The organism is Rhizobium pantanalense, from assembly GCF_030182525.1.
Classification (GTDB): domain Bacteria; phylum Pseudomonadota; class Alphaproteobacteria; order Rhizobiales; family Rhizobiaceae; genus Rhizobium.
In genome coordinates, this window is the sequence record NZ_JAQJCH010000001.1 from 1,077,386 (window position 1) to 1,132,552 (window position 55,167).

General features: G+C 59.7%; 60 protein-coding genes (2 of these 60 only partly in view). 30 read left to right on the top strand and 30 right to left on the bottom strand.

Features of this window, described 5'->3' with window-relative positions:
- The 9 genes from cbiB to PH558_RS05155 form a co-directional block, all read left to right on the top strand.
- Window positions 1–572, top strand: partial view of an adenosylcobinamide-phosphate synthase CbiB gene (gene cbiB, locus PH558_RS05115; RefSeq protein WP_095435136.1) — the 3' portion only. 409 nt of this gene lie to the left of the window's left edge; only the last 572 of its 981 coding nucleotides appear in the window; the start codon falls outside the window, past its left edge; the stop codon is at window positions 570–572.
- Window positions 573–690: 118 nt separating this feature from the next.
- Complete coding sequence (locus PH558_RS05120; protein WP_285202512.1) at window positions 691–1,119, top strand: L,D-transpeptidase; 429 nt, start codon at window positions 691–693, stop codon at window positions 1,117–1,119.
- Window positions 1,120–1,338: 219 nt separating this feature from the next.
- On the top strand, window positions 1,339–1,617 hold the full coding sequence (locus PH558_RS05125; protein WP_069613139.1) for an acyl carrier protein: 279 nt from the start codon (window positions 1,339–1,341) through the stop codon (window positions 1,615–1,617).
- Between the two features lie 122 nt (window positions 1,618–1,739).
- Window positions 1,740–2,213 (top strand): 3-hydroxyacyl-ACP dehydratase FabZ family protein, encoded by a 474-nt coding sequence (locus tag PH558_RS05130; protein ID WP_095435134.1) that lies wholly within the window; start codon window positions 1,740–1,742, stop codon window positions 2,211–2,213.
- Between the two features lie 43 nt (window positions 2,214–2,256).
- Entirely contained in the window at window positions 2,257–3,462 is a 1,206-nt protein-coding gene (locus PH558_RS05135) for a beta-ketoacyl-ACP synthase (RefSeq protein ID WP_095435133.1), read from the top strand.
- Between the two features lie 10 nt (window positions 3,463–3,472).
- The gene (locus PH558_RS05140) at window positions 3,473–4,753 is read left to right on the top strand and encodes a beta-ketoacyl-ACP synthase (RefSeq protein ID WP_095435132.1); all 1,281 of its coding nucleotides are present in this window, start codon (window positions 3,473–3,475) and stop codon (window positions 4,751–4,753) included.
- Window positions 4,754–4,807: 54 nt separating this feature from the next.
- Window positions 4,808–5,836: a zinc-binding dehydrogenase gene (locus PH558_RS05145; RefSeq protein WP_095435131.1), complete on the top strand. Its 1,029-nt coding sequence runs from the start codon at window positions 4,808–4,810 to the stop codon at window positions 5,834–5,836.
- A 5-nt stretch (window positions 5,837–5,841) separates the two neighbouring features.
- Window positions 5,842–6,774, top strand: coding sequence for a lipid A biosynthesis lauroyl acyltransferase (locus tag PH558_RS05150; RefSeq protein WP_285202514.1), 933 nt, complete (start codon window positions 5,842–5,844; stop codon window positions 6,772–6,774).
- Between the two features lie 273 nt (window positions 6,775–7,047).
- The gene (locus PH558_RS05155; RefSeq protein WP_285202515.1) at window positions 7,048–7,770 is read left to right on the top strand and encodes a PAS domain-containing protein; all 723 of its coding nucleotides are present in this window, start codon (window positions 7,048–7,050) and stop codon (window positions 7,768–7,770) included.
- A gap of 8 nt (window positions 7,771–7,778) precedes the next feature.
- Here the strand turns inward: PH558_RS05155 and PH558_RS05160 are convergent, their stop codons facing one another.
- From PH558_RS05160 to znuA, 3 genes are all read right to left on the bottom strand, one after another.
- Window positions 7,779–7,961 (bottom strand): hypothetical protein, encoded by a 183-nt coding sequence (locus tag PH558_RS05160; protein ID WP_095435128.1) that lies wholly within the window; start codon window positions 7,959–7,961, stop codon window positions 7,779–7,781.
- Window positions 7,958–9,163 carry a GTP-binding protein gene (locus PH558_RS05165; RefSeq protein ID WP_285202516.1) on the bottom strand — a complete coding sequence of 402 codons (1,206 nt, stop codon included), beginning with the start codon at window positions 9,161–9,163 and terminating at the stop codon, window positions 7,958–7,960. The genes PH558_RS05160 and PH558_RS05165 overlap by 4 nt, the downstream gene beginning before the upstream one ends.
- A gap of 81 nt (window positions 9,164–9,244) precedes the next feature.
- Window positions 9,245–10,219 carry a zinc ABC transporter substrate-binding protein ZnuA gene (gene znuA / locus PH558_RS05170; RefSeq protein WP_285202518.1) on the bottom strand — a complete coding sequence of 325 codons (975 nt, stop codon included), beginning with the start codon at window positions 10,217–10,219 and terminating at the stop codon, window positions 9,245–9,247.
- 100 nt (window positions 10,220–10,319) lie between these two features.
- On the opposite strand from znuA, the gene PH558_RS05175 reads away from it, so the two are divergent.
- The 3 genes from PH558_RS05175 to PH558_RS05185 are packed head-to-tail and all read left to right on the top strand — an operon-like array spanning window position 10,320 to window position 12,404.
- The gene (locus PH558_RS05175; RefSeq protein WP_162751426.1) at window positions 10,320–11,189 is read left to right on the top strand and encodes an ATP-binding cassette domain-containing protein; all 870 of its coding nucleotides are present in this window, start codon (window positions 10,320–10,322) and stop codon (window positions 11,187–11,189) included.
- On the top strand, window positions 11,182–11,991 hold the full coding sequence (gene znuB, locus PH558_RS05180; protein WP_285202739.1) for a zinc ABC transporter permease subunit ZnuB: 810 nt from the start codon (window positions 11,182–11,184) through the stop codon (window positions 11,989–11,991). Before PH558_RS05175 ends, znuB begins: the two co-directional genes overlap by 8 nt.
- Before the next feature lie 14 nt (window positions 11,992–12,005).
- A complete protein-coding gene (locus PH558_RS05185; RefSeq protein ID WP_095435123.1) occupies window positions 12,006–12,404 on the top strand; it encodes a Fur family transcriptional regulator in 399 nt (132 codons plus the stop codon).
- Window positions 12,405–12,453: 49 nt separating this feature from the next.
- On the opposite strand, the gene PH558_RS05190 is transcribed toward PH558_RS05185, so the two are convergent.
- Window positions 12,454–12,984 (bottom strand): gamma carbonic anhydrase family protein, encoded by a 531-nt coding sequence (locus PH558_RS05190; RefSeq protein WP_285202519.1) that lies wholly within the window; start codon window positions 12,982–12,984, stop codon window positions 12,454–12,456.
- Window positions 12,985–13,000: 16 nt separating this feature from the next.
- Window positions 13,001–13,696: a fumarylacetoacetate hydrolase family protein gene (locus PH558_RS05195; protein ID WP_285202520.1), complete on the bottom strand. Its 696-nt coding sequence runs from the start codon at window positions 13,694–13,696 to the stop codon at window positions 13,001–13,003.
- A gap of 139 nt (window positions 13,697–13,835) precedes the next feature.
- On the opposite strand from PH558_RS05195, the gene dusA reads away from it, so the two are divergent.
- On the top strand, window positions 13,836–14,849 hold the full coding sequence (gene dusA, locus PH558_RS05200) for a tRNA dihydrouridine(20/20a) synthase DusA (protein ID WP_285202521.1): 1,014 nt from the start codon (window positions 13,836–13,838) through the stop codon (window positions 14,847–14,849).
- A 236-nt stretch (window positions 14,850–15,085) separates the two neighbouring features.
- Here the strand turns inward: dusA and PH558_RS05205 are convergent, their stop codons facing one another.
- The 4 genes from PH558_RS05205 to uvrB form a co-directional block, all read right to left on the bottom strand.
- The gene (locus PH558_RS05205; RefSeq protein WP_004109325.1) at window positions 15,086–15,298 is read right to left on the bottom strand and encodes a cold-shock protein; all 213 of its coding nucleotides are present in this window, start codon (window positions 15,296–15,298) and stop codon (window positions 15,086–15,088) included.
- Window positions 15,299–15,740: 442 nt separating this feature from the next.
- Window positions 15,741–16,793: an adenylate/guanylate cyclase domain-containing protein gene (locus PH558_RS05210; protein ID WP_285202522.1), complete on the bottom strand. Its 1,053-nt coding sequence runs from the start codon at window positions 16,791–16,793 to the stop codon at window positions 15,741–15,743.
- 159 nt (window positions 16,794–16,952) lie between these two features.
- Entirely contained in the window at window positions 16,953–17,408 is a 456-nt protein-coding gene (locus PH558_RS05215; RefSeq protein WP_095435118.1) for an SRPBCC family protein, read from the bottom strand.
- A 201-nt stretch (window positions 17,409–17,609) separates the two neighbouring features.
- Window positions 17,610–20,396, bottom strand: a complete 2,787-nt coding sequence (uvrB, locus tag PH558_RS05220) for an excinuclease ABC subunit UvrB (RefSeq protein ID WP_285202524.1) — start codon at window positions 20,394–20,396, stop codon at window positions 17,610–17,612.
- Between the two features lie 283 nt (window positions 20,397–20,679).
- Here uvrB and PH558_RS05225 point away from each other — a divergent pair, with 283 nt between their 5' ends.
- Window positions 20,680–21,930: an MFS transporter gene (locus PH558_RS05225; RefSeq protein WP_095435116.1), complete on the top strand. Its 1,251-nt coding sequence runs from the start codon at window positions 20,680–20,682 to the stop codon at window positions 21,928–21,930.
- A 52-nt stretch (window positions 21,931–21,982) separates the two neighbouring features.
- Here PH558_RS05225 and PH558_RS05230 read toward each other — a convergent pair whose 3' ends face one another.
- The 5 genes from PH558_RS05230 to PH558_RS05250 all read right to left on the bottom strand — a co-directional run bounded on the left by PH558_RS05230 (window position 21,983) and on the right by PH558_RS05250 (window position 26,523).
- Entirely contained in the window at window positions 21,983–22,498 is a 516-nt protein-coding gene (locus PH558_RS05230) for a hypothetical protein (RefSeq protein ID WP_285202525.1), read from the bottom strand.
- A gap of 199 nt (window positions 22,499–22,697) precedes the next feature.
- Complete coding sequence (locus tag PH558_RS05235) at window positions 22,698–23,768, bottom strand: tetratricopeptide repeat protein (RefSeq protein WP_285202526.1); 1,071 nt, start codon at window positions 23,766–23,768, stop codon at window positions 22,698–22,700.
- 55 nt (window positions 23,769–23,823) lie between these two features.
- The gene (locus PH558_RS05240) at window positions 23,824–25,416 is read right to left on the bottom strand and encodes an SEL1-like repeat protein (protein WP_285202527.1); all 1,593 of its coding nucleotides are present in this window, start codon (window positions 25,414–25,416) and stop codon (window positions 23,824–23,826) included.
- A gap of 122 nt (window positions 25,417–25,538) precedes the next feature.
- Entirely contained in the window at window positions 25,539–26,129 is a 591-nt protein-coding gene (locus PH558_RS05245; RefSeq protein WP_095435112.1) for a hypothetical protein, read from the bottom strand.
- A 4-nt stretch (window positions 26,130–26,133) separates the two neighbouring features.
- Complete coding sequence (locus PH558_RS05250) at window positions 26,134–26,523, bottom strand: acyl-CoA thioesterase (RefSeq protein ID WP_095435111.1); 390 nt, start codon at window positions 26,521–26,523, stop codon at window positions 26,134–26,136.
- 241 nt (window positions 26,524–26,764) lie between these two features.
- On the opposite strand from PH558_RS05250, the gene PH558_RS05255 reads away from it, so the two are divergent.
- The 6 genes from PH558_RS05255 (at window position 26,765) to PH558_RS05280 (ending at window position 32,326) form a co-directional block, all read left to right on the top strand.
- Window positions 26,765–27,958 (top strand): extensin-like domain-containing protein, encoded by a 1,194-nt coding sequence (locus tag PH558_RS05255; protein WP_285202528.1) that lies wholly within the window; start codon window positions 26,765–26,767, stop codon window positions 27,956–27,958.
- Window positions 27,959–28,064: 106 nt separating this feature from the next.
- Window positions 28,065–28,319: a hypothetical protein gene (locus tag PH558_RS05260; RefSeq protein ID WP_113408045.1), complete on the top strand. Its 255-nt coding sequence runs from the start codon at window positions 28,065–28,067 to the stop codon at window positions 28,317–28,319.
- A 386-nt stretch (window positions 28,320–28,705) separates the two neighbouring features.
- Window positions 28,706–29,632 (top strand): ABC transporter ATP-binding protein, encoded by a 927-nt coding sequence (locus PH558_RS05265; RefSeq protein ID WP_285202529.1) that lies wholly within the window; start codon window positions 28,706–28,708, stop codon window positions 29,630–29,632.
- Window positions 29,629–30,390 carry an ABC transporter permease gene (locus PH558_RS05270; RefSeq protein WP_095435107.1) on the top strand — a complete coding sequence of 254 codons (762 nt, stop codon included), beginning with the start codon at window positions 29,629–29,631 and terminating at the stop codon, window positions 30,388–30,390. Before PH558_RS05265 ends, PH558_RS05270 begins: the two co-directional genes overlap by 4 nt.
- A gap of 77 nt (window positions 30,391–30,467) precedes the next feature.
- Window positions 30,468–31,799 carry a bifunctional folylpolyglutamate synthase/dihydrofolate synthase gene (locus tag PH558_RS05275; RefSeq protein WP_285202530.1) on the top strand — a complete coding sequence of 444 codons (1,332 nt, stop codon included), beginning with the start codon at window positions 30,468–30,470 and terminating at the stop codon, window positions 31,797–31,799.
- Window positions 31,800–31,801: 2 nt separating this feature from the next.
- Window positions 31,802–32,326, top strand: a complete 525-nt coding sequence (locus PH558_RS05280) for a GNAT family N-acetyltransferase (protein ID WP_095435105.1) — start codon at window positions 31,802–31,804, stop codon at window positions 32,324–32,326.
- A gap of 30 nt (window positions 32,327–32,356) precedes the next feature.
- Here the strand turns inward: PH558_RS05280 and PH558_RS05285 are convergent, their stop codons facing one another.
- The 4 genes from PH558_RS05285 to PH558_RS05300 form a co-directional block, all read right to left on the bottom strand.
- Complete coding sequence (locus tag PH558_RS05285; protein ID WP_285202531.1) at window positions 32,357–33,262, bottom strand: DMT family transporter; 906 nt, start codon at window positions 33,260–33,262, stop codon at window positions 32,357–32,359.
- A 93-nt stretch (window positions 33,263–33,355) separates the two neighbouring features.
- A complete protein-coding gene (locus PH558_RS05290) occupies window positions 33,356–34,057 on the bottom strand; it encodes a retropepsin-like aspartic protease family protein (protein ID WP_113408040.1) in 702 nt (233 codons plus the stop codon).
- On the bottom strand, window positions 34,054–34,275 hold the full coding sequence (locus PH558_RS05295) for a DUF1289 domain-containing protein (protein WP_112398367.1): 222 nt from the start codon (window positions 34,273–34,275) through the stop codon (window positions 34,054–34,056). The genes PH558_RS05290 and PH558_RS05295 overlap by 4 nt, the downstream gene beginning before the upstream one ends.
- A 19-nt stretch (window positions 34,276–34,294) precedes the next feature.
- Window positions 34,295–35,071: an adenosylcobinamide-GDP ribazoletransferase gene (locus tag PH558_RS05300; protein ID WP_285202532.1), complete on the bottom strand. Its 777-nt coding sequence runs from the start codon at window positions 35,069–35,071 to the stop codon at window positions 34,295–34,297.
- Window positions 35,072–35,198: 127 nt separating this feature from the next.
- Here PH558_RS05300 and cobT point away from each other — a divergent pair, with 127 nt between their 5' ends.
- Together cobT and PH558_RS05310 are read left to right on the top strand one after the other, a co-directional pair.
- The gene (gene cobT, locus PH558_RS05305; protein ID WP_285202533.1) at window positions 35,199–36,215 is read left to right on the top strand and encodes a nicotinate-nucleotide--dimethylbenzimidazole phosphoribosyltransferase; all 1,017 of its coding nucleotides are present in this window, start codon (window positions 35,199–35,201) and stop codon (window positions 36,213–36,215) included.
- Window positions 36,216–36,401: 186 nt separating this feature from the next.
- A complete protein-coding gene (locus PH558_RS05310) occupies window positions 36,402–36,794 on the top strand; it encodes a diacylglycerol kinase (RefSeq protein WP_285202534.1) in 393 nt (130 codons plus the stop codon).
- A gap of 122 nt (window positions 36,795–36,916) precedes the next feature.
- On the opposite strand, the gene PH558_RS05315 is transcribed toward PH558_RS05310, so the two are convergent.
- Window positions 36,917–38,446 (bottom strand): sensor histidine kinase, encoded by a 1,530-nt coding sequence (locus PH558_RS05315; protein WP_113408039.1) that lies wholly within the window; start codon window positions 38,444–38,446, stop codon window positions 36,917–36,919.
- A 123-nt stretch (window positions 38,447–38,569) separates the two neighbouring features.
- On the opposite strand from PH558_RS05315, the gene PH558_RS05320 reads away from it, so the two are divergent.
- From PH558_RS05320 to PH558_RS05330, 3 genes are all read left to right on the top strand, one after another.
- Window positions 38,570–39,145: a thermonuclease family protein gene (locus PH558_RS05320; protein ID WP_483314121.1), complete on the top strand. Its 576-nt coding sequence runs from the start codon at window positions 38,570–38,572 to the stop codon at window positions 39,143–39,145.
- Window positions 39,142–39,774 (top strand): uracil-DNA glycosylase family protein, encoded by a 633-nt coding sequence (locus PH558_RS05325; protein WP_285202539.1) that lies wholly within the window; start codon window positions 39,142–39,144, stop codon window positions 39,772–39,774. Before PH558_RS05320 ends, PH558_RS05325 begins: the two co-directional genes overlap by 4 nt.
- 67 nt (window positions 39,775–39,841) lie before the next feature.
- Window positions 39,842–40,330: an Lrp/AsnC family transcriptional regulator gene (locus PH558_RS05330; RefSeq protein WP_069613098.1), complete on the top strand. Its 489-nt coding sequence runs from the start codon at window positions 39,842–39,844 to the stop codon at window positions 40,328–40,330.
- 62 nt (window positions 40,331–40,392) lie between these two features.
- On the opposite strand, the gene PH558_RS05335 is transcribed toward PH558_RS05330, so the two are convergent.
- Window positions 40,393–41,286 carry an NAD(P)-dependent oxidoreductase gene (locus PH558_RS05335; protein WP_285202741.1) on the bottom strand — a complete coding sequence of 298 codons (894 nt, stop codon included), beginning with the start codon at window positions 41,284–41,286 and terminating at the stop codon, window positions 40,393–40,395.
- A gap of 245 nt (window positions 41,287–41,531) precedes the next feature.
- Here PH558_RS05335 and PH558_RS05340 point away from each other — a divergent pair, with 245 nt between their 5' ends.
- The 4 genes from PH558_RS05340 to PH558_RS05355 all read left to right on the top strand — a co-directional run bounded on the left by PH558_RS05340 (window position 41,532) and on the right by PH558_RS05355 (window position 45,540).
- Window positions 41,532–42,500, top strand: a complete 969-nt coding sequence (locus PH558_RS05340) for an aliphatic sulfonate ABC transporter substrate-binding protein (RefSeq protein ID WP_285202543.1) — start codon at window positions 41,532–41,534, stop codon at window positions 42,498–42,500.
- Between the two features lie 193 nt (window positions 42,501–42,693).
- Entirely contained in the window at window positions 42,694–43,869 is a 1,176-nt protein-coding gene (ssuD, locus tag PH558_RS05345) for an FMNH2-dependent alkanesulfonate monooxygenase (protein WP_095435093.1), read from the top strand.
- 23 nt (window positions 43,870–43,892) lie between these two features.
- Window positions 43,893–44,729 (top strand): aliphatic sulfonate ABC transporter permease SsuC, encoded by an 837-nt coding sequence (ssuC, locus tag PH558_RS05350; protein ID WP_095435092.1) that lies wholly within the window; start codon window positions 43,893–43,895, stop codon window positions 44,727–44,729.
- A 10-nt stretch (window positions 44,730–44,739) separates the two neighbouring features.
- Window positions 44,740–45,540 carry an ATP-binding cassette domain-containing protein gene (locus tag PH558_RS05355; RefSeq protein ID WP_095435091.1) on the top strand — a complete coding sequence of 267 codons (801 nt, stop codon included), beginning with the start codon at window positions 44,740–44,742 and terminating at the stop codon, window positions 45,538–45,540.
- A 91-nt stretch (window positions 45,541–45,631) separates the two neighbouring features.
- Here the strand turns inward: PH558_RS05355 and PH558_RS05360 are convergent, their stop codons facing one another.
- From PH558_RS05360 to PH558_RS05395, 8 genes are all read right to left on the bottom strand, one after another.
- Window positions 45,632–46,108 carry an SRPBCC family protein gene (locus tag PH558_RS05360; RefSeq protein WP_095435090.1) on the bottom strand — a complete coding sequence of 159 codons (477 nt, stop codon included), beginning with the start codon at window positions 46,106–46,108 and terminating at the stop codon, window positions 45,632–45,634.
- The gene (locus tag PH558_RS05365; protein WP_285202548.1) at window positions 46,105–46,449 is read right to left on the bottom strand and encodes an ArsR/SmtB family transcription factor; all 345 of its coding nucleotides are present in this window, start codon (window positions 46,447–46,449) and stop codon (window positions 46,105–46,107) included. Before PH558_RS05365 ends, PH558_RS05360 begins: the two co-directional genes overlap by 4 nt.
- Complete coding sequence (locus PH558_RS05370; protein ID WP_285202549.1) at window positions 46,442–47,134, bottom strand: glutathione S-transferase family protein; 693 nt, start codon at window positions 47,132–47,134, stop codon at window positions 46,442–46,444. The genes PH558_RS05365 and PH558_RS05370 overlap by 8 nt, the downstream gene beginning before the upstream one ends.
- A 128-nt stretch (window positions 47,135–47,262) precedes the next feature.
- Window positions 47,263–48,087: a class I SAM-dependent DNA methyltransferase gene (locus PH558_RS05375; RefSeq protein WP_285202550.1), complete on the bottom strand. Its 825-nt coding sequence runs from the start codon at window positions 48,085–48,087 to the stop codon at window positions 47,263–47,265.
- Between the two features lie 111 nt (window positions 48,088–48,198).
- On the bottom strand, window positions 48,199–48,465 hold the full coding sequence (locus PH558_RS05380; RefSeq protein ID WP_285202551.1) for an usg protein: 267 nt from the start codon (window positions 48,463–48,465) through the stop codon (window positions 48,199–48,201).
- Window positions 48,466–48,651: 186 nt separating this feature from the next.
- The gene (locus PH558_RS05385; protein WP_285174014.1) at window positions 48,652–49,482 is read right to left on the bottom strand and encodes an ABC transporter permease; all 831 of its coding nucleotides are present in this window, start codon (window positions 49,480–49,482) and stop codon (window positions 48,652–48,654) included.
- Window positions 49,479–50,282, bottom strand: a complete 804-nt coding sequence (locus PH558_RS05390) for an ABC transporter permease (RefSeq protein ID WP_113229690.1) — start codon at window positions 50,280–50,282, stop codon at window positions 49,479–49,481. Before PH558_RS05390 ends, PH558_RS05385 begins: the two co-directional genes overlap by 4 nt.
- A 118-nt stretch (window positions 50,283–50,400) precedes the next feature.
- On the bottom strand, window positions 50,401–51,183 hold the full coding sequence (locus tag PH558_RS05395; protein WP_095435084.1) for a lysine/arginine/ornithine ABC transporter substrate-binding protein: 783 nt from the start codon (window positions 51,181–51,183) through the stop codon (window positions 50,401–50,403).
- A gap of 368 nt (window positions 51,184–51,551) precedes the next feature.
- Between PH558_RS05395 and PH558_RS05400 the strand changes: the two genes are divergently transcribed.
- Complete coding sequence (locus PH558_RS05400) at window positions 51,552–54,047, top strand: OmpA family protein (RefSeq protein ID WP_285202556.1); 2,496 nt, start codon at window positions 51,552–51,554, stop codon at window positions 54,045–54,047.
- A gap of 44 nt (window positions 54,048–54,091) precedes the next feature.
- Here the strand turns inward: PH558_RS05400 and mobB are convergent, their stop codons facing one another.
- Both mobB and mobA read right to left on the bottom strand, forming a co-directional pair.
- Window positions 54,092–54,622: a molybdopterin-guanine dinucleotide biosynthesis protein B gene (gene mobB / locus PH558_RS05405; protein WP_095435082.1), complete on the bottom strand. Its 531-nt coding sequence runs from the start codon at window positions 54,620–54,622 to the stop codon at window positions 54,092–54,094.
- Window positions 54,619–55,167: the 3' portion of a molybdenum cofactor guanylyltransferase MobA gene (mobA, locus tag PH558_RS05410; protein ID WP_285202559.1), read on the bottom strand. Its footprint extends 102 nt past the window's final position; 549 of the gene's 651 nt are visible here — the last part of the coding sequence; its start codon lies off the right edge, out of view; the stop codon is at window positions 54,619–54,621. Before mobA ends, mobB begins: the two co-directional genes overlap by 4 nt.

Below are 55,167 nucleotides of genomic sequence, written 5' to 3' on the forward strand. Positions count from 1 at the left end.
GGGATCCCGAGACGCTGGATGAGCCGGGTATCTGCCGTGCGGCCATCGAAAGCCTTGCCGAGAATTTTTCCGACGGTGTCGTCGCACCGGCGCTGTGGTACGGCGTTTTCGGCTTGCCGGGCCTCTTCTTCTACAAGATGCTCAACACTGCCGATTCGATGATCGGCCACAAATCCGAAGCCTACGTCGATTTCGGCCGCGCTGCGGCGCGCCTCGACGATATCGCCAACTGGCCGGCCGCGCGCCTGTCCATCCTGTTGATTGCTGCCGGTGCTCTGGTGAAGCGCGGAATCTCCGCGCTTGGAAATGCGATCCGCATCGCCGTCCGCGATGGCGGGCTGCACCGTTCGCCCAACTCCGGCCGGCCCGAGGCGGCTATGGCCGGCGCGCTCGACATCCAGCTCGCAGGTCCACGAATCTATGGCGGTGAGCTCGTGCGCGAGCCGATGATCAACGGCTCCGGCCGCGACACTGCTACGGTCAACGACATCGAAGCCGGCATTTCCATATTCTATTCCGCCTGCACGATGCTGACGCTTCTCGCTTTCCTGGGTTTCCTGCTGCTCTTGTGAGCGCCCCTAAATTAAGCAATCGCTCACTATATGTATTAATTTGGTATAATCAGCATAGCGATAGACTCTCCCATCGTCTGAATTGCTTCATAAGGAAGCAAACAGTCGGAGGGGCAAGATGAGGCGTATCGCGTTTGCAGTAACGGCATGCCTGTGCATGCAATTCCACACCGTTTCGGCCCATGCCGGGACTGTTCTTGCAGTGGTCGATCTTCGATCGCAAACAATGACCGTTTCGGAGGATGGAGCTCTGAAGTATCGCTGGCGAGTGTCGACGGCGCGCAGGGGGTATGTGACGCCGACCGGCTCCTACACGGCCAAATGGCTGTCCAGGGATCACCGCTCGAAGAAATATGACGATGCGCCGATGCCTTACGCCGTATTCTTCAACGGCGGCTATGCCATTCACGGCACCTATGAAGTACGGCGGCTCGGCCGGCCGGCATCCCATGGCTGCGTGCGGCTCGATACCCGCAATGCCGCCACTTTCTTTGCGATGACATCGGATGCCGGGCTTCCCAACACCCGCATCGTGATCAGCGAGTGATCTTTCGCCGACAAGCGCTTTGTCATCGCGGTTTGGCCGCAATGCTGCCGCATCTCGCGTTCATGTCGCGCGTGATTTCACAGGTATGACGCGGCAGCCATTTTGCTGTTTGCGCAACAGTGTCTTGCCAAATTGCCGGGGTTTCTGGTGGAAACCATTGGCTTTTGGAATGGATTTCCCTATGAGGGGGATGAATTATTGTTTCAAGAGGTATGGGCAGTGACTGCTACATTTGACAAAGTTGCCGACATCATCGCTGAAACCAGCGAAATCGACCGTGACACCATCACCCCGGATAGCCACACGATCGACGACCTCGGCATCGACAGCCTGGACTTCCTGGATATCGTTTTCGCGATCGACAAGGAATTCGGCATCAAGATCCCGCTCGAGCAGTGGACGCAGGAAGTCAACGAAGGCAAGGTCTCGACCGAAGAGTACTTCGTGCTGAAGAATCTCTGTGCAAAGATCGATGAATTGCGCGCCGCCAAGGGCTGAGCGACATCCTTGCATTTTTTGACGCCCAGCCGCCTTTGAGTATGGCGGCCGGGCGGTTTCATTCTTAAATAGCGTATCCCGCCCGGCGCGTCCTGCATTGCCGGGTTGGATCGGAGGCGTTGATGCTGCTGGAATATTTCCAGATGATCGACAGGGTCGAGTCTGTCGATCTGTCCAAGGGCCAGTTGAAGGCTCATTCCGTCGTTCCGGCGAAAAGCCCTGTTTTCGAAGGTCATTTCCCGGGCATGCCGCTGGTGCCCGGCGTTCTTCTTATCGAAACGATGGCGCAGGCCTCGGGCATGCTGGTGCTTGCTGCGACGAATTTTGCCTATATGCCGTTCCTGATGTCGGTCGATGGCGCGAAGATGCGAACGTTCGTCGAGCCGGAAGCCGAACTCGATATCGAAGCGGATCTGGAACACGAGGGTTCGGGCTTCGCCGTCACCAAGGCGCGCATTACCATTGCCGGAAAGAAGGTTTGCGATGCGCAGTTGAAGCTGCGCACCATGCCGTTTAATGAGGTGCCGCTCGGCGATATCGTGCGCAAGCGGGCAGGCGAGGTCGGGCTTCTCGACGCCATCGCCGCCAACGGTTGATGCTGCCGGCTTGTTCGGCGCCGCATTCGAAGAGGATTGATGAATGAGCAAGGCTCAGAATGATGTGGTGATCACGGGTATCGGCATCGTTACCTGCCAGGGTGTGGGCAAGGATGCGCATGTGGCCTTGCTGACCGCGGACAAGGCGCCGCCGGTCATCGTCGAAACCGAGAAGTTCAAGCCCTATCCCGTGCATCCGCTGCCTGACATCGACTGGTCGCAGCAAATCCCGAAACGCGGTGATCAGCGCCAGATGGAAAACTGGCAGCGCATCGGCGTGTTCACCGCCGGCCTGGCGCTCGACGATGCCGGCTTCAAGGACGATCTCGAAGCCTGCGGCACCATGGACATGATCGTCGCTGCGGGCGGCGGCGAACGCGATACCAATGTTGATACGCTGATCGTCAACGAAGGACTGAAGCGCAACGATCGTGAACTGCTGCTGAATGAGAAGCTGACGACCGAATTGCGGCCGACGCTGTTCCTCGCGCAGCTTTCGAACCTGCTCGCCGGCAATATCTCGATCGTGCACAAGGTTACGGGTTCGTCGCGTACATTCATGGGTGAGGAGGCTTCCGGCATTTCGGCAGTGGAGACCGCTTTTCATCGCATCAAATCGGGCGAATCGAGCCATGCTCTGGTGGGCGGCGCATTTTCAGCGGAACGGCTCGACATGATCCTGCTGATCGAATCGATCAACGCGCATGCCACGGGTGACTGGCATCCCATCTGGTCGCGCAAGCCGGAAGATGGCGGCGGTATGATCATGGGATCGCTCAGTGCCTTCCTTGTTCTTGAATCGCGTGCGCATGCCGAGGGTCGCGGCGCCCATATCTATGCGACCATCGATGCCGTCGAGGGTGATCGCGGCCGGCGCGACGAGGGCAAATTCGAGACACGGCTGGAGCGCATGCTCGCGCCAGCCAAGCAGACACCCGGCGATGCGACCGTCGTCTTTTCCGGCACGACGGCGATCCCCGATCTCGCCCAGCGCGAAAAAGCGGTACTCGATGCGCAGCTGCCGGGCTCGGCCATTCGCGCCTATTCCGGCGTTTCTGGCCACGGGCTCGAAAGCCAATTCCCGCTCGGACTCGCCTTTGCGGCATTGGCCGTCGCCAACCAGGCCAAGGTGCCGCCATTCGATGCTGCGCATGAAAAGCCGATGACGGCGGGTGCCCGCAAGGCCGTGGTCACGACCGTCGGCCATGTGCGAGGCGAAGGCATTGCCGTATTGTCAGCTGAAGCGTGAGGAACAGGATATGACCGCTTACAAGGATCATCTCGGACGCCCGATCGTTGCCGTTACCGGCATGGGGATCATCACGTCGCTGGGGCAGGGCCTGCAGGACAATTGGAATGCATTGTCGTCTGGCATTTCCGGCATTCACGGCATTACCCGCTTCCCGACGGACGGCCTTTCGACGCGCATCGCCGGCACCGTGGATTTCATCGATATTCCCGCTCCGAACGCCGTCGAGCGCTCCTATGCTTTCGCCCGCGAAACAACCATTGAAGCTCTGGCTCAAGCCGGGATTTCTGGCGATTTCGACGCGCCACTGTTCCTGGCTGCGCCGCCGATCGAACCCGAATGGAGCGCCCGCTTCGAACTGGCCGACCGCTCTCCTCCGGCAGATCACGAGGGCGATGCCTATGAACGCTTCCTCGCCGCCATGCGCCAGCGCCCGGATCCGGCCTTCCATGAAGCGGCTCTTTTCGGCGCCATTTCCGAGCGCCTTGCCGACCGTTTTGGCACGCGCGGGTTGCCGGTAACGCTCTCGACCGCCTGTGCATCAGGTGTGACGGCCATTCAACTCGGCATCGAGGCGATCCGACAGGGACGCACCACGCGAGCACTGACTGTTGCGACTGACGGTTCGCTCAGCGCCGAAGCGCTGATCCGCTTCTCGCTGTTGTCGGCGCTGTCGACACAGAACGATCCGCCGACGAAAGCGTCCAAGCCGTTCAGCAAAGATCGTGACGGCTTCGTCATTGCCGAAGGGGCGGCGACGCTGGTGCTGGAATCGCTTGAGGCGGCGGTTGCGCGTGGCGCCAAGATCCTCGGCATCATGAAGGGTGCCGGCGACAAGGCCGATTCCTTCCATCGCACGCGGTCCTCGCCGGATGGCGGCCCGGCGATCGCGACGATTCGCGCAGCGCTTGCCGATGCCGGCATGGCAGAGACCGATATCGGCTATATCAACGCTCACGGCACCTCGACGCCGGAGAATGACAAGATGGAATATGGAGCCATGTCGGCCGTCTTCGGCGAGCGGCTTCCGACCATTCCGGTTTCCTCGAACAAGTCGATGATCGGCCATACGCTGACGGCTGCGGGTGCGGTCGAGGCGGTGTTCTCGCTGCAGACCATGCTGACTGGCACGCTGCCGCCGACCATCAACTACAACAATCCCGATCCGTCGATCATCCTCGACGTGGTGCCGAACAAGAAGCGTGAAAAGCAGGTGAGCGCCGTTCTTTCGAACTCTTTCGGGTTCGGCGGTCAGAATGCCAGCCTTGTCATGGCGCTTGAACCGGCTTAATCGGACTTCTGAAAAACAGGATACAACTGCGCCCGAGAGGCGAGGGACTTTGCCATGCGTGCTTTGCAACTGATCGACGACCGCAAACTTGAGATCACCGATCTGCCGGAGCCGGAGGCGCCGGGCGCGGGTGAGGTGACCTTGCGCGTCAAGGCCGTCGCCCTCAATCATATCGATGTGTGGGGCTGGCGCGGCATGGCCTTTGCCAAGCGCAAGATGCCGCTGGTCATCGGTGCGGAGGCTGCCGGCGTGGTTGAGGCGATCGGGCCGGGCGTTGCCAATGTATTGCCGGGTCAGCTCGTATCGATCTATGGCGCGCGTACCTGCGGTCTTTGCCGCCATTGCCGCGAAGGACGCGACAATCTGTGCGAACATGTCGGCGGCGTGCATGGTTTCCATCTCGATGGTTTCGCGCAGGAGAAGGTCAATCTTCCGGCTCGTCTGCTCGTTCCGGCGCCTCCTGGCGTTGATGCGGTGGGCGCAGCGCTTGCTCCGGTGACTTTCGGTACTGTCGAGCACATGCTGTTCGACAATGCCAAGCTGGAACCGGGCGAAACGATCTTGGTGCATGCCGGCGGCTCGGGCATCGGCACGGCGGCCATACAGCTTGCCAAGAAGATCGGCTGCACGGTCATCACGACGGTCGGTTCCGATGACAAGATCGAGAAGGCCAAAGCGCTCGGCGCCGATCACGTCATCAATTATCGCACCGACCGCTTCGAGGGCGTTGTACGCAAGCTGACGAAGAAAAAGGGTGTCGACGTGGTCTTCGAACATGTCGGCAAGGACACCTGGGCCGGCTCTATGCTCTGCATGAAGCGCGGCGGACGTCTCGTCACCTGCGGCTCAACCTCGGGCGTTTCGACCGAAATGAACCTGATGATGCTGTTCCAGCAGCAGCTGAAGCTGCTTGGCTCCTTCGGCTGCCGCATGGAGAACATGGCCAATGCGATGCAGAAGATGGCACGCGGTCTCGTTCATCCCGTGATCGATACCGAAGTCGGCTTCAATGACATCGACAGAGCGCTGGAGCGGATGGAATCGCGCCAGATCTTCGGCAAGATCATCCTGAAGATGGACTGAGCGGCGTGAAGCTCTTCATCACCCGGATCGTCCTTGCGCTCAGAAATTTCCGGCAGTGGCTGGTGGCGCAGGTCATTTTCGGATTCCTCAATTTCCTGAAGCTGTTTCCTGCGGATGCAGGCATCAATTTCGCCGACCGGCTGACGCGCAAGATCGGTCCACGCATGCGCCGGCATCAGCTGATGCTGACCAATCTGCGCAATGCCTTTCCGGAAAAGAGCGAGACCGAAATCGAGGAGATCGCGCGCGCAAGCTGGGGGAATATGGGCCGCCTGGCAGCCGAATACGTCTTCCTCGACCGGCTTTTCGACTTCGATCCCCATAGCGATACGCCCGGCCGCATCGAAGTTTCAGGTATTCCGATCTTTCTCGACCTCCGAGACAACCCGCGGCCGTTTGTCGTCTTTACCGGCCATACCGGCAATTTTGAGTTGCTGCCGGTCGCGGGGGCGGCCTTTGGCCTGACCGTGACCGTACTCTTCCGGCCGCCGAACAATCCCTATGTCGCTCGGAAGGTTTTCGACTTCCGGGCTAAACGTATGGGCAACCTCGTACCCTCCCATGCCGGCTCCTCGTTCAGCCTTGCGCGGGAGCTGGAAGCGGGTCGCGGCGTCGGCGTGCTGGTCGATCAGAAGTTCCGCAAGGGTTTGAAAACGTTGTTCTTCGGCAGGGACGTAAAGACGAATCCACTGCTGCCAAAGCTGGTGCGCCAGTTCAATTGTGAAGTCTATCCGGCCCGCTGCATCCGCCTGCCCGATAATCGCTACCGGCTGGAGATCGAGCCGAAGCTCGAGATGCCGCGCAACGAAGCCGGCGGTCTCGATCTGACCGCAACAGCGCAGATGCTGAACGACAAGGTTGAGAGCTGGGTGCGGGAAAACCCTGAGCAATGGCTCTGGTATCATGATCGCTGGAATATCAAGAAGAGCGTTTTCTAGGCATCCATTCCGGCCCGCTAGCGACAGTTTTGCATTGTATATTTGCGTCCGGTCTTCATGCAGTCATTACGCCCGGTAAGCCTTGCATTTCAGAAAGTTCTCCTTTCCCGAGAACTTCCGCTCATCCGGATTGAAAGTAGGGATAAGTCATGTTAATTCACAATGTAGAAAGTTTGGTGAGAATGCGGACACCAAGCTGAATATCCTTGGGCATGGTAACGCCGGGAAACGAGGCCCCTGCGTCCTGCTGTGTGCGGGGACAGGAGGGCAATTTTGCTGGCACTCTTTCATGCCTTCTCCACGAAATGTAACCAGATTCAGCGTGCGATAAAACTTGGCGATGATGAGCTTGTAGCGTCACTCGATCGCGAATTGGAGCCACTTATCGCGGCTATCCTGGCCTATAAGGCCACGAGTCTGCTTGAAATTTACATGCAGCTCCAGTTCATGAACAATCTCATCCGAGAAGAATCGGACGATCGCTCGCGCGTCATGCGCAATTCCGCATCGCTGTCGGTGTTGATCGATCGCTATTTCGGCGGTGCAAGCGAAGCAGCAGGCGAAGTTCTTCGGGCGTTTTCAAGCGAGAAAATCGATCGGGACGATGCGTTCGGCTTCGAAGAAAGCAGCGTTCTCAACGATGTCATTCTGGACAGCCTGCCGGATCGTGTTGCCGTCGTGACGCGGGACTATCGGTATCTCTACAGCAACGCCGCCAATTCGGAGTTTCTGAAGTCGAAGCCGATGGAACTCATGGGACGCCATATCTCGGAATTCATCGGCACGGAAGATTTCGAAAGCAGCCTCAAGGCGAAGCTTGATGCCTGCTTTACCGGGGAGAAGGTGGAGTGCCTTTATCCCTCCTATCGCCAGATCGAACCCGGCAAGGTATTTCACTGCACCATGACGCCGTTGCGCGCCAAGGCGGAAGTGATCGGCGCATTGCTCGTCATGCACGAGATCATCGCCGTTCCTGCAGGCATGCTGGTGGCCTGAACTCGCGTTCAGGCCCCAAACAACAGTTTTCCAATCACGTCCGGTATCAGGCGAAGATTGTCTTTGCTTGATTTAGTGCTGTCTCGATCCGCTTCGACCGTATCGGACCTCGATTGATCGCTCGCCTTTTCGTTATCGCCGCTGCATTCGAAGCAGTGGCAGCGGAACCGGATCACTTTCGGCTGTTTCATGCCGGTAACCTGTTCCAGCTCGCAAAGGGATCGGGCAGATTGCGCCAACGCTCGGGCGTGAAGCGGTCCGCCTTGACGAGGCAGGCATCCAGTTCGGTGGTGATCTGTTTTTCGCTCATAGGGTCGGCGCCGATGAACACCAGCTCCTGGCGGCGGTCCCCCCAGATCGGATCGAGATAGGGTGCCAGCGCCCGCTGGAAGCCGGGATCGCGCGGCCATTGATCCTCAGGCACGGCAGCCCACCAGAGACCCATCTTGCTCGTGCGAACGAGCGCGCCAGCCTGGCTCATCTCGCCGACATAGTAGGGCCGCGTCGCCAGCCAGAAGAAGCCCTTAGCTCTGACAACGCCCGGCCACGTACGATTGAGAAAGGCTTGGAATTTCGTGGGATCGAATGGTTTCTTCGCCCGGTAGACGAAGGAGCGGATGCCATATTCTTCCGTTTCAGGAACATGATCCTTGAAACCATGCAATTCCTTGTACCAGAGCGGATGCGTTTCGGCGCGATCGATATCGAAGCGTCCGGTGCCGAGAACCTCCGCCGGTTCGACTGCACCGAAATCCGCCTCGATGAGACGTGCATCGGGGTTGAGACCGACGATGATCTTGCGGGCGGCGTCGCGTTGTTCAGTCGTTGCCGAACCGACCTTGTTGAGAATGACGACATCGGCAAATTCGATCTGCTCGACCAAGAGATCGACGATGGTCCGGTTGTCGCCGTCACCGGCGGTTTCGCCGCGATCGGCCAGGAAATCCGTCGATCCATAGTCGGCAAGAAGATTGGCCGCATCGACGACCGTCACCATCGTATCGAGCTGGGCAACGTCGGAAAGACTGCTGCCATCCTCGTCGCGGAACTCAAAGGTAGTGGCAACGGGGAGGGGCTCGGCAATGCCTGTGGATTCGATCAGCAGATAATCGAAGCAGTCCTGCTCTGCGAGCTGGCGGACTTCTTTGAGCAAGTCGTCGCGCAGCGTGCAACAGATGCAGCCATTGGTCATCTCGACGAGCTGTTCCTCCGTGCGGGAGAGATTGGCGCCGCCATCGCGCACCAGCGTCGCATCGATATTCACCTCGCTCATGTCGTTGACGATGACGGCAACGCGCAGGCCCCCGCGGTTGTTGAGAATATGGTTGAGCAGCGTCGTCTTGCCAGCGCCGAGAAAACCGGAGAGGACGGTAACCGGGAGCTTCTTGTTCATGACAACCTCTTCTGTAATGTAATATCATTACATTTACTGTGATGAAAAAGCGAGCCGTGTGCTCGCTTCCTTCGGCGATGTTCAGCCTTGTGCTGAAAGGCAGGTTTTCAGGGAGCTTGTGATGCCGCGCATCAGGTCGAAATAGAGATCCGGGCCTTGCGGCAGCGTTGCGGCTTCCGGATCCAGTACACCAGATTTTGCCGCTGTGCCTTCCAGCACCACATTGACCAGCTTCGGTTCGAATTGCGGCTCGGCGAAGACGCAGGTCGCGCCGAGATCGGTGACCTTGCTGTGAATTTCGGCGACGCGCTGCGCACCCGGGATGGTTTCCGGGCTGACGGTGATGGAGCCGGAGATACGCACGCCATAGCGATGCTCGAAATATTGGTAGGCGTCATGGAAGACGATGAAGGGCTTGTCTTTTACCGGAGCGAGCGTGGAAGCAATTTCCGCATCAAGCGCATCGAGCTTGTCGTCCAAGGTCTTCTGATTTGCCTCATAGGTGAGGGCGTTGGCGGGATCGGCCGCGACCAACGACGTCGTGATTTCAGCGACCATCGCCTTGGCATTGTGCGGATCGAGCCAAAGGTGAGTGTCGAACTCGCCATGATCGTGGTCGTGATCATGTGCATGATCATCGCTGGCTTCGTGTTCATCGCCGTCGTCATGCGGTTCGAAAGCGCCGCCTTCGCGGAACTTGAGTTTGGTTATACCGGGCGCATCGTCGAGCTCAACGACGGTGGCGTTGGTACCGAGTGCGGCAAGTGGCTTTTGCAGAAAGGCTTCCATGCCCGGCCCAACCCAGAAGACCAATTTCGCCTCCTGAAGGCTGCGCGCATTCGAAGGCTTGAACGCGTAGGTATGCGGCGAAGCAGCACCATCGACGATCAGATCCGGCGTGCCGACGCCTTGCATGATGGCTGCGACCAGCGAGTGGATCGGCTTTATGGAAACGACGACTTTCGGCGCATCGGCTGCAGTTGCGGTCGTGCTGACGAGCAGGCCGGAAAGGAGAAGGGAGGCCGCGACGGGAAGAAGAGTTTTTGCTGCGTTCATGCCAGAAATGCCCTTGAATGGGTCTGTTATGTTATTACATCAATTGCGTTATGCTATAACGTGTGCGATAGCATGGCGCAATAGTGCAATTGGAAATTTCATGCTTTCTTCCCTCGACAGCAAGAGCCGGCCGCTGGTGTCGCTCCATGATGTCGGCGTCCGCCGCGGCGGCCGCTGGCTGGTGCGCGGCGTCGATTTTTCCGTGAGCCGGGGCGAGATCGTTACCCTGATCGGCCCCAACGGTTCCGGCAAATCGACCAGCGCCAAGACGGCGATCGGCGTGCTGAAGCCGGACGAAGGGCGTGTGGAGCGCATTGCCAATCTGAAGGTCGGCTATGTCCCGCAGAAGCTTGCCATCGATTGGACCTTGCCGCTCAGCGTGCAGCGGTTGATGACGCTGACGGGATCTTTGCCGGAGCGTGAGCTGATCGCGGCGCTGGAAGCTGTCGGCATCGCGCATCTTGCCAAGGCCGAGGTGCAGCATCTTTCCGGCGGGGAATTCCAGCGGGCGCTGTTGGCGCGCGCCATCGCCCGCAAGCCCGATCTGCTTGTGCTGGACGAGCCCGTGCAGGGCGTGGATTTCAACGGTGAGATCGCGCTTTACGATCTCATCAAATCGATCCGCAATTCGCAAGGCTGCGGTATTCTGCTGATTTCGCATGATCTGCATGTCGTGATGGCGGCGACGGATACGGTGGTTTGCCTGAACGGCCATGTCTGCTGCCGCGGTACGCCGCAGACCGTCAGCCAGAGCCCGGAATATGTGAAGCTGTTCGGTACGCGGGCGGCACAATCCCTGGCGATCTACAGCCACCATCACGACCATACGCATCTGCCGGATGGTCGTGTGCAGCATGCGGACGGTTCGATTACGGACCATTGCCATGCCGATGATGGCCATCACCGTCATGAGCATAGCGATCACGATGATCATCATCATGACCATGCCGAGGGAGAGCGTCATGTTTGACGATTTCTTCCTGCGCGCCGTCGTTGCCGGCGTCGGGCTGGCGCTGACGACCGGACCGCTCGGCTGCTTCATCGTCTGGCGACGTATGGCCTATTTCGGCGATACAATCTCGCATTCCGCCCTGCTCGGCGTCGCCCTCTCGCTACTTTTTCAGCTCAATCTGACGCTCTCCGTCTTCGCGGTTGCAGCTCTCGTCTCGATCCTACTGCTGTTCCTGCAGCGGCGGCAGGCGCTCTCGGCGGATGCGCTGCTCGGCATTCTCTCGCATGCGACACTGGCCATCGGCCTTGTCATCGTCGCCTTCATGAGTTGGGTGCGGATCGATCTCATCGCCTTCCTCTTCGGCGACATTCTGGCCGTCAGCCGGTCCGATATCGCGGTGATCTGGGGCGGCGGCATCCTCGTTCTTGCGGCGATTGCCTGGCTCTGGCGGCCGCTTTTGGCCTCGACAGTCAATCCCGAGCTTGCCGAGGCGGAAGGTCTGCGACCGGAGCGCGCTCGGCTGCTCTTCATGCTGCTGATGGCTGTGGTGATCGCAATCGCCATGAAGATCGTCGGTATCCTGCTTATCACTGCGCTGCTGATTATTCCCGCGGCCACGGCGCGCCGTTTTGCCGCGACTCCGGAAACGATGGCGGTTTTCGCCTCATTGCTCGGCGCCATCGCCGTTGTCGGCGGGCTTTTCGGGTCGCTGCGCTATGACACGCCGTCCGGCCCGTCGATCGTGGTTGCGGCGCTCGTTCTATTTATCTTCAGTCTGCTGCCCCTCGTTCGCAGGAGCGGCACGCCAGCGGCGCAATAGAGAGGACAGTCATCATGACCACTCCGATGCTCACCAAGAACCAGTCCCTCGTTTTCGATATTCTGACCAAGGCGGAGGCGCCGCTCAGCGCCTATACCATCCTGGACAAGCTGCGCGACCAGGGTTTTCGCGCGCCGCTGCAGGTTTATCGGGCGCTCGACAAGCTGCTGGAATATGGCGTCGTGCATCGGCTCGAGAGCATCAACTCCTTCGTCGCCTGCGCCCATCCGCATGAGGATTGCCATAGCCACGGCCTCGTCGCCTTCGCGATCTGCGAAAGCTGCGGCCAGGTGATTGAGTTCCACGATCACGAGGTGGACCATCGGCTGATGAACTGGCTGAAATCGCAGAAATTCAAGGCGGAAAAGTCGACCATCGAAATTCGCGGTCATTGCGCCAATTGCGCGGCTTGAGCCACGGCCGCACCGCATCTGTGTTCTTTCAATTATTTATAAGAAAACTCTAATCTAGTCTTTTAAGATCACGCGCGAAGCGCTGCCAGTTGGCGACATAATGGTGAGCTGAGCGGCGCAGGCCTTCGATCGCAGCTTCGTCCAAGGTGCGGATGGCTCTTGCCGGTGCGCCGACGATCAGGGAACCATCCGGAAATTCCTTGCCTTCGGTGACGAGCGCATTGGCGCCGACGAGGCAATTATTGCCGATCTTCGCGCCGTTCAGAATGGTTGCGCCCATGCCGATCAGCGAATTGTTGCCGATGGTGCAGCCGTGAATGATGGCATGATGGCCGATGGTGCAGCCTTCCCCGATCGAAACCGGAAAGGCCGGATCGGTGTGGATCATCGTGCCTTCCTGAATATTCGTCGCCTTGCCTATGGCGATCAGTTCATTGTCGCCGCGCAGGACCGAGCCAAACCAGATGCCGACATCCTCACCGGCCTCGACCTTGCCGATCACGCTTGCGTCTGGTGCGACCCAGTATCGGTCCGGACCGGGCGTTTTCGGTGTGAGGCCGGCGAGGGCGTAGAGCGGCATGGTCGATCCTCCTCGATCAGACGACGTTCAGTACCAGGTTTGCGACGCCATCGACGGCGCAGCTGATCCGGTCACCGCGCGCGACAGGGCCGACGCCGGCCGGCGTACCGGTCATGATGATATCGCCTGGTGCCAGCGTGAAGAGCTTGGAAAGCTCGGCGATGATCTCAGGCACTTTCCAAATCATCTGCGAAAGGTCGCCTCTTTGTGCGGCCTCGCCATTGCGCATCAGCCAGATGCCGCCCTTGTCGGGATGGCCGACGCGGGTGGCCGGAGCCAATGCGGAAACCGGAGCCGAATGATCGAAGGCCTTGCCGATTTCCCAGGGGCGGCCGAGTTTCTTGGCCTCACCCTGCAGGTCGCGGCGGGTGAAATCGATGCCGACGCCATAGCCATAGACGCAATCCAGTGCCTGTTCGACCGGGATGTCCGCGCCACCGCCGCGCAACGCCACGACAAGTTCCACTTCGTGGTGCACGTCCGATGACAGGGCGGGATAGGGGAAATCGCTCGAGACAAGCAGATTGTCCGGGTTCTTCTGGAAGAAGAAAGGCGGTTCGCGGGTAGGGTCATGACCCATCTCGATGGCGTGGTCGGCATAGTTGCGGCCAACACAATAGACGCGACGCACGGGGAAAAACTCGGTCTCACCTTCGATCGGCAGAAGGACAGGGGCGGGTGGCGGAATGACTGTCGTTAGTGGGGCGTTCATATGCGCTTTCGAAACTCTCATCTTTTTCAGAGGGCTGCTGCCGTCCGACTCTTTCGGGCAAGCTAGCATTATTGTTACAGCCGCGAAAACTGGCGTTTTTGAGGGATTTGGTGTAGAGCGCGGATCAGAAAGGTTTTCCATGTATAGCGACGCACTGAAAACTGGCCGCAAGATCTTTGCGGTCGCCCCCATGATCGACTGGACGGATCGGCATTGCAGATATCTGCACCGGCAGATCAGCCGGCATGCGCTTCTCTATACCGAGATGGTGGTGGCCGATGCGATCATTCACGGGCCGCGAGACCGGTTGCTCGGGCATGATGCCGCCGAACATCCTGTCGCGCTGCAGCTCGGCGGTTCCGATCCGGCCAAGCTTGCCGAGGCTTTGCGGATTGCCGAGGTGTATCATTATGACGAGATCAATCTCAATGTCGGCTGTCCGTCCGATCGCGTGCAGTCCGGCACCTTCGGCGCCTGCCTGATGCTGACGCCGGAGACGGTCGCATCCTGCATTGCGGCGATGAAGGCGGTCTCGAAGGCACCCGTCACGGTGAAATGCCGCATCGGCGTCGATGAGCAGGAGCCGGAAGAGGCCTTGCCGGAACTGATGACGCGCGTGCTCGATACCGGCGCCGATGCGATCTGGATTCATGCGCGCAAGGCTTGGCTAAAGGGCCTGTCGCCAAAGGAAAATCGCGAAATACCGCCGCTGGACTACGATATCGTCTACCGCATGAAGAGCCGTTGGCCCGATGTGTTCATCGGCATCAATGGCGGCATTCAGACGCTGGATCAAGCCGAAGCGCATTTGGCCCATGTCGACGGCGTCATGCTCGGCCGCGCCGCCTATCAGAATGCCGCCATTCTCGCTGACGTCGACCATCGCTTCTTTGGCGAACCGGCTGCCGAAACTGACTGGAACGGACTGTGCGACCGGATGATGGATTATGCGGAACGCCACATCGCCAGTGGCGGCCGCCTGCAGCATGTCGCGCGCCACATGGTCGGCCTCTTCACCGGCTTGCCGGGCTCGCGCCGCTACCGCCAGATCCTCTCGACCGACGCCAATAAGCCGGGGGCGGGGCCGGAGGTGATTGCGGCCGCTTTCGCAGCGGTGGATCTCAGCGCGGAATCGGAGCGGGTCAGCGCTTGAGGGGATACTGATCCCCACTGCTTTCGTCCTTCGAGCGCAGCTTTCGCTCACACCTCACACCCGTCATCCTCGGGTCGAGCCCGAGGATGACGGAATGTTGGGATGCTCCGGGGCAGGCAACGGACTTGCGGTAAGGGCATAGCCTGCTTTGGGAAGAGCACGCGATCCTCACAAACGAAAAACGGCGCGATTTTCACCGCGCCGTCCGAAACCTTGTTCAGGCAGTCACCCGAGGCTTAGTTAGCCTGGATGTTGACAGCCTTCGGGCCCTTGCCCATGCGATCCGGCTCGGTGTCGAAGGTGACCTGCTGGCCTTCGCGCAGCGACTGGATGCCGGAAGCCTGAAGAGCGGAGATGTGGACGAAAACGTCCTTTGCGCCGCCGTCAGGAGTGATGAAACCAAAACCCTTGTCCTGGTTGAAGAATTTTACGGTGCCCTTGGTGGCCATGGGGGATAGTCCTTTACCCATCAGTCTTAATTAATCCGGGGAAACCCGGACGGCTTTGCCTCCGCGCCATGCGAAAGCCAGTCGAGAAGTCACGTACGGGGAAAGAACGTCTGCGCGGGTCAGAAGACCCAACCGCTGCCTGCCGCAAGCGGATCACCAAATCAGTCCAGTCACCGGCATGCAAATGCCCGAGCATGTATATGGGTGACAGGGTTTGTGAAAAAAGGCAAGAGGTGTTTTAGCTGGAAGCCGTAATGAAAGAGAAATCAATATGTTGAAAGGCCATAGGTTCGATTGTCCGGCGAATCTACTATTTTCAAATCATATAATAAGGGTGCTTCCTATTCCTTAAATGCAGATCGCCGTTGCGGGTTTGTAAAGTCACTACCATTGCGAGGCTGAGAACGTATCCCTCCTGTACGGGGCGTTCGAGATACCAGCTCTAGCTCGGTGTAAACACCGCACAAGGCTCCATAATCCCCCGCAGCTCATAATCTCCCAATGACATCAGCGGCATTTTGGTCTCCGCCGCAACCGACCCCGAGACGAGGATATTATGTCCGAGCGACTTACAAAGGCCCTCCAGCCGGCTGACGAGGTTGACGGCGGGGCCGATCGCGGTGAAGTCCAGCCGGTCGGCAGCTCCGATGTTGCCCCAGAGCATGTCGCCGAAATGCAGCGCGACGCCAAAGGGGAGCGACGGCAGACCCTGACTTGCCCGCGTCGCGTCGAGATGTGCCATGCCGGCGCGGATGGCAGTGGCGGCGCGCAAGGCGGCTTCGCAGGCTTCCTTCGGTGTTCCAATGACCGGGAAGATTGCCAGTACGCCGTCGCCCATGAATTTCAGCACTTCGCCGCCGAAGGCATGCACGGCGCCCGCGACGCGGTCGAACCAAGCATCGAGCGCTGCGATCATGACGGTCGGTTCCGACGCTTCGGAAAGGGCGGTGAAATCCCGGAGATCGGCGCAGAGCAGGGCTGCGCGGATGGTCTCGCCGCCATTGCGGCTGAGCGCGCCGGCCTGCACGCGCGCCGCACTTCTGCGGCCAAGATAGGCTTCGAGCAGGGTCGATAGGGTGGCGCGGGCGGCCAATCCTGCCAAGGGGGCTGCGGCAAAGCGGGCGATCTCGCGCAGGTTTTCCGCTTCGAAGGTGGTGAAGGGCCGGGTGCCGGCCCAGGCCAGCACCGAATTGCCGGGCGCAATCCCGATCGTTTCCTCGCAAATCGGGCCGAGATCGCCGAGCCAATCGCGGCCGGCCTGTCCGAGCGCCGTGCCGGCAAAGCCGAGAGCTTCGGTTACTGCACCGGTTTCGGCACGCCAGAGCCATGTATGTTGCGTGATGATCGGATGCGGTGCGGCAAGCGTCAGGGCACTGCCGGCAAGCGGGAGGCCGGCAGCCGACAGGTGTCCGCCCAGATCGGCCAGGAAGCGTTCGGGGCTGGGCGAGGTGCCGGCTTCATCAACCAGCCAGGCAAGGGGGGCGGGCAAATCCATGCCGCGATCATGCCATGGCGCTTGCCGGCTGTCATCCGTGCCGGTGTGGCCACGCCAACGGCAATTGAAAGCAAAATAACATAGGAAACTGCTGTCACCGGTCGGCGATATCGCGGATATCTGAGCACCGAGCCCGATGACGCCGCCCTTAAAACGTCATCAGCTTCTGCCGTCGTGGCCGCGCATGGGGTCCGGACCGGGATCGCGTCCGGCGGCCACTGCGGCCATGCGGTCGAGATAATGCGCCCAACCTTTTGCGTGCGCTTCGCATTGCTCCACGGTCGGCAGGCCGGTATGGGTGAGGCGCACCAGCGTCCCGTCCGGCTGCTCTATCAGGTCGATCTCCACAAGGCTCGATCCGGGAGGCACCTCCTCGCTGCCTTCCCAGCCGAAGCTATAGGCGAGGCGATGAACCGGCACGACTTCGCGGAAAGTGCCGCGCGCGGCACGGGCGCCAGTGACGTTGACGAGATAGATGCCGCCAGGCTCCGGCTCCGTCCGGGCTTCCGTCCCCATCCAGCGCAGGATCTTTTCGGGATCGGTCAGCAAGGCAAATATGGCTGCAGGCGGCGCCGAGACATGGGCCTCGCGACGGACGATCAAAGGCTCGGACATCAGACTTTCTCCCCAGGTTGCTATCGCTTCCCACCGGCCCGGCATGCGCTCAAGCGCCTTCCATCTCCCCCGTGGGCCTCCTCATATGATGGCATGTAGCGGCCACGGCCTCGTCAGCAAGGCAGTGCTCCATGCTCGAAGGCCTCAGCCTTCATAAAATCGGCAGCACCGGGCGACAGATATCCGACAATTGCGCTCCCCTTATCGCCCGGGCCGTCCCGTCTTGCCCTTTGTCCGCCCCTTGCGCTGCTTCTCGTCCACCGGATCCTCATAGGAGCCGACGCCCGGCTTTGCTCGCGTGATCGGCTTGTCCGGCACCTTGCCCATGAGAGGCTTTTCAGTGCGGCCGACGGTCATCTCGTCTAATGTGTTCTTGCGGAAGAGCGGCATGCCGGCATCGCTGCCCGGACCCATTTCGTCGAGGCTCGGCTTGGCAAAATAGGAGCGAGAATCCGGTGCGGGTGGAGCGCGTTTGCCCGCTGCAGAACCGCGGCTTTCGAGGCTCTTTGCTTCCTCGCGGGCGAGCGGATCGTCCATGGCGGCGAGTTCGACGGCCTTGAGGCGCTTGATCTCGTCGCGCAGCCGTGCCGCCTTTTCGAAGTCCAAGTCGGCTGCAGCGTCGCGCATGGATTTTTCCAGTGCGTTGAGATGGGCCTGCAGATTGTTGCCGACGAGATGACCGCCATCGGCAAAGCCCTTGCCCGAGGCGCCGCCGATATCGGCGCGGACGTGGTCCTTCTCGTAGACGCTGTCGAGAATGTCGGAAATCTTCGCCTTGACCGATTCCGGCGTGATGCCGTGTTCCTTGTTGTAGGCCATCTGCTTTTCGCGGCGGCGATTGGTCTCGTCCATCGCCCGCTGCATCGAGCCGGTGATATTATCGGCGTAAAGGATGACCTTGCCGTCGACGTTACGCGCGGCGCGGCCGATCGTCTGGATCAGCGACGTTTCCGAGCGGAGGAAGCCTTCCTTGTCGGCATCGAGGATGGCGACGAAGCCGCATTCCGGAATATCGAGACCTTCGCGCAGCAGGTTGATGCCGACGAGCACGTCGAAAGCGCCGAGGCGAAGATCGCGGATGATCTCGATGCGTTCCAGCGTATCGATGTCCGAGTGCATGTAGCGCACGCGCACGCCTTGTTCGTGCAGATATTCCGTCAGGTCCTCGGCCATGCGCTTGGTCAGCACGGTGCAGAGGGTACGATAACCCTTGGCAGCGGTTTCGCGGATTTCGCCGAGCACGTCGTCGACCTGCGTGCGGGCCGAGCGTACTTCGACCGGCGGATCGATGAGGCCGGTCGGGCGGATGACCTGTTCGGCGAAGACACCGCCGGATTGCTCCATCTCCCAGCCGCCAGGTGTTGCCGACACCGCGATCGTGTCCGGGCGCATGGCGTCCCATTCCTCGAAACGCAGCGGTCGGTTATCCATGCAGGAGGGCAGGCGGAAGCCGTATTCGGCAAGCGTCGCCTTGCGCCGAAAGTCGCCTCGGTACATGCCGCCGATCTGCGGCACGGTGACGTGGCTCTCATCGATGAAGATGATGGCGTTATCGGGAATGTATTCGAACAGCGTCGGCGGCGGCTCGCCTGGATTGCGGCCGGTCAGATAGCGCGAATAGTTCTCGATGCCCTGGCAGGAGCCGGTGGCTTCGAGCATTTCGACGTCGTAGCGGGTGCGCTGCTCCAGGCGCTGCGCTTCCAGCAGACGGCCGGCCTTTTCCAGCTCGGCAAGGCGCAGTTTCAGCTCTTCCTTGATCGCCTTGATGGCGCCGTTCAGCGTCGGGCGCGGTGTGACATAGTGCGAATTGGCGTAGATCTTCACCGATTTCAGGTCGCCGGTCTTCTGGCCGGTGAGGGGGTCGAATTCGGTGATGGCGTCGATCTCGTCGCCGAACATGGAAATGCGCCAGGCGGCATCCTCCAAGTGAGCCGGGAAGATTTCGATCGTGTCGCCGCGAACGCGGAAGGAGCCGCGCGTGAAGTCGATATCGCGGCGCTTGTATTGCTGCGCCACCAGATCGGCCAGCAGCTGTCGCTGATCGAGCCGGTCCCCGACATTCATCTGGAAGGTCATGGCGGTGTAGGTCTCGACCGAGCCGATACCGTAGATGCAGGAAACAGAGGCGACGATGATACAGTCGTCACGTTCCAACAGCGAACGCGTCGCCGAGTGGCGCATGCGGTCGATCTGCTCGTTGATCGAGGATTCCTTCTCGATATAGGTATCCGAGCGCGGCACATAGGCTTCCGGCTGGTAGTAGTCGTAGTAGGAGACGAAATACTCGACCGCGTTGTCTGGGAAGAAGTTCTTGAATTCGGAATAGAGCTGGGCCGCCAGCGTCTTGTTCGGCGCGAGGATGACGGCCGGGCGCTGCGTCGCCTCGATCACCTTCGCCATGGTGAAGGTCTTGCCGGAGCCGGTGACGCCGAGCAGCACCTGGTTACGGTCGCCGTTTTGCAGCCCTTCGACGAGGTCGCGGATCGCCGTCGGCTGGTCGCCAGCCGGCTGGTATTCCGAGGCCATGCGGATCTCGATGCCGCCTTCGGATTTTTCCGGGCGGGCAGGGCGGTGCGGAGTCCAGATCTTGCCGTTCTTATGCAGTGGGTTGCCGCTCTCGATCAGCTTCGACAGGGCTTCCACCGTCGCCGTTACGCCGCCGGTCGAAATCTTGTCGGCATCCTCAAGCGCGATATCGAGGCCGGAAACCGGATTGAGGCCGGCGGCGGCGCGCGTCTTCGGATCGGTCGACCCACCCATGGAGACGCCGCGCGCGGTCTTGCCGGCGGTGATTTCCACCTTTTTGCGGTGCTTGCCGGCCTTCGAGGCGATCTCGCGCTGGGTTTCGACGCTGGATGCCTCCGCATCGGCTTCGAGTTGCTTCACCCAGTCGGCAACGCTGCCGCTGAGCGGCGTGCCCTCAAACGGTGCCTGCGGCGCCTCTTCGAAACCGGTCGGGGCGGGGGACTTTTTCGGTGATTTGGCCATGGGGCGAATATGGCGACAGATCGCGCAGATGTGAAGGGGTAAAGGGTACAAAAGGGAAACAAAGTGGCGGATTTTTCCATTCGCCGGAGATGTCAAATATGTTACAACCCAAGGGCGGCTAATGCGTTATCGCTGATCCAAAGTCCGCATAGCGCGATCCTCGCAGGCGCCAAGGGAGGAACCAGCCGCAACGTCGACATGCCCGGCCAATGCCGGGTTCCCCCAGCTTCGACGGCATCCGGTATTGCCCGCCTCGCCGCCGCCATCCGGTCGGAGGATCATGATGACCGCATTGGATAGCTTACGTTCCCTGTCCCCCCAGCAACGAAACACCGTGATCGCAGCCTATCTGGGCTGGACATTGGACGCTTTCGATTTCTTCATCTTGGTTTTCGTTCTCAAGCATATAGCCGAAGAATTTCACACGGACGTTCCGGCGGTTGCCGTGGCGATCTTTCTTACCCTCGCCATGCGGCCGCTCGGCGCGCTGATCTTCGGGCTCGCGGCGGATCGCTTCGGGCGACGCACGACCCTGATGGTCGACGTGCTGCTTTACTCCGTATTCGAATTTCTGACCGGCTTTTCGACCGGTTTGACGATGTTCCTCGTGCTGCGCGCGCTCTTCGGCGTCGCCATGGGCGGCGAATGGGGTGTGGGTGCGTCACTCGTGATGGAAACCATACCCGAGGATTCGCGGGGCCTTGTGTCCGGCATCCTGCAGGCGGGCTATCCCTCGGGCTATCTGATCGCCTCGATCGTTTTCTTCCTGCTGTTTCCGGTCATCGGCTGGCGCGGCATGTTCTTCGTCGGCGCCGTGCCGGCGCTGCTGGTGCTCTATATCAGGCGCAATGTGGAGGAGTCTCCGGCCTTCCTGCAGCGGCAGGCCAAGCCGCAACGGCCGTTCCTCACCGTGCTGCGTGAGAATATTCCACTGTTCCTCTGGGCCGTGCTTTTGATGACCGCGTTCAATTTCTTCAGCCACGGCACCCAGGATCTTTATCCGACCTTCCTGGAAACCCAGCGGCAATATGATTCCTATACGGTCGGCGCCATTGCCATCGTCTACAATATCGGCGCGATCGTCGGCGGTCTGACCTTCGGCTCTTTGTCGCAGCGTTGGGGCAGGCGGCGGACCATCGTCATCGCGGCACTGCTGGCCATACCCGTCGCCCCACTCTGGGTGTGGGGTCAGGGGCCGGTCATGCTCGCAATCGGCGCCTTCCTGATGCAGCTGTTCGTGCAGGGCGCCTGGGGCATCATTCCGGTGCATCTCAACGAATTGTCGCCGGATGAGGTGCGCGGCACCTTCCCCGGATTTGCCTATCAGCTCGGCAATCTGCTGGCTTCGGGCAATGCCTCGATCCAGGCGGGATTGGCAAAACAGTGGAACGGCGACTATGCGCTGGCATTGTTGATCGTTGCCTGCATCGTCGCCGTGGTCGTTGCTGCATTTGCCGGCTTTGGCTTCGAGAAGAAGGGTATTCGGTTCGGCGGGAAGGATGAAGGCCAAGCGGATAGCGCCGTGCGGGCTTGAACAGACTCGCCATCAAGGTCACGAGGGCCGGCTGATATCGCCGGCCTTTCGTTTATTTTCCGCAAACTTCCGAGATCTTGGCTTGGGCAAAGCCGCGGGCAAGCTCCTGCAGTCCACCGACCGAGGATATCAGTTCGCCGATCGGGCCATTGATGCCGAGGTGCAGGTCGGTGATGTGGCATGCGCCGACGTCGACGGTCATGGAGGCATCGAGCTCACCCTTGATCGTCGTCTTCAGCACGCCATGCGATTTGCAGGCCATCTCGGCATGGGCATTGATCTGGACGCCACCGCTCGGGCCGTCGCAGACATCGAGCGACTTCACCTCGAACTTGTCCTTGTGATCGACGCCGGGCAGTTTCTTGCAGGGATCGGCCTCGTTCACCGACTTCTCGATCTGCGGACCAAATTTGCTCTGCAGCAGCGACCAGCATGAGCCGGGCGCAGCTTGCGCCGGCATTGCCACCATCGGAAGCGGAGAGAGCGGCAACACGACCGCCGCGGCCAGCAAAGCCATGCGAAGCGGCGGCAGAAGCGAGAAGGGGGGCATGAGATATTTCAGGTTCACGGCGGTCTATCCTCTGAAAAGAAGAAGCAGCAAATCAAGGCTGGCGTGGTGACAGTCTTCTCTCTCTTCCTTCGTCAAGGCAATCCCCCGACTTGACGATTACCATCTGACGGGTACCAGCATGCTTTGGCGCGTTTCGCCGACGGCGGGGCAAATTTCCGACAAGGCATGAGAGATTCCGGTCGGCCAGTGCCGCGCGTCATATCGGAATAGTCTGTACGCCCGATGGATCCTCCGGCGGTTCGTCTGTGTCTCCGTCGTAACCCAGATGCTTCGCCTTGCGGAACCACTCTGCCGCCTTCGCCGCATTAGCGGCAACGCCATCGCCGTCGCGGTACATCATGGCGAGATTATAGGCCGCGCCGGCATAGCGATGTTCGGCTGCTCGCTCGAACCAGTAGATCGCCTTCGGACCATTCTTGGTAACGCCTTCGCCATCGCGGAACATGACGCCGAGATTGTATTCGGCCTCGACATCATTCTGCGCCGCTGCCTTCAGGAACCATGCGATTGCCTGGGCATCATCCTGCCTGATCCCGTCGCCATCGGCATACATGGCACCGAGATTGAACTGTGCGCTCGCATCGCCCTGTTCGGCCGCCTTCTTGAACCAGGAGAAGGCCGCAGCGCCGTCCTTGGCGACGCCTTCGCCGTCGCGATACATGATGCCCAGATTGTATTGCGCCTCGACTTTTCCCTGCTCTGCCGCCTTGCGGTACCAGATGACGGCCTTGCCCTTATCCTTGTCCGCGCCGTCGCCCTGATCGTACATGGTGCCGACATTGAACTGAGCATCGGCATCGCCCTGTTCGGCGGCTTTGCTATACCAGGCAAACGCCTGCGCCTTGTCCTGTGCTACGCCTTGGCCGGTGTCGTAGACGACACCGAGATTATATTGCGCATTGAGGTATCCCTGTGCTGCGGCCTTCTTGTACCAGACAATGGCCTGGCTCTTGTCGGCAGTGACGCCTTCGCCCTGGTCGTACATGGTGCCGACATTGAACTGCGCTTCGGCATTGCCTTGATCGGCGGCCTTCCTGTACCAGCTGAGGGCGAGCGTCAGGTTCTTCTCGACGCTGTTGCCGTCCTCGTACATTTGTCCAAGCTTCAGCTGTGCGGCGGCATTGCCCTTGTTTGCCAGGGGGCGCCAGTAATCCAAGCCCGATTTGATATCGCCGCGATCGTAGCTGTTTCGTCCGACATCGGCTTGTGCGGCTCCTACGGACGCCAGCGCGAAGAGCAAACCTGCTGCCCCCTTCTTCCAATTCACGATCTACCCCTCAGTCGAAATCCGTTGAATTAACATGCCGAGCGCTTCGCGACCGTTAAGGCACGAGCACCATCAGCAAATGAAACAAGAGCCAGCCCGTGCTGACGCCCGTACCCTTTTTGCCGGCAGCCCCTTGTCCAAGCGGTCCGAGATCCTTGATCGGGCCGTCGCCATTGGCTTCCATGTAGCTGAGTCCATGCTGCGCTTCCGGCAGTCCCTTAGCCGCTGCCTTGTTGAACCAGTCGGCAGCGATCTTGGAGTCCTTTGGCACGCCATAGCCGTTATAATACAGATATCCAAGGCCATATTCCGCCCGAGCGTCGCCCTGATCAGCTGCTTTGCGAAACAGAGCGGCTGTTTGGCCATAGTCCTTAGGAACGCCAGCACCCTGATAATAAAGGTAGGCGAGCGCATATTCGCCCTGTGAATTGTTCTGGTCGGCCGCCTGGCGATACCAATTTGCGGCGGCCGATTTGTCAGCCGTCGTCCCTTGACCGTTTTCGTACATATAGCCGAGTGCGTATTGGGCGTCAGCGTGACCCTGGCTCGCAGCCTTCTGGTACCAGTCGAAGGCCTTGCCATAGTCTCTGCCAACGCCGCGGCCGCCTACATACATGTAGGCGAGGGCATATTGACCCTGTGCGTCGCCTTGTTCGGCGGCCTTGCGATACCATCTCACCGCGCCGTCATCATCGGTCTTCACGCCCTGGCCGTTCGCGTAGAGGTAGCCGATGGCATATTGCGCATCGGGGCGGCCCTGATCGGCAGCTTTGCGATACCATTGCAGTGCCTGCCTGTAGTCTCGGGCAACGCCTATCCCGTTTGCGAGACTGTAGCCGACGGCATATTGCGCGTCGGCGCGGCCCTTTGCGGCTGCCTTCATATACCAGGAATAGGCTTCGGCATCGTTCCGTGCGACACCCTTGCCATTGGCATAGGCATAGCCGACTGCATACAGACCCTGCGCATTTCCTTGATTGCCGGCCTTTTTGTACCAGCCGACGGCCTGCTCCTGGTCTTCTTCCGTGCCTTGACCGTTGTCGTACATGTAGCCGATGGCGTATTGCGCGTCGGGTCGACCCTGGTCGGCAGCCTTGCTATACCAGCCGAGTGCAACCGCCTCGTCCTGATGCACGCCGAGGCCATTGGCATACATATAGCCGAGCGCATATTGCGCCTGTGCCTGTCCCTGGGCGGCGGATTTCTGATACCAGGTGACGGCGTCTTCATTATTGACAGCCATGCCGCGGCCATTGGCATAGGAATAGCCGATGGCATATTGGGCATCGGCATTGCCGGCTTGTGCCGCCCTCAAATACCAGTCGTTTGCCTGTTTCGGATCCGTATCGACGCCTCGGCCGCTGGCATACATGTAGGCTAGTGCATATTGCGCCTGTGCATTGCCTTGCTCAGCCGATTTCCGATACCAGTCTACGGCTTGCGCATCGTCCTGCTCCACACCCTGGCCGTTGGCGTAGCGATAGCCGAGACCGTATTGGGCCGCCGCGTTGCCCTGTTTTGCGAACTCCACCCAATATTTCAGATCGATCGCGGTGTTGGCGGGGCCTGGGGCGGGATCCTCGGCGTGAGCAAGCCAGGGCAGCGAAAGAACAAGCGCCAGTCCCAATGCGTAGCTCTTTGTCTTCAAGGCTTAAGTCTCCCACCTGCGTCCCAGGTCGTAATCGATCTGAACAATATGGCGATGTCTTGGTCAAGGATCGTCGGAACCGAGATAGCAGTGGATTTAGTGCCCCATGACGGATGCGACCGCTATACCGGAAGCACGTCGTAGAGGCGGAAGATCCATGTGATCTGGTAGATCAGCCCGACCGTCACGAACGCGGCCTGGAAGCGCCGGTTGGCCGTGATCGCTGCAATGACACACAGGATGACATAGACGACATTGCGTATTGGATATTCCCAGCCGAGCGACTGGAAATAGGCTTCACCCTTCAGCAATGTGTCGATGAGGTCGACGGCGTAGGTCACGGCAAGCAGGCCGAAAAACCAACGCCTGCGGGAGATGAAATATTCCTCGAAGCCGCCGTAATCCTCGACCGAGGGTGGATTGAGCAATACGCAGAGGAAATAGAAGAGGCAGCAGAAACAGATGAGAAAGAGATAGACGCCGAAATTGATCTGCGCGACGGATTGCAGCCGATATTCCCACCACCAGAAATGGATGATGAAGAGGAACATGGACAATACCCAGCCGATATGGACGAGGTAGATCTTGTTCTTGCCCGGCGCCTGCACGAAACCGGCAAGCCGGGTCAGAAGTTGGGCGAGCGAAAGGCCAATCACCATGCTCATGACCGTCCTGATATAGACGTAGACTTCCGGTGCGTGTGCGGAACCCATCGCGTCAGATCTCCTCTGGTACAGCCTTCGGCAAGCCGTTTTCATCGAGCGCGACCATGATGAAGGTCGCAGCCGTAACCTTCTCCAGGCTGTTGTAACGGGCGCGGTGCGCCCATGCTTCGACGCTCAGGGTGATCGAGGTACGGCCGACGCGTTCGACATCGGTGAAGACGCTCAGTGTGTCGCCGATCTTGACCGGCAGTTCGAAGGCCATCTCCTTGACCGCCGCCGTGACCACGCGGCCGCGCGCGCGTTCGGCGGCGCGGATGCCGCTTGCCAAGTCCATCTGCGCCATGACCCAGCCGCCGAAAATATCGCCGGCAGGATTGGCGTCGGCGGGCATGGCGAGCGTGCGCAATGTCAGCTCGCCTCTCGGTTTGACGCTGTCATTCATTCTTCTGCTCCCGTTCACGGTCGATTCCGACAGCCAGCCTATGCAATCCTGCCGCGATGGAAAAGCCATGCTGGCATTTCCATGGAGGACTCCTGTGGGTCGCGTGCTTTGCTTCAGGCGATTCCATGCTCACGCGATGCCGTTGCAAACCAGCAGGACCCTTGCGGTAAGCTTTCGTTCACCCTTCCCATTTAGGGTTTGTAGTCGTTACCGACCGTGGCTGGGGCAGCGGATCAGGACTATGGCCATTTTACCCATTCTACGGCGGATCGCGCTGCCATTGCTGTTGTCGTCGGCACTGGTTGCCTGTACGGCGGATAGCCTCGTGCCGCCGTCCGGCATCGACAGCTCCTCGCGCGTCGGCTCGATCAAGCCGCATCGCAGTGTGCCGCAGCGCCAATTTGCCTATCAAGGGGTACAGGATCCCGTCGTTTCCGCATCGAGCAATTACAAAAGCGGCGGTCCCGTTCGTTCCAGCGGAACCGGCGAAGCCGTGACCACGACGGACGTCGAAGCCGGCTTAGCGCAGCAGTCGGATGTCCCCTCCCAGGGCGTCAACATGGATGCCGAGCTTGGCGTCGGTCCGAATGAGGAGGCGCAATCCGCCTCGGTGGTCGGATTGGCGCAGGAGGAGCAGCAGAACATTGCCGAAGGTCAGTCCGATCAGCCGGTGGTCGACGGCATCGGCACCGATGCGCCCGTACAGACCAACCGCTCGACCCTTCAGCGGCCGGCCGCCCAATCGGAAATCAGGCAGTCGCAGATACCGAGGCAGCAGCCAGGAACGCAGGTCGCGATGTTGCCGCGGGTCGAAAATCCGATACCGCGTCTCAATCAGCAGTTCGAAGCGCCGCAATCGACACCGGGCATGATGCCGCCTTCGGAAATTGCCTGCCGCCAGGAATTGCAGCGCATGGGTGTCGTCTATACCGACAAGCCGGCGATCTCGAACGGCCCTTCCTGCCAGGTTCCCTATCCGGTTTCGCTGAGCGGCCTTTCCGGCAATATCGCGGTCCGACCGGCGGTGACCTTGAATTGCCAGGTGACGCTCGCCTTCGCCAAATGGGTGAAGAACGAACTCGCTCCAGCCGCACGTACGCGCTACTGGACCGGCATCGGCACGATCGTACCGCTCGGCGGCTATTCCTGCCGGCGGATGAACAATAGCCGGCAACGCTATAATCCGATGTCGGAACATGCGCATGGCAACGCGATCGATGTCGGCACCTTCATCCTGAAGAATGGCCATGTGATCGACGTGCGGAAGAAGGGCTTGTTTTCCTTTCGGGAAGGGCGGTTGCTCAAGGCGGTACGCAGCGACAGCTGCCGCTATTTCGATACCGTGCTTGGCCCGGGCAGCAATCCGGAGCACTGGAACCACTTTCATTTCGACCTCAGGGACCGAAAGGGCGGCCGGCGCTATTGCAGCCTTTGATTGGCCCTTTGCCGGAATAGCATCTACACTTGTCAAACGGGAAAGCTGATTTACCTTTCGACGGAATCGCGCTCAATTGCGCGCGCTGGTTGCTAGAGAGGGATTCATGGAAGACGTACCAAGACGAAAGAAAAGCCTGGGAAGGGCGCTCCTTGCTGCACTGATTGCCATCATCATCGTCATCGGCGGCCGCTGGTACGCTTATGTCGCCTATGCCGACGATCCGTTCGATGAAGTGGGCATCGGTCTCAACTCCATGATGCCCGGACCCATTCGCGATAGGGGTTGCGCGATGCTGAAGGCACGCTTCGAGCACAAGACGCTGCCGCCCGCCGGTTGCGGCGTCAACGGCAACTGGTAGCGGTCGTTTTCCAGATCGTAAGCTGGCAAAAAGAAAAAAGCCGGCTGAGCCGGCTTGAGCGGAGCATGGCAACGACGGGGAATCCTTGCCAGCCCCAGAAAAGAACTTCATGTTGCAATGATGATGCACGCAATATGAATGCGAAGGCAATAAATCGGCCAATACAACAGGCGCTGACGATGCCGCCAAGAGGCGTTGGGCGGAGTTGCGACAAACGTTGTTCACCTAAGGAGCTATATGCCCGACGAAGGTCACGATTTGATGACAGCTTATTCCGCTTAGACGAACGCTGTGTTTCACTACCGTGGGGTGGTAAAAGCCCAAGACCGGCTATATAGCGGGCAAACGCCGCGAAATTCATCACAAAAGCCGGACTTTGCCTGACTATGGCTGCGATCATTTCCATACGCAATCTTACGAAAACCTATGCCAACGGATTCCAGGCGCTGAAGGGCATTGATCTCGATATCGAGCGGGGCGAAATCCTGGCGCTGCTGGGGCCGAATGGTGCGGGCAAGACGACGCTGATTTCCATCGTCTGCGGGATTGCCAATCCAAGCGGTGGGTCTGTGACCGTCGGCGGTTATGATGTCGTGCGCGATTTCCGTGCTACGCGCAGCCTGATCGGCCTCGTGCCGCAGGAGTTGACCACCGATCAGTTCGAAACCGTCTGGAATACGGTGAGTTTTTCGCGCGGGCTGCACGGCAAGAAGCCGAACCCCGAATATATCGAGAAGATATTGCGCGATCTCTCGCTGTGGGAGAAGAAAGACAATATGCTTCGCCAGCTTTCCGGTGGCATGAAGCGGCGCGTGCTGATCGCCAAGGCACTCTCGCATGAACCGGAGATCCTCTTTCTCGACGAACCGACGGCCGGTGTCGATGTGACCTTGCGCAAGGATATGTGGCATGTAGTCGAGCGCCTGCGCGCTTCCGGAGTCACGATCATTCTGACGACCCACTATATCGAAGAGGCCGAGGAGGCCGCCGACCGCGTCGGCGTCATCAATGGTGGCGAGCTACTGCTGGTGGAGGAGAAGAAGGCGCTGATGGCCAAACTGGGCCGCAAGCAGCTCATTCTCGATCTGAACGAGCCGCTCGACGCCGTTCCGCCGTCCCTCGACGGCAACGGGCTTTCGCTAGGGCCGAACGGCCTGACGCTGGTCTACGATTTCGATGCCCAGCACGAACAATCCAGTATCGCGGCTCTGCTGTCGAAACTCGCTGCCGAGGGAATTCATTTCAAGGATCTTTCGACGCGCCAGAGTTCGCTCGAGGATATTTTCGTGTCGCTGGTGGAGGCAGGCAAATGAACTTCGAAGCGATCAAGTCTATCTATTCGTTCGAAATGGCCCGCACGCGCCGCACTCTGCTGCAGAGCGTCGTTTCGCCGGTCATTTCCACGTCGCTGTATTTCATTGTCTTCGGTGCCGCGATCGGTTCGCGCATCAATCTGGTCGAGGGTGTTTCCTACGGGGCGTTCATTACGCCCGGCCTGATCATGCTGACCTTGCTTGGGCAGTGCATCAGCAACGGTTCCTTCGGCATCTACTTCCCCAAATTCACCGGTACCATCTACGAGGTGCTGTCGGCGCCTGTCGCCATGACCGAAATCGTGCTCGGTTATGTGGGCGCGGCGGCGACCAAGGGGATGCTGATCGGTCTGATCATCCTCGCAACGGCGAGCTTTTTTGTCGATATCAGGATCGAGCATCCCCTCATGATGATCCTGTTCTTCGTGCTGACGGCGGTCACCTTCAGCCTGTTCGGCTTCATGATCGGCATCTGGGCCGGAAATTTCGAGCAGCTGAACCTTATCCCGATGCTGGTCGTGCCGCCGCTGACCTTCCTTGGCGGCAGCTTCTATTCGATCAACATGCTGCCGCCCTTCTGGCAGGCGGTCAGCCATCTCAACCCGGTCCTCTATCTGGTCAGCGGCTTTCGCTGGAGCTTCTACGGCATCGCAGATGTCAATCCGGGCTTGAGCCTTGCCATGATCACGCTCTTTCTCGTCATCTGTCTGATCATCCTGGGATGGATTTTCCGAACCGGCTATCGCTTGAGAAATTGATGGCGATGCCTGACTTGTAGGCTTAAGAAAGCCTGCGGCTTTTGCAGCCGCAACAAAATGGTCCAGGAAAGCATTCAATGTCGCAGGCTCATCTCAATCCTTCGCTGCCCCAGGCACTTTCCCGGCTCGATCAACTGACCAACTGGGAGCGCAAGCCGCGCGGGGAGATGCGGGTCGGTCTTGAGCCGATGCTCGACCTCATGCAGCGCCTGGGCAATCCGCATCGCAGCTTTCGCGCCATCCACGTTGCCGGCACCAAGGGCAAGGGATCGGTCTCGGCGCTCCTCGAAGCGGGATTACTGCGGGCCGGCTGGCGCGTCGGTCGCTACGCATCACCGCATGTCGACCGGGTAAACGAGCGCGTCAGCATTCTTGGCCAGGAAGTCGAAGATGATGTCCTGGCGTCAGCGATCATGCAGGTTCTGGATGGCTACGAGAGTGCCAAGCAGGCAGCCACCGCCGGTGAAGATGCTACCTGGTTCGATGTGATCACGGCTGCTGCTTTCGTCGCCTTCAGGGATGCCGGTTTGGATTGGGTCGTGGTCGAGGTCGGGCTGGGCGGCAGACTGGATTCAACGAATGTGGTCTTCGGCGAAGTCGCGATCGTGACCAATATCGGCCTTGAGCATACGGAAATTCTTGGAAGCACGCGCGAGGCGATCGCGCGGGAGAAGGTTGGTATATTGAAGCCGGGGGCTATGCTTGCCACCACACTTGCCGTTGACGATGCCGCGGGAAAGGTGTTGCAGCAGCGTGCCGATGAGCTTGGCTGCCCGGTCCTGCGAACCGATCTTCCCGAAGATGCGACGATTGCGGAGACGAATATCTCGCTGGTCGGACTTGTGTTCGATCATCTGGGACGACAAGGCGAGAGCATGCAGACGGCGAGCGAAAAGGGGCAGCCGGTTGGCGCATGGCTGCTCGAACCGGCCGTTATCGACAAGGCGCGGCTGCCGGGGCGGATGGAGCGCTTCGAGTTTGCCCCACCACCCACGCTGCGAGGCGGGCGACAGAGTTTGCCCGTCATCATGGATGGTGCGCATGTGCCGTTCAACATCGAGGCTGTCCTGCGCGATATCACACGCTCGTCCAATATCAGCGGCGATTGCATCGCCGTCGTCGCACTTGCATCCGACAAGGATGCACCCGGCTTCTTGAACGTGCTCTCGCGATATGCGGCGCATACGGTCTTTACGGAGGCGTCCGGATCGGGTCGAGCCCATGCGGCGACGGAGCTGGAGGCATTAGCGATCTCGATGGGTATGGCCTGCGAAGCCGAGCCCAATCCGCAGAAAGCGCTTCATCATGCCGTCGCGAAAGCTGAGGAGGTGGGCGGCTGGATCCTTGTGACGGGCTCGTTCTATCTTGTCGGCGCTCTGCGTGGCACTGTCCAGGGGCGTGTAGGGTGACGATGGAAATTACGATCAGGCCTGCTCTTGCCAACGATGTGGCCGAGATGGCGAGGCTTCATCGCGCGATCTGGTGCGACACCTATCGCGACCTAGTGTCTGCTGAAATTTATCAGGCTCTCGACGAGGATTTCCGCCGTCGGCGGTGGGCGGATATACTCGAAAATCCCCGTAGGGATCAGCGCGTGCTTTTGGCCGAGCAGGGCGGGCTGCTTGTCGGTATCGGCGCGATCAACGCGCCGTCCGATGCCATATTCGAGGGGCGAGGCGAGATTAAGTCGCTCTATATCGATGCTTCCATCAAACGCCAGGGACTTGGCCGTCGTCTGATGCGAGAATTGGCGCGGGAACTTTTATCCATGGGCTATTCGGGTGCGGCGCTTGGTGTGGTCGTCGGCAATGAATCGGCGATTGCCTTTTATCGTGCACTCGGAGGGCAATTGATCGGTCGGTACACGGATCCGGGTCCGGTCTGGCGCTCCGACAATTTCATTTTTGCATGGGACGACTTGTCCGTTCTGATCTGATTATCCTATGCAGGCCAATGAACGGCGATTTCATCCGGCTGCGATCCGCTTGCGTGGGGCGATGGTCATGGCCATGACGCCTGCTACGACACAGACAAGACCTATGGCTGCGGTCGGAGACAGAGGTTCGCCAAGGAAGATGACGCCGATGGTGACGCCGATCGGGACGCGCAGATAGGCTTGTGCCGTCGTGCCGACCGAGCCGAGGGTCTGGATAAGCCGGAAATAGATGCTGAAGGCAAGCGCGGTGGAGACGACCGACAGGCCGAGCAGAGCCAGGATCGAAGCCGTCGATGGTGCGATCTGCCAGGGATGTTCGACGATCAGGCTCGTCGGGATCAGGAGAGCCGCACCGCAAAGCAGGGAACCGGCTGCCGGCATCATCGGGTCCAGCCCCTTGAAATTGCGGCCGAACAGGGCGGCACAGGCATAGCAGACCGATGCCGCGACGACGGCGAGCTGCGGCAGCAGTTGGCGGCCCATGCCATGCAGCGCATCGAGACCAATGATCAGGCAGATGCCCGCCATGCCGGCAATCACGCCGAAAAGCTTGCGTCCCGTCAGCGGCTCGCTGCGCAACAGAAAGGCGGCGATCAGGAAGGCGAAAATCGGCGTCGTGGAATTCAATATGGTCGCCAGACCGGCATCAACTGTCTCCTCCGCCCAGGCAATCAGTGTGAAGGGAATGGCGCTGTTGAGGCAGCATTGAATGAGGAAGCGCTTCCATGTTGCGGCGTCTCTCGGCAGGCTCAGCCCGCGCCAGCGGATGATAGCGAGCAGGACAAGGCCGGCGATCAAGGTGCGGGCGGCGATCAGCGTGATCGGCGGGATGGTTGCTACGCCGATGCGGATGAAGGTGTAGGAGGCACCCCAGCAGGTGGCGAGGGCGAGGAGGAGAAGCAGTTCGGTCGTCAGGTTAGGTCTTGCCGGCGTCATAGGGGCACTCTTATAAGATTTGAACATGTCGTCTTATAGAGTGAAGAGATTGGCGAATACTTCGCTCCCAACCGAACTATCGCGTTCGGTTCATCAGTCGCGCAGCCTAAGCTCGTCGGTTTGCATCTGCATCGACCCTAGGGTTTCGAGAAAGCTCATGCCGAGCAGGCTCTGATCGAGCTTGCCCGCTTCGGCCACGCTCGCCTCGACATCCCTGCGCTTGATCGGGCCGATTGCCACAGAGCCAAGTTCCACCGGAGCCGCCCTGGCGCGGCCGTTGGCCGTTAACACCGTCTGTGAATAGGTAAGGTTTTCCGGAATGATGCCGACGCGCTCGGCGTCCTCCTGCGATAAGGCGATGGTGCTGGCGCCGGTGTCGATCAGCATGTCGATCGGCTGGCCATTGATCATGACCCGTGCTTCGAAATGCCCGTTCGAGCGTTTGTGAAGGATGACTTCCTGACCTCCTTCGCTCGTCGTGACGACAACGGCGTGGCCGGGCATAAGGCCGGCGAAGACGCGGTTGCCAACCTGTTCGGCATCGTAGCGATAGATATAGGCGGTCGCGAGCGCCATGATGATGACGAACCAGATCAGCAGATTGCGGATCGACTGGCTGACCGTATGCCGGCTCGCCCACACCGCGGCACTCATCATCAGAGCGATCGGCAGGAGATAGACGACACGCGCGAAGTCGTCGTTGCGCATGCCGAAGGTGGAGCCGGTGTTGTTGTTGAAGATGAGCAGTGCGAGGCCGATGCCGAGAATGGCGAGAACGATGTTCAGGCGGTTCATACGGCACTGCGCTCCCGTGCCATCCTTTGGCGGCGAGTCTCCCGGCGCGGCTTGCGCTCGACCTTGGTCAGCCGCTCTGGAAGCATTTCCATGATCTGACGGCGTTCGTCGTCGCTATAGTTCATCCACGCGCCGATTTCGGCCGATGTGCGGCCGCAGCCGAAGCAATAGCCGGTATTCTGGTCGATGGAGCAGACGAGGATGCAAGGTGTCAGCATGAGATCATATATCGATGCTTCAAATGCACATGGCAAGGGTACAGAGGGAAGCGATCTCGCAAATCTGCTGGGTCGCGCCGATCGTATCGCCTGTATGGCCGGTCAATTTCTGGCGGACATATCTTGTGGCAAGAAATGTCGCGATGCTCGTGGTGAGAAGGCAGCCAACCAACGCCGGAACGCCCATGGCGGGACCGACAAGCAGCATCGCGAGGCCCAATGTCGCAATCAACGCCAGCTGCATGGCGTCGCCATCCGGCTTGCCTGCCGATGCCGCGGTCCCATCCGGCTTTGCCGGTGGGAGAGCGTACCAATGCCAGACCATGGCACCGCGGCTCAAGATGGCCGCGGCAAGGATTGCGACAGCAGCGTCCTCAGGCGGAAGATGCCGGGCGATGGCGGCGAGTGCAGCCGCCCGCAATCCGAACGACAGTATCAACGCTGCGGCCCCATACGTGCCGATACGGCTGTCTTTCATGATTTCGAGCGCGCGCTCGCGGTTCTTGCCGCCGCCCAATCCGTCCGCCGTGTCGCTGAGCCCGTCCTCATGGAGGGCGCCGGTCAGGATCGTCTGCACGGCAAGCGCCAGCAATGCGGCCATCAACGGATCGGCATTGAGGGCGAGTAGCACGCTGAACGTCAGCGCCGAGGGCAGGGCGATCAGCAGGCCAGCAAAGGGAAAAGCGCGTGAAACGCGTGAGAGCTTGCCGTCATGGCCTTCGAAGAAAGACGACGGTACGGGAACGCGGCTCAAGAAAGCGACGGCGCGCGCGATGTCACGCATATATTCCCGCATTTCTTCCTCTCCCCGCCATATGCGCGACAGCATCGGGCGCTTTTGGAGTTGTTCGCACCGATTCCCAGGACTAATAGAGTCGCACGCAAAGAACCCGATTTGAGACCAAAAGACAAGGAACGCATTCATGAGCGTCAGCGGCCTCCCATTCGACGATTTCCGCGCATTGCTGCGCGACCTTCCAGGCCCGGACGCCCGGGCGCTCGTGGCCGCGCGCGAACGTGATGCGCAGCTCACCAAGCCGCCGGGTGCGCTTGGAAGACTGGAGGAAATCGCTTTCTGGCTGGCCGCCTGGACCGGTCGTGCGCCGGCCGTGACCCGGCCGCTGGTGGCGATCTTTGCTGGAAATCACGGTGTCACCAAGCAGGGAATTACGCCGTTTCCGCCTTCCGTGACCCAGCAGATGGTGGAAAACTTCGCTGCTGGCGGAGCCGCGATCAACCAGATCTGCGTTGCCTACGATCTCGGCCTCAAGGTCTTCGACCTCGCCCTCGATTTCCCGACGGGCGACATCACCGAGGAGCCGGCGCTGAGCGAGCGCGACTGTGCCGCGACGATGGCCTTTGGCATGGAGGCGATTGCCGGCGGTACGGATTTGCTCTGCATCGGCGAAATGGGCATCGGCAATACCACGATCGCCGCGGCCATTCATTACGCGCTCTATGGCGGCAAGGCCGAAGACTGGGTTGGCCCAGGCACCGGCTCGGAAGGTGAGATGCTGAAGCGCAAAATCGCTGCCGTCGAGAAGGCGGTTGCGCTGCATCGCGATCATCTCAACGATCCGCTGGAAATCCTGCGCCGCCTTGGTGGCCGCGAGATCGCCGCCATGGCCGGCGCCATCCTTGCCGCGCGCATGGAGCGTATCCCTGTTATCATCGACGGCTATGTCGCGACGGCTGCCGCTTCCATTCTCAAGGCCGCCAATCCCTCTGCGCTCGACCATTGCCTGATCGGGCACGTCTCGGCCGAGTCGGGCCATCTCCGTTCGATCGAAAAACTCGGCAAGACGCCGCTTCTGGCGCTCGGCATGCGGCTTGGCGAAGGCACGGGGGCTGCGTTGGCGGCCGGCATCGTCAAGGCTGCGGCCGCCTGCCATTCGGGCATGGCGACGTTCGAAAGCGCCGGCGTTACGAACAAGCACTGAAAAAATGGGGCGGTGAGACGTTGAAATAAGCGTTTCGCCGCTCAATTTCCTGTAGATGATCGGTTTTTCGTCATAAATCTGCAATGAATTTTGAAGGCGGCGGAAGGTGTTGCCTTGCTTCGCCCAGGGGGAGGCGGTATTCGCAAAGCATCCAGATGCAACCGAGACAACACGGGCGGAGCGCGAATGGCTGAATTTTCAAAATCAACGGTCAACAAGGAGACCGGGATTCGGCACTTTTTTGCCGCCGCTGGATATTCCTGGGGCGGATTTCAGCGGCTGCTGCAGGAATCGGCCTTTCGACAGGAGCTTCTTTTTGCCGGGGTGGGACTGATTCTGTTGATTGCCGTCGGCGCGAGCATGGGTGAGATCGTCATCGCGATGGTGTTGTTCCTCGCCGTCTTCGCGGTCGAAGCCATGAATACGGCGGTGGAAGAGGTGATCGACCGGATCTCGCCGGAGATTTCCAATGTCGGCAAGCATGCCAAGGATCTCGGCTCGTTTGCCGTGCTCTGCATGCTGGTCGCCTCCGGTATCTACCTTCTTTATGTCATCGGCAGCCATCTGCTGTTTCGCTAAAGCAATTCCAGGAAAAGTCGTAGAGGTCTTCCGTCCAGAATTGCGAGACAACAAAGAGATAGCGCGATGCAGAGATTCCGTGAAAAGCTGAAGCGCTCTAGCGATCAGCACCCGAGCTGCGTTTAAGCGAAGCTCTTCTTGCGGCGCTCGACAAGGGGAGCGTCTTCGACCGCCGGCAGGCTTTGAAGGACGCGCTTTGCCGGCAATATGGCAATGACTTCCGTGCCTTCCCGCAGTTTTGATTTCAGCATGAATTGACCGTCATGCTTGGCAAGAATGGCCTGTACGATCGGCAGGCCGAGGCCCGTACCTTGTTCGGCGCTCTTGATGGCGATGGAGCCCTGGCCAAAGGCGGACAGGACAATTGGGATTTCCTCTTCGGGAATGCCTGGGCCATTGTCCTTGATCGCGACATATTCGCCGCCGCCGGCGGTCCAGCCGACTTTGACGCTGATCTCGCCGCCCTGTGGCGTGAATTTGACCGCGTTCGATAGAAGATTGAGGATCACCTGGCGCATCGATTTCTCATCGGCCCAGACAGAAGGCAGCTGCGCTTCGAATTGCGATGAGATCGAAATGTTTTTGGCGCGGGCGCGCAGCTGCACCATGCCGATGCAATCCTCGGCGATATCGAGCAGGGAAATCGCTTCCTCGTTCAGCTCGTATTTGCCAGCTTCGATACGAGAGAGGTCGAGGATTTCGTTGATCAGGTTGAGCAGGTGCTGGCCGGATCGATGAATATCGCTGGTGTATTCGCGATAGGTCGGATTGTTAAGCGGCCCCATGACCTCCGCCGACATGACCTCGGAAAAGCCGAGGATCGCATTCAGCGGCGTCCTGAGTTCGTGCGACATGGACGCGAGGAAGCGCGATTTGGCGAGGTTTGCTTCTTCGGCACGCCGACGGGCCTCGTCAGACATTGATTTCGCGACTTCGAGCTCCGCGATCAGATCGTCCTTTTCCGATTGGAAAGAGAGGATCTTCAGGTTCGACTGATACATGCGGTTGGTGATGAAGCTGAAGAATATCACGGCAACCGAAATAGCTGCGGTGAGGGCGATATCGGAAGGCCTTTGCGTGAGGATCGCTGCCACGGCCAGTGCGACCGTCGCCGGCGCAAAGGAAAACGGAACGGCCCGTGGCAGCATGAAGCTGGACATGGCCGTAATGCAGATTGCCGCTAGCAGGGTCGTGCCCTTGTAAAAGGCAAAACTGTCGCCGCCGCAGGCCGCACAATTTTGCATCGCAAAGAGCGCCCAACAGAAGCCGACGAGCAATTGCCCTAGCAAGAGCAGCTGTCGCCACTTTCTGGCGCTTTCGGCTGACATTTCCTGTTTCTTGGCGCGCCGCCCGATCAGCATGTTGATGGCATGTGCCGTCAGGATCGGAATAGTCCAGAAGAGAATACCCGCATCATGCGTCAGATAGACGCCGAGAACGGCAACGACGATGACGAAGATCGGCACGACGGCGGCACTCTGCCGCAGGGTGTCGATGTGCATCATCATCAGTTCGCGGTCGAAATTGCGGCTATGGCCGCTCTGCAGGCGCTCGCGCGTTTGCCGCACGGCCTTCGACACAGCCCGGTTACGGTGACTGCGCGATCGGTCGACAATGTTTTTATCTGTCGATGTGCTGACGCCGGTGCTCATGGTTACATTGAAACTTGGCCTGCCTGAGGCTACACACTAGCCTTCAAATCTTAAGAAGATGCTGCGCCGAAATGATTTGTTTGCCATCTTCGCCAAGGATTTATTCTTAAAGGAGGCAACAACGTGATGCGGTCGCGCCGCCTGTTTCGTGACGGCGTGGTCACTTTCGCGCTGCTTGCCATTCTTGCATTATTCGCGTTGAAGATGAACAATCGACCGGAAATCGTTCAAAATGGCAGCTTTTATGTCATCGATGGCGACACGTTTTCCGCCAATGGCGAGCGCTTGAGGCTGAAAGGTATCGATGCTCCCGAATATCGGCAGCACTGCCAACGCAATGGCGGGGATTGGGCCTGTGGCGAAGAAGCACGCAAGGCGCTTGCCACAATGATTAAAACCGGAGCGCCAGAATGCCGGGGGCGGGAAAGGGATCGCTATGGTCGCCTGTTGGTGACATGTGTCGCCGGCGATGTCGATATCAATGCCGCGATGGTGCGCAATGGCATGGCGATTTCCTATGGTGCTTATGCCAGCGAGGAGCGGAGCGCACGGCAGGCGAAAGCCGGGCTTTGGGCCAGTGATTTCGAGAAGCCTAGTGACTATCGGCGCGAGGAGCGCATGGCTGATGGCAATGACAATGATCCGCTTGCCGGATTGTTCGACTATTTGCGCCGGCTGGTCGGATGGAGCGTTCTATGAAGCAGGAGAGCGAATTGCAGATCCTGCGTTCGGCGATTGCAGCTTGCCGTCTCTGTCGGGATGCGCCGGTCAAGGGCGAGACGGATCGCCTGCCGCATGAGCCGCGTCCAGTTGCGACACTGTCGTCCACTGCGCGAATACTCATCGCAGGGCAGGCGCCGGGATTGCGCGTTCATGAGAGTGGCCTGCCGTTCAACGATGCCTCCGGTGACCGCTTGCGTCAATGGCTCGCGGTGGATCGCGAGAGTTTCTACAATCCAGACCTTTTCGCCATAATGGGCATGGGCTTCTGCTTTCCGGGCTATGACAAGGCAGGGAGCGATCTGCCGCCACGCAAGGAATGCGCGCCATTGTGGCGGCAACGGGCGATGGATGCGATGCCGCAGATCGAATTGATCCTGACGATCGGCCAATATGCGCAGGCTTGGCATCTTGGAGCGGAGCGTATGGATTCGATGACCGAGACGGTCGCGCAGTGGCGGCGTTATCTTCTAACCAACCGGTCGCCGTCAGTCCTGCCATTACCGCATCCAAGTTGGCGCAACAGCGGCTGGCTGAAACGTAACCCCTGGTTCGAGGCCGAACTGCTTCCCGTGTTACAACAATGCGTGAAAAGCTTGCTCCCTTGAGAAAAAGTTTCTTTTCTCTCGCTAAAAATAAGCTATAGAGAGAATATAATTCGAAGGGATGCTTTAAATGGACCGTCTTGACCGCAAAATCCTGCGCCTGCTGCAGGAGGATTCCACCCTGGCCGTAGCCGATCTTGCCAAGAAGGTCGGCCTCTCGACGACGCCTTGCTGGCGCCGTATCCAGAAGATGGAAGAGGATGGCGTCATTCGCCGTCGCGTGGCTTTGCTCGATCCCGAGAAGGTCAACACGAAGGTCACGGTTTTCGTGTCCATCCGCACCAACAGCCATTCCATCGAATGGCTGAAGCGCTTTTCGGAAGTGATCGCCGATTTTCCGGAAGTGGTCGAATTTTATCGCATGAGTGGCGATGTCGACTATCTGCTGCGCGTTGTCGTCCCTGATATCGCCGCTTACGACGCTTTCTACAAGCGCATGATCGCCAAGATCGAAATCCGCGATGTCTCTTCGGCTTTCGCGATGGAGCAGATCAAATATTCGACGGAACTGCCGCTCGATTACATGCTGCTGGAAAATGCCAAGTCCAACGAGGACTGACATGGACTGAGCGCCGCTCTCATGAGGCGCTCAGCAGAAGCTGTTGATTTCCCGGCAGCCTTTTACTTCTTGTCCAGGCGCGCGAGCAGCGAGGAGGTATCCCAGCGATTGCCTCCCATCGCCTGGACGTCGCCGTAGAACTGGTCGACGAGGGCCGTGAGCGGCAGCTTGGCCTGATTGCGGCGCGCTTCCTCCAGCACGATGCCCAGATCCTTGCGCATCCAGTCCACCGCGAAACCGAAATCATATTTGCCAGCATTCATGGTCTTGTGGCGGTTTTCCATCTGCCAGGAGCCGGCGGCACCCTTGGAAATGACCTCAACGACCTTTTCGATATCGAGGCCGGCCTGCTTGCCGAAGTGGATGCCTTCTGCCAGGCCCTGAACGATGCCTGCGATGCAGATCTGGTTGATCATCTTGGTCAGCTGTCCCGCGCCGACAGGCCCCATCAGGCCGACCATGCGCGCATAGGCGTCGATAATGGGGCGGGCCTTTTCGAACACCGCTTCATCGCCGCCGCACATGACGGTCAGTACGCCGTTCTCCGCGCCTGCCTGTCCACCGGAAACCGGGGCGTCTATGAAACCGATACCTTTTTCCTTGGCGGCTGCGTAGAGTTCGCGGGCGACTTCGGCGCTTGCGGTGGTGTTGTCGATGAGGATGGAGCCGGCCTTCATGCTTGAAAGGACGCCGTTTTCGCCTGTCGACACCGAACGCAGATCGTCGTCATTGCCGACGCAGGTGAAGACGAAGTCGGCGCCAGCGGCAGCCTCGGCCGGAGTAGGGGCAAATTTGCCATCATATTGCTTAGCCCATGCCTCAGCCTTGGCGACGGTGCGGTTATAGACGGTAACGTCATGCCCACCCTTGACCTTTAAATGCCCGGCCATGGGATAACCCATGACGCCCATGCCGATGAACGAGACCTTTGCCATTTCATGACTCCCTGACTGAATTTGTCTCGAAGGCTTAGCCGAAAGGCCTCGGAGACGAAAGACCGATTTGTTGGGCAACTTGTCACCGTGGCATGTGATTTGAAATCTGATTTCCAATTTCTGTATCTATTAGAATGGAATTTCGCCATGGTCGAGAATCTTCATAAATTCTTTTGTCGATATAATCTATGGATTTGCGATCTTAGGCCATCGACAACGAGCCGATGGCCGCGGAAGCGCCGAGGCCTCATGAAAAGGGATCTTCGATGATTTCGCGCAGACAGACACTCGGCCTTCTCGGTGCGACGGCGGCGGCTATCGCTTTGCCCTCCGTTCGACAGTCACGTGCGGCCGCGGCGACGACGTTTCGGATCGGCTGGCAGAAGAACAGCGTATTGGCGTTGGCAAAGCGTCAAGGGGCATTGGAAAAGCGGCTTTCCGATCGCGGCATATCCGTCGAATGGTCGGAATTCACATCCGGCCCGCCGCTGCTGGAGGCTCTCGGCGCCGGCGCTCTCGATTTCGGTGCCACGGGCGACGTGCCGCCGCTGTTTGCGCAGGCTGCCAATGGCAATCTGCTGTATGTCGGCATTTACACCGGCAGCCCCGAAAGCTCCGCCATTCTCGTGCGCAAGGATTCGCCGATCCAGACGCTTGCCGATCTCAAGGGAAAGAAGGTTGCCTTCAAGCGCGGCTCCAGCGCCCACAACGTCGCCGTCAAGGCGCTTCGCAAAGGTGGGCTGACGATCGCCGATGTGCAGCCGCTCGATCTCGCACCGCCGGATGCATCCGCTGCGTTCAAGACCGGCGCGATCGACGCCTGGTCGATCTGGGATCCCTACCTCGCCATAGCAGAGGCCGATCCGGATACCCGCATCCTTGCGACTGCGCGGGGCATCGTCGATTCCTTCAGCTATTTCCTGGCCAACGGTGATTTCACCAAGGATAATCCACAGGTGATTATCGACGTCATCGACGAATTGGCCAAGGTGGGAGCGGCGGCGCAATCGGATTTGGACGGCACCGTTAAGGCCATGTCGGAAATCACCGGCGTGCCGGCCGAGGTGACGCGGGTGGTGCTGACGCGTCCCGGTGCGAATCTTGGCGGCGTCTCTACCATTACAGATGCGGCGATCACCTATCAGCAGGGGCTGGCTGACGAGTTCTATAATCTTGGCATCGTTCCGAAGAAGCTGAACATCACGGACATCGTCTGGCGGCCAAAGGCGAGCTGAGGCTGACAAGACCCACGGATATCGTCTGCGCCCGTAACACTACGGGCGTGGACTTTATGGGCAAAATATTTCGTCAAACGCCGACAATTAGAAAATCCATATTGTCGATGTAATCGATAGTCTATGCCATTATCCGGATTGAACATCGGGAGGTGGCTCCCGACTACGCGCATCCAGAAAGCAGGAAAGCTTCATGACCGCGACCGCAAAACCCATCGATTTCCTCTGGTTCATTCCGACCTCCGGCGACGGCACCTATCTGGGTACGACCGATCTCAATCGCGGACCGGAGATCGGCTATCTCCAGCAGATCGCACAGGCTGTCGATAGGCTTGGCTATACCGGTGTATTGCTGCCGACAGGCGTTTCCTGCGAAGAGTCTTTCGTCACGGCCGCGGCGCTCTCGGCGCATACGCAGAAGCTGAAGTTCCTGGTCGCGATCCGCCCGGGTACGGCCTCGCCTGCCTACTATGCACGCCTTGCTTCGACGCTGGATCGCGTCTCGAATGGTCGTGTGCTGCTCAACATCGTTGTTGGCGGCAGCCCGGCAGAGCTCGCCGGTGACGGCATTCATCTCGAGCATGACGAACGCTACGCTCATGCCGATGAATTCTTCCATGTCTGGGAGGAGCTGCTGGAGACGGGATCGTCCACCTTCGAGGGCAAGTATATCAAGGCGACGAATGCGCGGCTCGGATTGCCGCCAGTGCAGGCACCGCGCCCGCCGCTCTATTTCGGTGGATCTTCGGATGCGGGCATCGAGTTCTCGGTCGGTCGCGTCGATAAGTATCTGACCTGGGGTGAGCCGCCAGCACTGGTGGCAGAGAAAATCGCAAAGGTTCGCGCCGCAGCTGCCAAGCGTGGGCGCGAGGTCAGCTTCGGCATTCGCCTTCACTTCATCGTTCGCGAGACGGACGAAGAGGCATGGGCTGCGGCCGACAAGCTGATTTCCAAGCTTGACGACGAGACGATCCGCGAAGCGCAGGAGCAGTTCGTCAACCAGTCCGATTCCGTCGGGCAGAAGCGCATGGCGGCGCTGCATGGCGGCCGGCGCGACAAGCTCGAAGTGTCGCCGAACCTTTGGGCCGGTGTCGGTCTGGTGCGCGCCGGTGCGGGTACGGCGCTCGTCGGCTCGCCGAAGACGGTTGCCGCGAGGCTGCGGGAATATCAGGAGCTCGGCATCGAAACCGTGATCGGCTCGGGTTATCCGCATTTGGAAGAAGCCTATCGTGTGGCCGAACTTCTCTTCCCCGAGCTGGGATTGAAGCGCGACGAGCAGCGTGCCGGGTTCCGCAACGAATTCGGCGCCAAGCAGATTTTCGCCGGCGGCAGCCATGGCGGCAATCTGAAGGTCGTTTCCGGCTCGTAACGCCAGCTCAAAGGGAGATCCCCATGTCGGCATTCGACACGTCCTTCGTCCGCGTGGCCTCGGAACGGCGTACGCGCCAGGCCAAGGTGGCGCGGCAAGGTATCTCGTTCCAGAGATTTCTGCCGTTCCTGCTGCCCGTTGTCGTCATCGCGGCATGGCAGCTGGGCTCGTCGCTTGGATGGATCTCCACCCGTATCATGCCGTCGCCGGCGGCCGTCGTGGTCGCCTTCTGGCAGACCACGATCTCCGGCCAACTCCCGAACAATATCCTCGTCAGCGCCGGCCGCGCCTTTGCCGGCCTGCTGGTCGGCGGCTCGATCGGCTTCTTGCTCGGTATCGCCAACGGCGTGTCGCGGCTGTCGGAGCAATTGACCGATACGACGCTGCAGATGCTGCGAACCATTCCGCATCTCGCCATGGTGCCGCTTGTCATTCTCTGGTTCGGGATCGGCGAGGAATCCAAGCTGTTCCTGACGGCGCTCGGTGTGCTTTTCCCGATCTATCTCAACACCTATCACGGCGTGCGCAATGTCGACCGCGGGCTGATCGAGATGGGACGGGTCTATGGGATGAGTAGCTGGACGCTGTTCCGGAAAGTCATCTTTCCCGGCGCGCTTCCGTCCATCCTCGTCGGCTTGCGGTTTGCCCTCGGCATCATGTGGCTGACGTTGATCGTCGCTGAATCGATCGCCGCATCATCGGGCATCGGCTACATGGCCAACAATGCCCGCGAGTTCGGCATGACGGATGTCGTGGTGTTGACGCTGGTCATCTATGCCATCCTCGGCAAGCTTGCCGACGTCGTTGCTCGGGCAATCGAGCGCAGGGCCTTGCGCTGGAACCCGGCCTATCGGAATTGAGGAGCTTCCAATGAGCGTCAACACACTCGATCGCCCACGGGTGGAAACCAAAAATGTCGCTGCGCAAGCTGCGGGCGCTGCGGCCATCCACATCAAGGGTCTGGAGAAGAATTTCGGCAACAACCGCGTCCTGCGAGGCATCGATCTCGATATTCCCGCCGGCCAGTTCGTTGCCGTCATTGGCAAAAGCGGTTGCGGCAAGAGCACGCTGCTGCGCATCCTGATGGGGCTGGAAGAGCCGAGTGCGGGCCATTTGCGATTCGAGGCGGCCGGTGGTGAAGAAGCACAAGCCAATACACGCATCGTCTTTCAGGAGCCGCGGCTGCTGCCGTGGCTTTCGGTCGCGGACAATGTTGCGGTGGGCCTGGGCGAGGGCGTGTCGCAGGATATCTCGCGTAACGAAACTGCCTCCGTTCTTTCCGAAGTGCAATTGACCGAGAAGGCTGGCGAATGGCCTTCCAGTCTTTCCGGTGGGCAGAAGCAGCGCGTGGCGCTTGCCCGTGCGCTTGTTAGCAAGCCCGGTATCCTCGCGCTCGATGAACCGCTCGGTGCACTTGATGCGCTGACCCGCATCAGCATGCAGGAATTGCTGAATCGCGTCTGGCGCGAGCTCGGCTTTACCGCCGTGCTCGTGACTCACGATGTCAGCGAAGCCGTGCATCTGGCCGATCGCGTCGTGGTGCTGGATGAGGGCCGGCTCGTGCTCGATCTCGACATTCCCTATCCGCATCCGCGCCGCCATGGCAATCCGGCGCTCGCAGAGCTCGAAGGGCAGCTGCTGGCGGCAATCCTCGGTGATGCGCGGGGTTAGAGCTTTCGGCTTTTCTTCGAATCACGAAAACGCTCTATCTTTTTTACACAATTCCGGATGGAAAACCTCTGGGCACTTTCCTGAAGTTGCTCTAATTCGGCCTACTATCGTTTCCCTCGACGTAGAGCCTGAGATTGTCGAAGCCGATTTCCGTGCCCATGAGGCGTGAGCCGTTGTCGGTATAGCCGTCGAGGAAAACGACCTGCTCGACGAAGGTCATTTTCGTGCCGCCGGGTTCTGGGGCAAAGTTGACGGTTGCGAGCGACACGGAGATCCTGACGTCGTCGAGCATCATGTCAAAGGCATAGATGAAGCGCTCGTTCTGGACGACGTCGATATAGCGTGCCTGATAGGCATGCACGACGCCATCCGTGGAAACAGTACGGTTGCTTTCGCTGCCGCCGGTGCGGAAATCGAGCTGGAAATCCAGCTGCTTCCATTCGCCGTGACAGGCAAACCATTGCTGCTTTTGCTCCGGTATTGCCCAGGCGTTGAAGACCTTCGAAAGAGGGGCTTTGAAATGACGTTCTATGGTGATCGTCGTATGGTTTGTCGATCTTATGCTCATTCGTCCGTCGTCTCCGTCGATGTATCAGCGAGAAAGAGGTCGAGCCGGTCGAAGGCCCTGTTCCAGGACGCCTTCCGCTCGGCAATCCAGCGTTCGACGGCTGCCAGCGCCTCCTTGCGCAGGTGATAGGTGCGCACCCGGCCGGTCTTTTCAGATAGTACCAGTCCGCTCGTCTCGAGCACCTGCAAATGTTTCATCACCGTCGGAAGCGCCATATCGAGCGGTTGCGCCAACTCGGTCACGGAAGCAGGACCACGGCCGAGCCTGTCGATCATGCCGCGGCGGCTTTGATCGGACAGGGCCTGGAACATGCGGTCGAGCGCCTGTGTTTCCTCAAGCATTCGGCTTTTCCGGCCGGAACTGCGCCGGCAGCCTGTCACTATATGGGTACATGTGGAAATAAGGCATTGCTTCCTGCAACACGCGGGCGAAGGATGGGCGCTCGATAAGGCATTGATAATATGCTTTCAGCCGACCATGCTCTTTGGCGAAGGGAACGAGCGTTTCAGCGTAGAACAGGGCTGGTGCTGCGGCGCAATCGGCCATGGTCAGGCTGTCCCCAGTGATCCAGGTCTTTCCGTCCAATTGCTTTTCGATCATGCCATAGGCGGTACGCAGCAAGGTCTCGGCGCCGGCAACGCCCTGCGGGCTGCGATTCTCCTCCGTGCGGCGCACGTCGGCGACAATCGCTTGCATCGGCTCCTGCACATACAGGTCGAAAAAGCGATCCCAGAGCCTGACGCACAGGGCATCCGAAAGTTCGGTCGGCAACAGCGCCGTTGCACCCGGATAATGCCGGTCGAGATATTCGATGATGATACTGGTCTCAGGAACCGTGCTGTCGAGGGCTTCGTCGCGAAGCACCGGGAATTTTGCGAGCGGCCAGAGGCGCACCAGCGAGGCGCGCGATTCCGCATTGCCGAGATCGATGATGCGGCTTTCGAATGGCGTCCCGTTTTCATAGAGCGCCATCAACACCTTGTGGCAAAAGGAGGCGAGGGGATGCTGATAGAGAATAAGGGACATGCGACAACCTTCCGAGATCAAGGTTCGAGCTGATACTTACCGGAATGGCTAAGTATCAGCTCGCTAGGTGTCGCGCAAGGAAATAGTTATCCAAATAGATAACTATTTGCGATGTAATGTATTTAACCTCAATCGGCGAGACGACGGGCGATGACCAGATGACCCGGTGTCGGCTGGCCATCTTCCATGCGGACATTGATGTCGGTGATTTCGACGAGTTCGAAGCCGGTCGCACTCAGCCTTTCGCGCACATAGGCTTCCGAATGGGCGAAGCGCTGATGCGGGCCGACCATATAGGGGCGTCCGGCCATGGCCGTCTCAGGCAGGGTCTCCGAAGAGAAGATGAAGAGGCCGCCCGGCGTCATGTTTTCGGCAGTGCCGAAGAAGAGGGGTTCCAGCGCGCCGAGATAGGGCAAGACATCAGTCGCGGTGATCAGGTCGAACGGTTCCTCGTCATTGTCGTCGAGGAAATCCTCGACCTCAGCGACGAAGAGTGTCTCGTAGATGTCTTTCTCATGGGCGACTTCGACCATGTTCTCGGAAATGTCAATACCGGTGATATCCTCAACGATATCGCGCAGAGTGCCGCCCGTAAGCCCCGTGCCGCAGCCGAGGTCGAGCATGCGCTTGAAGGGGCCGAGGCCGAGAGCTTGCAGGCGCTGGCGAACGAGGACCGGAACATGGTAGCCGAGCTGCTCCACCAGCACATCCTCGAAAACCTCGGCATGCTGATCGAAGAGCGTCTCGACATAGGCGTCCGGCGCCTTGACCGGCGTCTCGCCGCGACCCATGGAGGCAATGCGGACGGCCGCGCCGCCATGGTCTTCTGGATCGAGAGCCAGCACCTTCTCATAGGCCTGAACCGCAGCGTCGATATCGCCCGCCTTTTCCAGCGCCAAGGCCTGGTTATATGCTTCCGCCAACGCGTCTTCGTCGATCTTCTTCTTTGCCATGAGTGACAGCCCTTCCATTCGTCACGCAGGCATTAAGGCGCTTGATCGGCTTTTGCAATGCTTGCCGTGTCGCCCAGCGGGCGCACCGATGATGTCGAAGACCCGATGCGGCTAGTGCAGGATGAATTCTCCCTTTAGCGCCCGCCATTCGGTCGCTGAAATCAGCTTGCGATGGACATAGCGCACGGAATGCAGTGGGCCATCCAGCGTTTCCTGCCAGAATTTCAGGAAGCCGCGCATTTCCGGGAAGTTCGGGGCGAGATCATAATCCTGCCAGATATAGGTTTGGAGGATTTGCGGATGATCGGGCAGGCGGTAGAAGATCTGCGCCGTCGTCAACCCATAACCGTGCAACTGCTTTTGCATGTCGTTATGCATGAGCTTTCTCTTTCCGTTCCCATTCTTGTCGTGACTCATGATCACTCAAATATGGAAACAGCAGATGGTAAACTCAAGCTTTACAAAAATGTCATGAAGGAAATTTATTCACAGAAATCAATGCACTAGCAGCAACAATTCGAGAGTGCTGCCAAGGCGGCGCTTCGAACGCCGCCTTTTATGAGATCAGCGCTTGAGATGCCGTGTCAGCCCGCCTTCCATCCGCGCCCAGCCGTTTCGCATGAGTTCGACGATCACGAGATAGAAGATCGCTGCCCAGAGATAGATCTGGTAGTCGTAGGTCCGCGAGAAGGCATAGCGTGTTTCGCCCATCAGGTCGAAGACCGTAATAATGGAGACGGTTGCCGAACTCTTGATCAGCAGGATGATCTCGTTGCCGTAAGGACGCAGCGCCACGATGAGCGCTTGCGGAATGATGATCTTGCGGAAGGCGATCCAGGTATGGATACCAAGCGCGCTGGCCGCTTCCCGCTGGCCCTTCGGCACGCTCTGAATGGCGCCCCGGACGATTTCCGTCTGATAGGCCGCCGTGTTCAGCGTCATGGCGAAGACGCCGCAATAGAAGGGATCCTTGAAGAACCACCAGAGGCCGATATCCTCGAAGAACCAGCGAAAGCTCGGGAAACCGTAATAGACCATGAAAATCTGGGCCAGCAGCGGCGTGCCGCGAAACAGATAGACATAGCAATAGGTCAGCGTGCTCAGGATCTTGTTGCTAGACATTCGGGCAAAGGCCAGCGGTATCGAGAGGATCGCGCCGAGGATAAAGGATGTGGCGACCAGCTTGACCGTGATCCAGAGGCCGTGAAGCAGCCGTGGCCCATAGGTTTCGAGCTTGTCAACATCCCAGCCGGTTATAATCATTGCAAGCAGCGAAATACCGAGAATGGCCCAGAGGGTCAGAAAGAAATAGCCGGCGATCCGCGCCTTGGACAGCTTCTTGATCGTCTTCGGCGGTGCCGGCTGCGCGGCGATCAGAACTTCAGCATGGCTCATCGATGGACCTCCGCACGTTTAGCCCATCGATCGAGATAGAAGAGGCCGACGGAAGAGATGACGGCCAGCGTCAGATAAAACAGGCAGGCGATGGAATAGAAGGTGAAGGGCGCCTTGGTGGCACGGACGGCGATCCCTGTCTGCCTGATGATGTCGGCGAGACCGATGATGGACACGTAAGACGTATCCTTCAGCAGGTTCATCCAGAGGTTCCCGAGATTTGGCAAGGAAATGCGCACGAGTTGCGGCACGATGATAAGCCGCATGGTTCGGGCCCTGTGGAATCCAAGGGCATCGCCTGCCTCATACTGGCCTTTGGGAATGGCCTTGAAGGCAGAGAGGAGGACTTCCGAGCAATAGGCGGAAAAGACGATTGCCAGCGCCACCATGCCGGCCGCGAAGGCATTGATTTCAACGGGTCCGTTATAACCGAATTTGGCGAGCACGGACTGCAAGAGGATCTGCATGCCATAGTAGATGATGAAGAGCGTCAGCAGCTCCGGCAGACCACGGAAAATCGTCGTGAAGACACCGGCGGCGAGCCGCAGTGATTTCTCTTCAGATTGCTGCGCGAGCGCCACGAAGAAGCCGATGACGATGCCAAGCGGCAGCGTTAGAACCGAAACGGTGATGGTAATCTTCAACCCGCCGGCAAGCTCATCGCCCCATCCTGTGTCACCGCAGGCGAGCATCGTATTCTGACCGAACAGAGTGAACAGTCCGGCCGGACCACATAACGGGTCAAAAATCGTACTCAACCAGGTCCACAAGGAACCAAGGGCGGAAAACAATCCGCTCATGCTGTATTTCCCCTAGCGGCTTTTGCCGCGTTTCTGCTTATATTCTTCTCGTTGTCAAACAAAAACGGCGGAAGGGCAAGCTTCCGCCGTCGTCTTTTCCCAGGGAATCGACGGGCGATCAATCGCCGTAGACGTCGAAATCGAAATACTTGTCCTGGATCTTCTTGTAGGTGCCGTCGGCGCGGATCGCGGCGATCGCGGCGTTCAGCTTATCCTTGAGGGCTGTATCGCCCTTGCGGATGGCAATGCCCGCACCGACGCCGTTGATGACCGGGTCGCTTTTCAGCGTGCCGAGCATCTTGCAGCAATTACCTGCATCGGACTTCACCCATTCGGACAGCACGACGACGTCATCGATGGCTGCATCGATGCGGCCGTTGCTGAGGTCGAGCTTGTATTCATCAGCCGACGGATAGAGCTTGAGTTCGGCATCCTTCAGGTGGGTGGAGGCGTAGTTGGCATGGGTCGTGGAGGACTGTGCGCCGATCGTCTTGCCCTTCAGGGCTTCGTCGGTCGCTTCCTTGAGAGCGGAGTCCTTCGGAACGGCGATTGCCGGTGGCGTGTTGTAGATCTTGTTGGTGAAGTCGACGATCTTCTCGCGCTCGGGCGTGATCGACATGGACGAGATGATCGCGTCGAACTTCTTGGCCTGCAGGGCCGGAATGATGCCGTCGAAATCCTGGTTCACGAAGGTGCACTTGACCTTCATCTGATCGCAAAGCGCATTGGTTATATCGATGTCGAAGCCGATGAACTTGCCGCCGGCGTCAAGCGATTCGAAAGGCGGGTAGGTCGCGTCCGTGCCGAAGACGATCGTGTCGCCGTCGGCAAGTGCCGCACCGGCGACGAGCGACATTGCGGCGAAGGACGCGGCGGCAAGAAGACGAGTGGAGATGCGCATATTGACCCTCTCTGTTGGTGGCCGGCAGCCGATTATTGTTTTTGGCAGACGGCTCGAGTGGAGCGGGCCGGTGGCCCGCCTTGCGGCGATATTCGTACTTTTTTTCTGGAAAATGCAACTGGAATTACGAAGGCAATCTGCCTTTGCGCAATGCCGTCGCAATGCAAGCCCGCCACAGGGAAATCTGAACGAAAACCATCCGCTGCGTTCAGCCAGGGTTAATTGCGGCAACCTAATAGTGCGGGAACATATAGCGGCTTGCCGCGATTCAGCCTCATGAGAACCGAAAATTGGCCGGGTTCCTGAGGCAATCGCCTTGCCGCTGAGATTCGCAATTCGGCGGACAAAGATCATAAGAGGAGACCCCTATGGGAAAGCGATCCAGACTATTTGCCAGCGCCGCGTTTCCGCTGCTTTCGCTATCGCTCGCCTTCGAGCCGGCAGCAGCGGCGGCACTTCGTGAACAGCCCATCGCACCGCTGAACAATGGCATCGGTGATGTGGCCGCAATGGCCCCCGACGCCAGCTTCGAGGTTGCGCAGCAGGAAGCGCCGGCAACTCAACCAGATGAGGAGCAGCTCAAGCACAAGAAGCCTGGCGAAGGCGGAGAGGGCCAGAAGCATCAGGGTGGCGGCGAGCAGCAGCACCAGATGAAGCAGGCAGAGCCTGAAGGCGAGCCGCAGCAGAAGGCGCCGAAGCAGCAGCAGCCGGAAGCCCAGCCGCCGAAGGCCGAGCATCAGCAGCCTGCGGAGCAGGAGCAGCCGAAGCCGCAAAAGCAGCAGCCGACCGCAGAGGCTCCGCCCGAGCCGAAGAAGCAGCGCCAGCAACCGGCTGAAGAGCCTCAGGCTCAGCCCGAAGTCAAACCGCAGCCCAAGGCTGTCGCTCCCGAGGCAGAGCCAGAAGCCCCGCAGCCGAAGCAGAAGGCCAAGCAGCCGGAAGCAAAGCAGCCTGCAGAGCAAGAGCAACCGAAGCCGCAAAAGCAGCAGCCGAAGGTAGAGCAGCAGCCTGCTACGGAAGCGCAGCCAGAAGTACAGCCGCCGAAGGCCAAGCCTGGTGCGAAGGCACAGCAGCCTGCTCCGGCCGAGAAACAGGCTCCCGCCGCCGGCGAACAGCCGAATCAGGAGGCTCAGCCAGGAAAGCAGGCGCAGCCCGAACAGAACGCCCATCCCAAGCCGCAAGGTCAGACCGAGGCTCCGGCAAAGCAGCCCGCCGAGCAGCAGCCGGCACCGGCCGGTGAGCCCGCCCAGGGACATAAGGCACAGCCGGGAACGCAGGCGCAGCCCGAAGCACAACCCGGAACACCGGCGACACCCGGCGCCCAGCAGGGGCAGAAGCAGGGCGGAGACAAGACCCACGGCAAGCAGCCACAGAACCAGCAGCAGGGCGAGCAGCCCGCCGCCAATCCGCAGCAGCCGGCCCAGCAGGGCACGACGCCGCAAGGACAGCCCGCCCAGGCTGGTAACCCGGCGGCGCCGCAGCCCGGCAAGCAGCAGCCGGCCAATGGCGCCGCGACGCCGGCCCAAGGGAGTGCAACGGCTCCCGCCACGAACGGCAATGGTCAGCAGGCTGGCGAAATCCAAGTGCCTCCGGCCGAGCAGGTCTCGCCGCAGGAACTGGAGCGCCGCAAGAAGATCGCGGAGAATCCAGCCTCCGCCAATGGTCCCGTCATCCTTCCGGTCGAAAACGGAAGCGCTGTTCTGGACAGCCAGAAGGATGCGGTTCGTCGAGGCGAGCATCGCAACAACGGACAGAACCCCGCTGCTCCGGGCGCCCAGGTTGGTGGTGGACAGGCGGGTCAGGCTCAGCAGAGCGGACAGGCCCAGAATGCTCCGGCCCAGCAGCCACCACCGGCTTACACCAAGCCACCGACCTCAGACGCCGAGGCGCAGCGCGCGGCAGCCGGCGCCCAGCCGCAACCTCCAGTCAAAATGGAAGCCGTGACCAGCGAGCAGGGTCGCCGCATCGATCGCCGGCCGGATTTCGTCCCGCCGCAGGGAACGACGGTCCAGACCATCATCAATCAGGACAACCGGACCATCGTGAATGTCGACAACACCTATGTCGTTCGCCACGATGATAGCGAGCGCTTCATTCGAGGCGGCGAGCGGCCGGTCTACGAACAACTGCCGCGTGACCGCTATCGCGAGACGATCGATCAGCCCGACGGCGATCGCGTCGTGACGATCCGCAACCGCTACGGCGACATCATCCAGCGCTCGCGCATTGACTCCAGCGGTCGCGAATATGTGCTGTTCTACTCGCCGGAACTGGAAGATCGTCCTGACAATGACGACTACTACCGCGATCCGGGTGAAGATCTGCCGCCGATGCGCCTGCTCATTCCGCTGAGCCAGTACATCATCGATACGGCATCGAATCGCAATGCCGACTATTACGACTTCCTGCGCGAGCCGCCGGTCGAGCCGGTCGAGCGTATCTATTCGGTCAACGAAGTCCGCTATTCGGCTCGTATCCGAGACAAGATCCGCCGTATCGACCTCGACACGATCACCTTCGCAACGGGCAGCGCCGAGATTCCGATGTCGCAGGCGAGCACCCTTCGCGGTGTCGCCGATGGCATGTCGAAGATCATCAAGCGCGATCCGACGGAAACTTTCCTGATCGAGGGCCATACGGATGCGGTGGGTTCGGCCCAGAGCAATCTGATCCTGTCGGACCAACGCGCGGAATCGGTCGCCAACGTGCTGACGGATGTCTACGGCATTCCGGCCGAAAACCTGGTCACCCAGGGCTATGGCGAGCAGTATCTCAAGGTGAATACGCTCGGTCCGTCGCAGGAAAACCGCCGCGTCACCATTCGCCGTATCACGCCGCTGGTGCGCCCGGTCGCGTCGAACCGGTAAGGATCAGCTTGATAGCAGGGGCCGCCGGGAAACCGGCGGCCTTTCTATTTCGGCTGGTCGCCGAGACCTACTTTTGCAGCGATGAAATCGGCGATGGCGACTGTGTCGTCGAGGTTGAAAACGGCGAGCGAACCGGCATCTTCAACCGGATGGTCCGTGGCGATGGCCACGATGTGAGGATCCTGTGGGGCGAGCGGTTCGCGCTTGGCAGCTTCCAGCCGGCGCGCCTCGATCTTCGGAATGGGTTCTCGTTTGTAACCTTCGATCAAAACGAGGTCGCAGGGGGCAAGGCGCGCCAGTATTTCTTCGAAGCTCGGTTCGGGCGCGCCGCGCAATTCGTGCATGATGGCGTAACGCGTGCCGGAGACGATGGTGACTTCATGCGCGCCCGCCTCCCGATGGCGAAAACTGTCGGCGCCCACCTTATCGATATCGAAATCATGATGCGCGTGCTTGATGGTCGAGATGCGATAGCCGCGCCGGGTGAACTCCGTGACCAGCCGCACGGCAAGCCCCGTCTTGCCGGAATTCTTCCAGCCGGCGATGCCGAAGATTTTGGGCCGAGATTTCGTCATGACGCGCGTTCCAAAGCTGCCAGCCATGTCTCCGCTTCGGCGAGATCGGCTGGCGTATTGATGTTGAAGAAGGGATCGAGAGCCCCGATTGCCGTTTCGATCGCGGGAAACTCAACCCGCCGCACTTTATATCGGGCGAGGAAATCTCTCACGCGCCGCTTTTCGTCGGAAGGGATCCATTGTTCCAGGTCGACGGCGGCGGAGACGGGCCAGAGACCGAAAACAGGATGATCCTGCCCAAGGGATGCGGCAATGGCAATCTCGTCGGGGCCGTGAATGACATGGGCAAGGCGCTGGACTAGATCGGAGGGAAAGAAGGGGCTGTCTATGGGGATGGTGGCGATATGCGAGACCTCAGGGTAACGCAACCGCGCGTCCTGCAGCGCGGCGAGCACACCTGCAAGCGGCCCTACTTTACCGGGAATTCTATCCGGAATGAGCCGCATCCCCATGATGTCAGGCCAATCGGCATCCGCATTCAGTGCGATCGGTTTGCGTTGTTGGCGCCCGATCTTCGACGCGATACGAGCCAGCAGGCTTTTGCC

Bases quoted from the DNA above. Each gene is read 5' to 3' on its own strand.
- PH558_RS05275 (WP_285202530.1), top strand. From the start codon at position 30,468: ATGTCGCAGGCTCATCTCAATCCTTCGCTGCCCCAGGCACTTTCCCGG.
- PH558_RS05375 (WP_285202550.1), bottom strand. From the start codon at position 48,087: ATGGCAAAGAAGAAGATCGACGAAGACGCGTTGGCGGAAGCATATAAC.
- PH558_RS05195 (WP_285202520.1), bottom strand. From the start codon at position 13,696: ATGAACGCCCCACTAACGACAGTCATTCCGCCACCCGCCCCTGTCCTT.
- PH558_RS05380 (WP_285202551.1), bottom strand. From the start codon at position 48,465: ATGCATAACGACATGCAAAAGCAGTTGCACGGTTATGGGTTGACGACG.
- PH558_RS05390 (WP_113229690.1), bottom strand. From the start codon at position 50,282: ATGAGCGGATTGTTTTCCGCCCTTGGTTCCTTGTGGACCTGGTTGAGT.
- uvrB (WP_285202524.1), bottom strand. From the start codon at position 20,396: ATGGCCAAATCACCGAAAAAGTCCCCCGCCCCGACCGGTTTCGAAGAG.
- PH558_RS05325 (WP_285202539.1), top strand. From the start codon at position 39,142: ATGAAGCAGGAGAGCGAATTGCAGATCCTGCGTTCGGCGATTGCAGCT.
- PH558_RS05245 (WP_095435112.1), bottom strand. From the start codon at position 26,129: ATGGGTTCCGCACACGCACCGGAAGTCTACGTCTATATCAGGACGGTC.
- PH558_RS05280 (WP_095435105.1), top strand. From the start codon at position 31,802: ATGGAAATTACGATCAGGCCTGCTCTTGCCAACGATGTGGCCGAGATG.
- PH558_RS05260 (WP_113408045.1), top strand. From the start codon at position 28,065: ATGGAAGACGTACCAAGACGAAAGAAAAGCCTGGGAAGGGCGCTCCTT.
- znuA (WP_285202518.1), bottom strand. From the start codon at position 10,219: ATGAACGCAGCAAAAACTCTTCTTCCCGTCGCGGCCTCCCTTCTCCTT.
- PH558_RS05140 (WP_095435132.1), top strand. From the start codon at position 3,473: ATGACCGCTTACAAGGATCATCTCGGACGCCCGATCGTTGCCGTTACC.
- PH558_RS05130 (WP_095435134.1), top strand. From the start codon at position 1,740: ATGCTGCTGGAATATTTCCAGATGATCGACAGGGTCGAGTCTGTCGAT.
- ssuC (WP_095435092.1), top strand. From the start codon at position 43,893: ATGTCGGCATTCGACACGTCCTTCGTCCGCGTGGCCTCGGAACGGCGT.
- PH558_RS05135 (WP_095435133.1), top strand. From the start codon at position 2,257: ATGAGCAAGGCTCAGAATGATGTGGTGATCACGGGTATCGGCATCGTT.
- PH558_RS05165 (WP_285202516.1), bottom strand. From the start codon at position 9,163: ATGAACAAGAAGCTCCCGGTTACCGTCCTCTCCGGTTTTCTCGGCGCT.
- PH558_RS05250 (WP_095435111.1), bottom strand. From the start codon at position 26,523: ATGAATGACAGCGTCAAACCGAGAGGCGAGCTGACATTGCGCACGCTC.
- PH558_RS05395 (WP_095435084.1), bottom strand. From the start codon at position 51,183: ATGCGCATCTCCACTCGTCTTCTTGCCGCCGCGTCCTTCGCCGCAATG.
- PH558_RS05215 (WP_095435118.1), bottom strand. From the start codon at position 17,408: ATGTCCGAGCCTTTGATCGTCCGTCGCGAGGCCCATGTCTCGGCGCCG.
- PH558_RS05190 (WP_285202519.1), bottom strand. From the start codon at position 12,984: ATGCCGCTCTACGCCCTCGCCGGCCTCACACCGAAAACGCCCGGTCCG.
- PH558_RS05400 (WP_285202556.1), top strand. From the start codon at position 51,552: ATGGGAAAGCGATCCAGACTATTTGCCAGCGCCGCGTTTCCGCTGCTT.
- PH558_RS05205 (WP_004109325.1), bottom strand. From the start codon at position 15,298: ATGGCCACCAAGGGCACCGTAAAATTCTTCAACCAGGACAAGGGTTTT.
- PH558_RS05285 (WP_285202531.1), bottom strand. From the start codon at position 33,262: ATGACGCCGGCAAGACCTAACCTGACGACCGAACTGCTTCTCCTCCTC.
- PH558_RS05225 (WP_095435116.1), top strand. From the start codon at position 20,680: ATGACCGCATTGGATAGCTTACGTTCCCTGTCCCCCCAGCAACGAAAC.
- PH558_RS05310 (WP_285202534.1), top strand. From the start codon at position 36,402: ATGGCTGAATTTTCAAAATCAACGGTCAACAAGGAGACCGGGATTCGG.
- dusA (WP_285202521.1), top strand. From the start codon at position 13,836: ATGTATAGCGACGCACTGAAAACTGGCCGCAAGATCTTTGCGGTCGCC.
- PH558_RS05340 (WP_285202543.1), top strand. From the start codon at position 41,532: ATGATTTCGCGCAGACAGACACTCGGCCTTCTCGGTGCGACGGCGGCG.
- PH558_RS05175 (WP_162751426.1), top strand. From the start codon at position 10,320: ATGCTTTCTTCCCTCGACAGCAAGAGCCGGCCGCTGGTGTCGCTCCAT.
- PH558_RS05360 (WP_095435090.1), bottom strand. From the start codon at position 46,108: ATGAGCATAAGATCGACAAACCATACGACGATCACCATAGAACGTCAT.
- PH558_RS05330 (WP_069613098.1), top strand. From the start codon at position 39,842: ATGGACCGTCTTGACCGCAAAATCCTGCGCCTGCTGCAGGAGGATTCC.
- PH558_RS05365 (WP_285202548.1), bottom strand. From the start codon at position 46,449: ATGCTTGAGGAAACACAGGCGCTCGACCGCATGTTCCAGGCCCTGTCC.
- PH558_RS05385 (WP_285174014.1), bottom strand. From the start codon at position 49,482: ATGAGCCATGCTGAAGTTCTGATCGCCGCGCAGCCGGCACCGCCGAAG.
- PH558_RS05300 (WP_285202532.1), bottom strand. From the start codon at position 35,071: ATGCGGGAATATATGCGTGACATCGCGCGCGCCGTCGCTTTCTTGAGC.
- PH558_RS05265 (WP_285202529.1), top strand. From the start codon at position 28,706: ATGGCTGCGATCATTTCCATACGCAATCTTACGAAAACCTATGCCAAC.
- PH558_RS05185 (WP_095435123.1), top strand. From the start codon at position 12,006: ATGACCACTCCGATGCTCACCAAGAACCAGTCCCTCGTTTTCGATATT.
- PH558_RS05290 (WP_113408040.1), bottom strand. From the start codon at position 34,057: ATGAACCGCCTGAACATCGTTCTCGCCATTCTCGGCATCGGCCTCGCA.
- PH558_RS05315 (WP_113408039.1), bottom strand. From the start codon at position 38,446: ATGAGCACCGGCGTCAGCACATCGACAGATAAAAACATTGTCGACCGA.
- PH558_RS05145 (WP_095435131.1), top strand. From the start codon at position 4,808: ATGCGTGCTTTGCAACTGATCGACGACCGCAAACTTGAGATCACCGAT.
- ssuD (WP_095435093.1), top strand. From the start codon at position 42,694: ATGACCGCGACCGCAAAACCCATCGATTTCCTCTGGTTCATTCCGACC.
- PH558_RS05160 (WP_095435128.1), bottom strand. From the start codon at position 7,961: ATGAAACAGCCGAAAGTGATCCGGTTCCGCTGCCACTGCTTCGAATGC.
- cobT (WP_285202533.1), top strand. From the start codon at position 35,199: ATGAGCGTCAGCGGCCTCCCATTCGACGATTTCCGCGCATTGCTGCGC.
- PH558_RS05210 (WP_285202522.1), bottom strand. From the start codon at position 16,793: ATGGATTTGCCCGCCCCCCTTGCCTGGCTGGTTGATGAAGCCGGCACC.
- PH558_RS05120 (WP_285202512.1), top strand. From the start codon at position 691: ATGAGGCGTATCGCGTTTGCAGTAACGGCATGCCTGTGCATGCAATTC.
- mobB (WP_095435082.1), bottom strand. From the start codon at position 54,622: ATGACGAAATCTCGGCCCAAAATCTTCGGCATCGCCGGCTGGAAGAAT.
- znuB (WP_285202739.1), top strand. From the start codon at position 11,182: ATGTTTGACGATTTCTTCCTGCGCGCCGTCGTTGCCGGCGTCGGGCTG.
- PH558_RS05370 (WP_285202549.1), bottom strand. From the start codon at position 47,134: ATGTCCCTTATTCTCTATCAGCATCCCCTCGCCTCCTTTTGCCACAAG.
- PH558_RS05270 (WP_095435107.1), top strand. From the start codon at position 29,629: ATGAACTTCGAAGCGATCAAGTCTATCTATTCGTTCGAAATGGCCCGC.
- PH558_RS05295 (WP_112398367.1), bottom strand. From the start codon at position 34,275: ATGCTGACACCTTGCATCCTCGTCTGCTCCATCGACCAGAATACCGGC.
- PH558_RS05355 (WP_095435091.1), top strand. From the start codon at position 44,740: ATGAGCGTCAACACACTCGATCGCCCACGGGTGGAAACCAAAAATGTC.
- PH558_RS05255 (WP_285202528.1), top strand. From the start codon at position 26,765: ATGGCCATTTTACCCATTCTACGGCGGATCGCGCTGCCATTGCTGTTG.